53 protein-coding genes (2 of these 53 cut by a window edge) are annotated in these 56295 nt (G+C 72.7%); 31 read left to right on the top strand and 22 right to left on the bottom strand.

From position 1 onward, the window contains the following. The 3 genes from BCL76_RS22410 to BCL76_RS22420 form a co-directional block, all read left to right on the top strand. Window positions 1–723: the 3' portion of an ABC transporter permease gene (locus BCL76_RS22410; protein WP_109781232.1), read on the top strand. 18 nt of this gene lie to the left of the window's left edge; 723 of the gene's 741 nt are visible here — the last part of the coding sequence; the start codon falls outside the window, past its left edge; it ends in the stop codon at window positions 721–723. Window positions 724–803: 80 nt separating this feature from the next. Further along, window positions 804–1895 carry a sensor histidine kinase gene (locus BCL76_RS22415; RefSeq protein WP_109781383.1) on the top strand — a complete coding sequence of 364 codons (1092 nt, stop codon included), beginning with the start codon at window positions 804–806 and terminating at the stop codon, window positions 1893–1895. A 10-nt stretch (window positions 1896–1905) separates the two neighbouring features. Next, on the top strand, window positions 1906–2523 hold the full coding sequence (locus tag BCL76_RS22420; RefSeq protein WP_109781233.1) for a response regulator transcription factor: 618 nt from the start codon (window positions 1906–1908) through the stop codon (window positions 2521–2523). A gap of 400 nt (window positions 2524–2923) precedes the next feature. Here the strand turns inward: BCL76_RS22420 and BCL76_RS22425 are convergent, their stop codons facing one another. Both BCL76_RS22425 and BCL76_RS22430 read right to left on the bottom strand, forming a co-directional pair. Further along, window positions 2924–3718, bottom strand: coding sequence for a transglutaminase-like domain-containing protein (locus BCL76_RS22425; RefSeq protein ID WP_109781234.1), 795 nt, complete (start codon window positions 3716–3718; stop codon window positions 2924–2926). Beyond that, window positions 3715–4701, bottom strand: a complete 987-nt coding sequence (locus BCL76_RS22430) for a GNAT family N-acetyltransferase (RefSeq protein ID WP_109781235.1) — start codon at window positions 4699–4701, stop codon at window positions 3715–3717. The genes BCL76_RS22425 and BCL76_RS22430 overlap by 4 nt, the downstream gene beginning before the upstream one ends. A 117-nt stretch (window positions 4702–4818) precedes the next feature. On the opposite strand from BCL76_RS22430, the gene fdxA reads away from it, so the two are divergent. Further along, window positions 4819–5148 (top strand): ferredoxin, encoded by a 330-nt coding sequence (fdxA, locus tag BCL76_RS22435; RefSeq protein ID WP_030011906.1) that lies wholly within the window; start codon window positions 4819–4821, stop codon window positions 5146–5148. Between the two features lie 109 nt (window positions 5149–5257). Continuing rightward, window positions 5258–6352: a succinyldiaminopimelate transaminase gene (gene dapC / locus BCL76_RS22440; RefSeq protein ID WP_109781236.1), complete on the top strand. Its 1095-nt coding sequence runs from the start codon at window positions 5258–5260 to the stop codon at window positions 6350–6352. 70 nt (window positions 6353–6422) lie between these two features. Here the strand turns inward: dapC and BCL76_RS22445 are convergent, their stop codons facing one another. Further along, window positions 6423–6788, bottom strand: coding sequence for an ATP-binding protein (locus BCL76_RS22445; protein WP_109781237.1), 366 nt, complete (start codon window positions 6786–6788; stop codon window positions 6423–6425). A gap of 297 nt (window positions 6789–7085) precedes the next feature. Continuing rightward, window positions 7086–8087, bottom strand: a complete 1002-nt coding sequence (locus tag BCL76_RS22450; RefSeq protein ID WP_258309845.1) for a hypothetical protein — start codon at window positions 8085–8087, stop codon at window positions 7086–7088. A gap of 86 nt (window positions 8088–8173) precedes the next feature. Here BCL76_RS22450 and dapE point away from each other — a divergent pair, with 86 nt between their 5' ends. Continuing rightward, window positions 8174–9253 (top strand): succinyl-diaminopimelate desuccinylase, encoded by a 1080-nt coding sequence (gene dapE, locus BCL76_RS22455; RefSeq protein ID WP_109781238.1) that lies wholly within the window; start codon window positions 8174–8176, stop codon window positions 9251–9253. A 64-nt stretch (window positions 9254–9317) separates the two neighbouring features. Further along, window positions 9318–10085: a TIGR00730 family Rossman fold protein gene (locus tag BCL76_RS22460; RefSeq protein ID WP_109781239.1), complete on the top strand. Its 768-nt coding sequence runs from the start codon at window positions 9318–9320 to the stop codon at window positions 10083–10085. A 195-nt stretch (window positions 10086–10280) separates the two neighbouring features. On the opposite strand, the gene folP is transcribed toward BCL76_RS22460, so the two are convergent. Further along, on the bottom strand, window positions 10281–11141 hold the full coding sequence (gene folP, locus BCL76_RS22465) for a dihydropteroate synthase (protein WP_033218526.1): 861 nt from the start codon (window positions 11139–11141) through the stop codon (window positions 10281–10283). A 76-nt stretch (window positions 11142–11217) separates the two neighbouring features. Here folP and BCL76_RS22470 point away from each other — a divergent pair, with 76 nt between their 5' ends. Continuing rightward, the gene (locus BCL76_RS22470) at window positions 11218–11571 is read left to right on the top strand and encodes a DivIVA domain-containing protein (protein ID WP_109781240.1); all 354 of its coding nucleotides are present in this window, start codon (window positions 11218–11220) and stop codon (window positions 11569–11571) included. Continuing rightward, on the top strand, window positions 11568–12146 hold the full coding sequence (locus BCL76_RS22475; RefSeq protein ID WP_109781241.1) for a DNA-3-methyladenine glycosylase I: 579 nt from the start codon (window positions 11568–11570) through the stop codon (window positions 12144–12146). The genes BCL76_RS22470 and BCL76_RS22475 overlap by 4 nt, the downstream gene beginning before the upstream one ends. Before the next feature lie 30 nt (window positions 12147–12176). Here the strand turns inward: BCL76_RS22475 and BCL76_RS22480 are convergent, their stop codons facing one another. Next, window positions 12177–12980: an enoyl-CoA hydratase/isomerase family protein gene (locus BCL76_RS22480; RefSeq protein WP_109781242.1), complete on the bottom strand. Its 804-nt coding sequence runs from the start codon at window positions 12978–12980 to the stop codon at window positions 12177–12179. Window positions 12981–13313: 333 nt separating this feature from the next. Here BCL76_RS22480 and BCL76_RS22485 point away from each other — a divergent pair, with 333 nt between their 5' ends. Next, window positions 13314–13481, top strand: a complete 168-nt coding sequence (locus BCL76_RS22485) for a DUF3117 domain-containing protein (RefSeq protein ID WP_003966491.1) — start codon at window positions 13314–13316, stop codon at window positions 13479–13481. 375 nt (window positions 13482–13856) lie between these two features. On the opposite strand, the gene BCL76_RS22490 is transcribed toward BCL76_RS22485, so the two are convergent. After that, window positions 13857–14519 (bottom strand): O-methyltransferase, encoded by a 663-nt coding sequence (locus BCL76_RS22490; protein WP_030385883.1) that lies wholly within the window; start codon window positions 14517–14519, stop codon window positions 13857–13859. Window positions 14520–14697: 178 nt separating this feature from the next. On the opposite strand from BCL76_RS22490, the gene sigE reads away from it, so the two are divergent. The 5 genes from sigE to BCL76_RS22515 all read left to right on the top strand — a co-directional run bounded on the left by sigE (window position 14698) and on the right by BCL76_RS22515 (window position 19004). Further along, a complete protein-coding gene (sigE, locus tag BCL76_RS22495; protein ID WP_181382663.1) occupies window positions 14698–15477 on the top strand; it encodes an RNA polymerase sigma factor SigE in 780 nt (259 codons plus the stop codon). Next, the gene (locus BCL76_RS22500) at window positions 15474–16157 is read left to right on the top strand and encodes an anti-sigma factor family protein (RefSeq protein WP_109781244.1); all 684 of its coding nucleotides are present in this window, start codon (window positions 15474–15476) and stop codon (window positions 16155–16157) included. The genes sigE and BCL76_RS22500 overlap by 4 nt, the downstream gene beginning before the upstream one ends. A gap of 54 nt (window positions 16158–16211) precedes the next feature. Further along, window positions 16212–17567 (top strand): trypsin-like peptidase domain-containing protein, encoded by a 1356-nt coding sequence (locus BCL76_RS22505; protein ID WP_109781245.1) that lies wholly within the window; start codon window positions 16212–16214, stop codon window positions 17565–17567. Between the two features lie 119 nt (window positions 17568–17686). Next, entirely contained in the window at window positions 17687–18133 is a 447-nt protein-coding gene (locus BCL76_RS22510) for a sec-independent translocase (protein WP_109781246.1), read from the top strand. Between the two features lie 139 nt (window positions 18134–18272). Further along, complete coding sequence (locus BCL76_RS22515) at window positions 18273–19004, top strand: hypothetical protein (RefSeq protein ID WP_109781247.1); 732 nt, start codon at window positions 18273–18275, stop codon at window positions 19002–19004. Window positions 19005–19095: 91 nt separating this feature from the next. On the opposite strand, the gene BCL76_RS22520 is transcribed toward BCL76_RS22515, so the two are convergent. The 3 genes from BCL76_RS22520 to BCL76_RS22530 all read right to left on the bottom strand — a co-directional run bounded on the left by BCL76_RS22520 (window position 19096) and on the right by BCL76_RS22530 (window position 22253). After that, the gene (locus tag BCL76_RS22520; protein WP_109781248.1) at window positions 19096–20256 is read right to left on the bottom strand and encodes an Mrp/NBP35 family ATP-binding protein; all 1161 of its coding nucleotides are present in this window, start codon (window positions 20254–20256) and stop codon (window positions 19096–19098) included. A gap of 43 nt (window positions 20257–20299) precedes the next feature. Continuing rightward, on the bottom strand, window positions 20300–20875 hold the full coding sequence (locus tag BCL76_RS22525; RefSeq protein WP_109781385.1) for a DUF1003 domain-containing protein: 576 nt from the start codon (window positions 20873–20875) through the stop codon (window positions 20300–20302). A gap of 106 nt (window positions 20876–20981) precedes the next feature. After that, window positions 20982–22253 (bottom strand): magnesium transporter MgtE N-terminal domain-containing protein, encoded by a 1272-nt coding sequence (locus tag BCL76_RS22530; protein WP_030764689.1) that lies wholly within the window; start codon window positions 22251–22253, stop codon window positions 20982–20984. 163 nt (window positions 22254–22416) lie between these two features. Between BCL76_RS22530 and BCL76_RS22535 the strand changes: the two genes are divergently transcribed. Next, a complete protein-coding gene (locus tag BCL76_RS22535; protein WP_258309846.1) occupies window positions 22417–23232 on the top strand; it encodes a hypothetical protein in 816 nt (271 codons plus the stop codon). Window positions 23233–23254: 22 nt separating this feature from the next. Here the strand turns inward: BCL76_RS22535 and BCL76_RS22540 are convergent, their stop codons facing one another. Both BCL76_RS22540 and BCL76_RS22545 read right to left on the bottom strand, forming a co-directional pair. After that, window positions 23255–23776, bottom strand: coding sequence for a hypothetical protein (locus BCL76_RS22540; RefSeq protein ID WP_109781249.1), 522 nt, complete (start codon window positions 23774–23776; stop codon window positions 23255–23257). Window positions 23777–23862: 86 nt separating this feature from the next. Then, window positions 23863–24978 carry a magnesium and cobalt transport protein CorA gene (locus tag BCL76_RS22545; RefSeq protein WP_109781250.1) on the bottom strand — a complete coding sequence of 372 codons (1116 nt, stop codon included), beginning with the start codon at window positions 24976–24978 and terminating at the stop codon, window positions 23863–23865. Window positions 24979–25367: 389 nt separating this feature from the next. Here BCL76_RS22545 and BCL76_RS22550 point away from each other — a divergent pair, with 389 nt between their 5' ends. The 4 genes from BCL76_RS22550 (at window position 25368) to BCL76_RS22565 (ending at window position 28264) form a co-directional block, all read left to right on the top strand. After that, window positions 25368–25952, top strand: a complete 585-nt coding sequence (locus BCL76_RS22550; protein ID WP_030764679.1) for a suppressor of fused domain protein — start codon at window positions 25368–25370, stop codon at window positions 25950–25952. A gap of 60 nt (window positions 25953–26012) precedes the next feature. Further along, on the top strand, window positions 26013–26657 hold the full coding sequence (locus tag BCL76_RS22555) for a DUF6758 family protein (RefSeq protein ID WP_109781251.1): 645 nt from the start codon (window positions 26013–26015) through the stop codon (window positions 26655–26657). Window positions 26658–26719: 62 nt separating this feature from the next. Beyond that, window positions 26720–27583: a PHP domain-containing protein gene (locus BCL76_RS22560; protein ID WP_109781252.1), complete on the top strand. Its 864-nt coding sequence runs from the start codon at window positions 26720–26722 to the stop codon at window positions 27581–27583. 75 nt (window positions 27584–27658) lie between these two features. Further along, window positions 27659–28264 carry a MarC family protein gene (locus BCL76_RS22565; protein WP_109781253.1) on the top strand — a complete coding sequence of 202 codons (606 nt, stop codon included), beginning with the start codon at window positions 27659–27661 and terminating at the stop codon, window positions 28262–28264. 76 nt (window positions 28265–28340) lie between these two features. Here BCL76_RS22565 and BCL76_RS39070 read toward each other — a convergent pair whose 3' ends face one another. The 3 genes from BCL76_RS39070 to BCL76_RS22575 all read right to left on the bottom strand — a co-directional run bounded on the left by BCL76_RS39070 (window position 28341) and on the right by BCL76_RS22575 (window position 31477). Then, on the bottom strand, window positions 28341–28493 hold the full coding sequence (locus BCL76_RS39070; protein ID WP_167745535.1) for a hypothetical protein: 153 nt from the start codon (window positions 28491–28493) through the stop codon (window positions 28341–28343). 96 nt (window positions 28494–28589) lie between these two features. Then, a complete protein-coding gene (locus BCL76_RS22570) occupies window positions 28590–29447 on the bottom strand; it encodes an alpha/beta fold hydrolase (RefSeq protein ID WP_109781254.1) in 858 nt (285 codons plus the stop codon). A 107-nt stretch (window positions 29448–29554) separates the two neighbouring features. After that, window positions 29555–31477: a DEAD/DEAH box helicase gene (locus BCL76_RS22575; protein WP_258309847.1), complete on the bottom strand. Its 1923-nt coding sequence runs from the start codon at window positions 31475–31477 to the stop codon at window positions 29555–29557. 471 nt (window positions 31478–31948) lie between these two features. On the opposite strand from BCL76_RS22575, the gene BCL76_RS22580 reads away from it, so the two are divergent. Next, on the top strand, window positions 31949–32707 hold the full coding sequence (locus tag BCL76_RS22580) for a ferritin-like fold-containing protein (RefSeq protein WP_109781256.1): 759 nt from the start codon (window positions 31949–31951) through the stop codon (window positions 32705–32707). A gap of 107 nt (window positions 32708–32814) precedes the next feature. Here BCL76_RS22580 and BCL76_RS22585 read toward each other — a convergent pair whose 3' ends face one another. From BCL76_RS22585 to BCL76_RS22600, 4 genes are all read right to left on the bottom strand, one after another. Then, window positions 32815–33117, bottom strand: coding sequence for a hypothetical protein (locus BCL76_RS22585; RefSeq protein WP_181382664.1), 303 nt, complete (start codon window positions 33115–33117; stop codon window positions 32815–32817). 109 nt (window positions 33118–33226) lie between these two features. Beyond that, complete coding sequence (locus BCL76_RS22590) at window positions 33227–33454, bottom strand: DUF3107 domain-containing protein (RefSeq protein ID WP_030711771.1); 228 nt, start codon at window positions 33452–33454, stop codon at window positions 33227–33229. A gap of 163 nt (window positions 33455–33617) precedes the next feature. Further along, window positions 33618–34256: a TetR/AcrR family transcriptional regulator gene (locus BCL76_RS22595; protein ID WP_030011335.1), complete on the bottom strand. Its 639-nt coding sequence runs from the start codon at window positions 34254–34256 to the stop codon at window positions 33618–33620. A 174-nt stretch (window positions 34257–34430) separates the two neighbouring features. Then, window positions 34431–34646 (bottom strand): hypothetical protein, encoded by a 216-nt coding sequence (locus tag BCL76_RS22600; protein WP_109781257.1) that lies wholly within the window; start codon window positions 34644–34646, stop codon window positions 34431–34433. Window positions 34647–34778: 132 nt separating this feature from the next. Here BCL76_RS22600 and BCL76_RS22605 point away from each other — a divergent pair, with 132 nt between their 5' ends. The 7 genes from BCL76_RS22605 (at window position 34779) to moeZ (ending at window position 43347) form a co-directional block, all read left to right on the top strand. Further along, the gene (locus BCL76_RS22605; protein WP_109781258.1) at window positions 34779–35774 is read left to right on the top strand and encodes an alpha/beta fold hydrolase; all 996 of its coding nucleotides are present in this window, start codon (window positions 34779–34781) and stop codon (window positions 35772–35774) included. Window positions 35775–35779: 5 nt separating this feature from the next. After that, window positions 35780–37144, top strand: a complete 1365-nt coding sequence (locus BCL76_RS22610) for a DUF3152 domain-containing protein (protein WP_109781259.1) — start codon at window positions 35780–35782, stop codon at window positions 37142–37144. Between the two features lie 217 nt (window positions 37145–37361). Beyond that, a complete protein-coding gene (pelF, locus tag BCL76_RS22615) occupies window positions 37362–38981 on the top strand; it encodes a GT4 family glycosyltransferase PelF (protein ID WP_109781388.1) in 1620 nt (539 codons plus the stop codon). Window positions 38982–39394: 413 nt separating this feature from the next. Further along, window positions 39395–40189: a hypothetical protein gene (locus BCL76_RS39075; RefSeq protein ID WP_181382665.1), complete on the top strand. Its 795-nt coding sequence runs from the start codon at window positions 39395–39397 to the stop codon at window positions 40187–40189. Window positions 40190–40329: 140 nt separating this feature from the next. Then, a complete protein-coding gene (locus tag BCL76_RS22625) occupies window positions 40330–41340 on the top strand; it encodes an NAD-dependent epimerase/dehydratase (RefSeq protein ID WP_109781260.1) in 1011 nt (336 codons plus the stop codon). After that, complete coding sequence (locus BCL76_RS22630; protein WP_109781261.1) at window positions 41328–42083, top strand: spherulation-specific family 4 protein; 756 nt, start codon at window positions 41328–41330, stop codon at window positions 42081–42083. The genes BCL76_RS22625 and BCL76_RS22630 overlap by 13 nt, the downstream gene beginning before the upstream one ends. A gap of 85 nt (window positions 42084–42168) precedes the next feature. Continuing rightward, window positions 42169–43347, top strand: a complete 1179-nt coding sequence (gene moeZ / locus BCL76_RS22635) for an adenylyltransferase/sulfurtransferase MoeZ (RefSeq protein ID WP_030011110.1) — start codon at window positions 42169–42171, stop codon at window positions 43345–43347. A gap of 143 nt (window positions 43348–43490) precedes the next feature. Here moeZ and BCL76_RS22640 read toward each other — a convergent pair whose 3' ends face one another. The 3 genes from BCL76_RS22640 to BCL76_RS22650 form a co-directional block, all read right to left on the bottom strand. Then, on the bottom strand, window positions 43491–45086 hold the full coding sequence (locus tag BCL76_RS22640) for an alpha/beta hydrolase (protein ID WP_109781262.1): 1596 nt from the start codon (window positions 45084–45086) through the stop codon (window positions 43491–43493). A 73-nt stretch (window positions 45087–45159) separates the two neighbouring features. Next, window positions 45160–46422 (bottom strand): SUKH-4 family immunity protein, encoded by a 1263-nt coding sequence (locus BCL76_RS22645; RefSeq protein WP_109781263.1) that lies wholly within the window; start codon window positions 46420–46422, stop codon window positions 45160–45162. Between the two features lie 44 nt (window positions 46423–46466). Further along, complete coding sequence (locus BCL76_RS22650) at window positions 46467–49349, bottom strand: lysylphosphatidylglycerol synthase transmembrane domain-containing protein (protein WP_109781264.1); 2883 nt, start codon at window positions 49347–49349, stop codon at window positions 46467–46469. 167 nt (window positions 49350–49516) lie between these two features. Between BCL76_RS22650 and BCL76_RS22655 the strand changes: the two genes are divergently transcribed. From BCL76_RS22655 to BCL76_RS22665, 3 genes are all read left to right on the top strand, one after another. Continuing rightward, window positions 49517–49876: an MGMT family protein gene (locus BCL76_RS22655; RefSeq protein ID WP_109781265.1), complete on the top strand. Its 360-nt coding sequence runs from the start codon at window positions 49517–49519 to the stop codon at window positions 49874–49876. 207 nt (window positions 49877–50083) lie between these two features. After that, complete coding sequence (locus BCL76_RS22660; protein ID WP_258309860.1) at window positions 50084–53590, top strand: ATP-dependent helicase; 3507 nt, start codon at window positions 50084–50086, stop codon at window positions 53588–53590. 110 nt (window positions 53591–53700) lie between these two features. Then, a protein-coding gene (locus BCL76_RS22665) for an ATP-dependent DNA helicase (RefSeq protein WP_258309848.1) crosses the window boundary here: on the top strand, window positions 53701–56295 show its 5' portion. It continues 984 nt past the right edge of the window; only the first 2595 of its 3579 coding nucleotides appear in the window; the start codon lies at window positions 53701–53703; the stop codon falls past the right edge of the window.

Consider the following 56295-nt stretch of genomic DNA (forward strand, 5'->3'; position numbering starts at 1 on the left):
CTGGAGATCGTCCGCGCCCTGCGGAACAAGAAGTACCTCTTCTTCACGGTCCTGTATCCGGCCGCGCTGTTCCTGATGCTCGGCGGAACCCTCGACGGCACCACCAAGGTCATGGGCACCGAACTGACCATGCCCGCCTTCTACATGGTCGCCATGGCCTCCTTCGGCGCCCTGACCGCCGTCCTGGTGGGCAACAGCGAACGCATCGCCAAGGAACGCGAGAAGGGCTGGGTCCGCCAGCTCCGCCTGACCGCCCTCCCGGGCCGCGGCTACGTCCTCGCCAAGACCGCGGGCGCCGGGGTGCTCTCCCTCCCCGCCATCCTGGTCGTCTTCGCGGTGGCGGCCGCCGTGAAGGGCGTACGGTTCGACGCCTGGCAGTGGCTGGCCCTCGTCGGTGCGATCTGGGCCGGCAGCCTGGTCTTCGCGGCCCTCGGCGTCGCCCTCGGCTACCTGGCCACCGGGGACAACGTCCGCCCCATCACGATGCTCGTCTACTTCGCGCTGTCGATCCTCGGCGGCCTGTGGATGCCCACCGCGAACTTCCCGCAGTGGCTCCAGAACATCTGCGAGTGGCTCCCCACGCACGCCTACGCGGGTCTGGGCCAGGCCATCGAGCTCGGCGGCGCGCCCCGCGCCGGGGACGTCGCCGTCCTGGCGGTGTACTTCGTACTCTTCACCGGTGCGGCCGCCTGGCTGTACCGCAAGGACTCACTGAAGGCGTGAAAGCCGTGGCGCTGACGAAGGAAGGCGAGGACCGGGACTTCCTGGAGATCGCCAAACAGCCGGAGAACCGCCACGAGAAGATGGTGAAGATGCTCTGGATCAGCATCTGGCTGTTCTACCTGAGCGCCCCCGTCACCGATCTGATCAGCGGCGGACACAGCCCCGAGGCCCGACTGCTCGGCGGCCTGGGCCTGGCGGCCTTCGTCGGCTGGTACCTGCTTCTGGTCTTCCGCACCGCGCGCCAGTTGCCGCCCCGCAGGGTGCTGTTCTCCCTGGTGGTGCTCTCCGCCGAGGCCATGGTCCTCTCGCTGAGCCTGGGCCGCGAATGGCTCGTCCTCTTCGTCTACGTGGCCATCTCCTCCGGAGCCGCGCTCCCCGCCCGGTACGCCCGCTGGACCGTCATCGGCACCACGGCCCTGCTGGCGATCACGGCGAACGCGGTCCCGGACGGCACCGCCTACCTCGCGGGGCTGCTGATCCCGGCCCTGATGGGCGGCTTCGCGATGGTCGGCGTCGGGGCGATGATCCGCACCACGACAGAGCTGCGCGAGGCCCGGGCCACGGTGGCCCAACTCGCGGCCAACGAGGAACGGCTGCGGATGGCCCGGGACCTGCACGACCTGCTGGGGCACTCACTGTCGCTGATCACGCTCAAGAGCGAGCTGGCGGGCCGGATGCTGCCCGCGCAGCCGGAGGCGGCCGCCCAGCAGGTCGCCGACATCGAGCAGGTCAGCCGACAGGCGCTGGTCGACGTACGGGAAGCGGTGAGCGGCTACCGGCGCCCCACCCTCCCCGGCGAACTCGCGGGCGCGCGTACCGCGCTCGCGGCGGCCGGCGTACTGGCGGACCTCCCGGAACCGCCGGCCGACGACCTCCCCGAAGCCGCGGAATCCGCCCTGGCCTGGTCGCTGCGCGAAGCGGTGACGAACGTGGTGCGGCACAGCGGGGCGAAGCGGTGCCGGGTCACGCTGGAGACGCGCCAGACCCTGGACGGCCCGGTGCTGGAACTGACCGTCACGGACGACGGCGCGGCCGAGGGCCCGAGCGTCCCCGGCAACGGCCTGACCGGCCTGACGGAACGTCTGGAGGCCCTCGGCGGAAGCCTGTCGGCTGGCCGCACCGGTCCGAGGGGCTTCGTCCTCACCGCCCGCGTCCCCATGGCCCCCGCATAGGATCGAGACCATGACCTCACGCCCCATCCGCATCCTGCTGGCGGAGGACCAGTCGATGGTCCGCGAGGCCCTCGCCGCGCTGCTCGGCCTGGAACCCGACATCGAGGTACGGGTCCAGGTGGCCCGCGGCGACGAGGTCCTGGCGGCGGCGCGGGCGCACGACGTGAACGTGGCCCTGCTGGACATCGAGATGCCGGGCATGACGGGCATCGAGGCGGCGGCCGCCCTGCACGCGGAGCTCCCCGCCCTGCGGATCGTCATCCTGACCACCTTCGGCCGCCCCGGCTACCTCCGCGGCGCGATGGAGGCGGGCGCCTCCGCCTTCCTGGTCAAGGACGCCCCGGCCGCGCAGCTGGCGGCCGCCGTACGCAAGGTCCTCCAGGGGGAGCGCGTCATCGACCCCACCCTGGCCGCGGCGGCCCTCGCGGAGGGCGCGAACCCGCTGACGGACCGCGAACGGGAGGTCCTGCGGGCGGCGGAGAACGGCGCGACCAACGCGGAACTCGCGGCGCGGCTGCACCTGTCCCAGGGCACGGTCCGCAACTACCTCTCGACGGCGATCCAGAAACTGGCGGCACGCAACCGAGCCGAAGCCGTCCGCACGGCCCGCGAAAAGGGCTGGCTCTAGCCCGATCCAGCCTCGGCCCGGCACATCCAGCCTCGGCCCGGCCACTTCCAGCCTCGGTCCGGCACATCCAGCCTCGCCGGCGTTTGAGGCGCGGGGTCTGGGGCGGCGCCCCAGGGAACCCGGCTCCGCCGGGCACCGGGCTCCGCCCGGACCCGCGCCTCAAACGCCGGCGAGGCTGAGAGTGGCCCGGCGGAGCCTCGAACCCCGGCGAGGCTGAGAGTGGCCCGGCGGAGCCTCGAACGCCGGCGAGGCTGAGAGTGGCCCGGCGGAGCCTCGAACGCCGGCGAGGCTGAGAGTGGCCCGGCGGAGCCTCGAACGCCGGCGAGGCTGAAAGTGGCCCGGCCTAGCCGGAAGTGGCTCGGCGGAGCCGGAGCGGGCCCGGCGGAGCCGGAAGGGAGGGTCAGTTCAGGAGGGCTCGGGCCGAGAGGGCTTCCGCGCGGATACGGGCCGCCGCGTCGACGTCCACCGCGGACACCACCCCGGCGTACGCGTCGAGCTCCGCCGCCCCCTCCTGGAAGGAGCCCCGCTCCACCAGCAGCCGCGCCCGCTCGTACCGCAGCGCCGCCGGATGCGACGGCAGCAGCAGCGACAGCTCCACCGCCCGCAGGGCCACCCCCGACTGCTCCGGGCGGGCCGAGGCCCAGGCTCGGATGTTGGCCAGGATCCGCTGCACGATGTCCAGCGTCCGGGCAGGCTCACGCGGCCCCGACGCCAGTTCCGCCGGCCCGGTCCCCAAGGACGCGCCGCCCGCGAAGGGGTCGACCACGATGCCCTCCTCCGGGTCCCCGAAGCCCACCACGAAGTGCCCCGGCAGCCCCAGCCCGTACACCGGCGCCCCCGCCCGCCGGGCGACCTCCAGCCACACCACCGACAACAGGATCGGCAGCCCGCGCCGCCGCCTCAGCACCTCGTGCAGCAGCGAGGACGACAGCCGGTCGTAGTCCGCCGGGGTGCCGTGGAACCCGAGGCGCCCGCCCAGCAGTTCCGTCACCGCGTTCGCCCACGCCCGCCCGCCGCGCAGCCCGTACGGCAGCATCCCGGCCAGCCGGTCCAGCTCGATCTGCGCCCGGTCCATGGCGTGTTCGTCCAGCTCCGGATCACCCTCGGTGGCCAGCAGCAGGCACAGCAGCGCCAGATCGGGCCGCTCCGCCCGGGCCTCGGCCGCGAACTGCTCCCGCCAGGCCGCGGCGCTCACGAGGCCGCCCGGTAGTGGTGGTAGGTGTGGTGCCGCGCGAAGCCCAGCCCGTCGTACAGGGCCTGCGCCCCCGGATTGTCCGTCTCGACCTGCAGCCACGCCGCCGACGCGCCCTCCTCCAGCGCCCGTCGGGCCAGCGCGGCCATCACCGCCGTCGCCAGGCCCTCGCGCCGGTGCGCGGGGTCCACCGTCACCGCCGCGAAGCCGGCCCACCGCCCGTCCACCACGCAGCGCCCGATCGCCCGGCCCCCGGGCAGCGCCGCGAACCACACCGACGGGCCCTCCACCAGCATCCGCCGGGCCAGGTCCGGGTCGCTCACCTTCCCGTAGCGCCCGAGCCACTCCTCGTCAGGGACCCGGGTCAGGCGCACCGCATCGGCCGCGGGCGCGTCCACGTCGCCCACCGGGGCCAGCGCCCCGATCCGTACCTCGGCCGACACCTCCGACGTCCAGCCGCGCCGCTCCAGCTCCGCGCCGAGCATCTCCTGGGTGCCGGCGGCCCCCGTGGCGACCTGTACGTAGGCCGGCAGCGACCGATCCGCGTACCAGGAGGTCACTCGCGCGAGTGCATCGTCCAGGGGTATCCCGGGGTCGCCGAGCGGCAGTACGGAATTGGCCCGCCGGGTGAATCCGGCGGCCGCCCGCAATGTCCAGTCGCCCAGCCGCTCGCTCTCCAGCGGCTGCCAGGCCCGCGCGGCGACCCGTGAGAGCTCCTCGAAGGAGGCAGCGGGACCCCGGCGCCGGGCCGGCGCCGCAGGCACGATCTTGCCCGCGACCAGCGAGGATTCCGAGATGCGGACGGATTGTCCGTCCTTCTTTGTGATCAGCAGCACACCTCGGTCCCAGGATGTGAGAACCCCGACCGTGTCCGTGAACTCGGGTGATCCGCTCACTACGGCCTCCACCCGTCGTACAGAGACTCGTTTACCCACGTCAGCCGGGGTGATACGGACCTCCAGCAGTCCACCGGCAGTGATTTCCACAGCTCTGTCCGCCCCTCCTGTTCGGATCGTGCCCGGGAACGGAGATACTAGGTGCGGGCATCGACGACGCCGCGCTCCCGCGCGATATGGAAAGCCCTACCGAGGAGGAACGAGAGCGTGACCTACGTCATCGCGGAGCCTTGTGTCGACGTCAAGGACAAGGCATGCATCGAAGAGTGCCCCGTCGACTGCATCTACGAGGGCCAGCGGTCCTTGTACATCCACCCGGACGAATGTGTCGACTGCGGCGCGTGTGAGCCGGTCTGCCCGGTCGAGGCCATCTTCTACGAGGACGACACCCCGGAGGAGTGGAAGGACTACTACAAGGCGAACGTCGAGTTCTTCGACGAGCTCGGTTCGCCCGGTGGTGCCTCCAAGCTGGGCCTGATCGAGCGCGACCACCCCTTCGTCGCGGCGCTGCCCGCCGGTATCAACGGCGAGCACTGACCTTTCCAGGCAGACGCGCCACCCGGTCCCGTACGGCCTCGTCGCCGCACGGGACCGAGGCGTTTACGGACCCGCTACCAGCCAGTACTCAGAGAGAGCAGAGACCATCGTGGCCGCAGTATCCGACCGTCTTCCCGCCTTCCCCTGGGACAAGCTGGAGCCGTACAAGAAGACGGCGGCGGCCCACGCGGACGGCATCGTCGACCTGTCCGTCGGCACGCCCGTGGACCCGGTCCCGCAGCTGATCCGACGCGCGCTGATCGAGGCCGCCGACTCCCCGGGGTACCCGACCGTGTGGGGCACCGTCGCCCTGCGCGACGCGATCACCGGCTGGGTGCGCGGCCGGCTCGGCGCGAGCACCGCCGAACACCGCAACGTCCTGCCGGTCGTCGGCTCCAAGGAGTTGGTGGCCTGGCTGCCGACCCAGCTGGGCCTGGGCGCCGGGGACAAGGTCGCCTACCCGCGGCTCGCCTACCCCACCTACGAGGTCGGCGCGCGGCTGTGCGGCGCCGAGGCCGTCGTGTACGACGACCCGACCGAGCTCGACCCGGCCGGTGTGAAGCTGCTGTGGCTCAACTCCCCGTCCAACCCCACCGGCAAGGTCCTCGCCAAGGAGGAGCTCGTCCGGATCGTGGCCTGGGCGCGCGAACACGGGATCCTGCTCTTCAGCGACGAGTGCTACCTGGAGCTGGGCTGGGAGGCCGAGCCGGTCTCCGTCCTCCACGACGACGTCTGCGGCGGCTCGTACGAGGGCATCGTCGCCGTCCACTCGCTGTCCAAGCGCTCCAACCTGGCGGGCTACCGGGCGGCCTTCGTCGCCGGTGACGCGGACGTGCTCGGCGAACTGCTGGAGATCCGCAAGCACGGCGGCATGATGACCCCCGCCCCGGTGCAGGCGGCCACGGTCGCGGCCCTCGGCGACGACGCCCACGTCGAGGAGCAGCGCGAGCGCTACGCGGCCCGCCGTGCGGCACTGCGCACCGCCCTGGAGGCGCACGGCTTCCGGGTCGAGCACAGCGAGGCGAGCCTGTACCTGTGGGTGACGCGTGACGAGCCCTGCTGGGACACCGTCGCCCATCTCGCGGGCCTGGGCATCCTGGTCGCGCCGGGCGACTTCTACGGCGAGGCGGGCGCGCGGTTCGTGCGCGTCGCCTTCACCGCCACCGACGAGCGTGTCGAGGCGGCGGTCAAGCGCCTCGGCTGACGGGTACGGCGGACATGCCCGAGGGGGCCGGGAGTTCGTGCTCCCGGCCCCCTCGGTGGTTCCTACGGTGTCAGCCGCCGAGCGGCAGGCCACCGGTCAGGCCACCCGGCAGGCCCCCGGTCAGACCGCCCGGCAGGGCGCCGGACGTCGGCAGCGAGGACGTCGGCAGCTCCTGCGTGGCGGGGAGCCCGCCGAGCAGGCCCTGCGCGGTACCGGCCACGTCGGCGGCGGGCGCCGGCAGGGTCTTGGTGGCGCTGCCGACGGCGTCCGTGGCCGCGTCCGCCGTCGCGGCGTCGGGGGCGGTGAGCCCGCCCAGCTGCGGCACGGACTCCAGACCGGCGGCGCTGGCCGCACCGGCCGCACCGACCACGGGCGCTGCCCCGGCTGCGAGGAGCAGCGCGGCACGGGCGATCCGACGGGTCAGGGGGAGAGACATGTTGCTCCTAAGCGGTAGCGGCTGAGTACGCCATGACTAACCGCTCCCGGGGCGGGTGGAGTTGCGGTGCCGGTGGGTAAAGGATCGGTAACGGATCGTTTAATCGGCTTCCGCGACAAGCGCATCGGAGGGGCGCCGACCAGGGCTTCCGTACCGATCCGGGATCCGTGGCCCGCTACACGGATCCCCCCGCAGGAGTGATCACTCGTACGTCAGCCCGGGCGCCCCCGGCGCGTGCCCCGGCCCGCCGCGAGGTCGGCGGGGGAGAGGGGAGCGGGGAGCGGGGAGCGGGCGAGATCAGCGGGCCATGAAGATCCGGACCTCGCCCGGCCCCGCGTAGTGGGTGTCCTTGGCGGCTTCCTTCGTCCCCGCGCCGCCCCTGTCCTGCCACCGCCCCCGGTCCTTGCCCGCGACCCAGCCGTGCCGGCCGTAGGACACCCGGGAGATGCCCATCGCCTTCGCGTTGGCCACCGCCCAATGAGCCATCGCCCGGCTGCGGCGCGTCGCCTCCTCGCCACCGTTCTTCTTCTCCACCAGCGTGACCTCGGGCTCCGGGGCGACCTGCCCGCCGCCGGTGCTCCCGCTGGTGTTCCCGCCGGTGTTCGCGACGGCCTGGCCGGCCCGCGCGGACATGGTGTGCATCCCGTCCTTGCCGAAGATCCGGATCAGGTCGGCCTGCACCCGCTGCGGGTCGCCCGGCCCGGCGGGGGCCGGACCGCCGCAGTTGAGCGTGCCGCCGCCGGCGAACGCCGCCGTCAGCACCGTCGCGTCGGGCTCGTGCTTCGCGTACGCCTGCGGGAACCCGCTGCGCTGCACCTTCTGCGCGGCCACCGTCAGCGGCAGCCGTGAGTACCCCGGTACATCGACGAGGTGGTCGTAGAAGATCCCGGCCGAGTACACCGGGTCCGTGATCTGCTCAGGCGTGCCCCAGCCCATCGACGGCCGCTGTTGGAAGAGGCCGAGGGAGTCGCGGTCGCCGTGGTCGAGATTGCGCAGCGCGGACTCCTGCATGGCGGTCGCCAGCGCGATGGTCACCGCCCGGTCCGGCAACCCCTTGGCGATGCCGACCGCGGCTATCGTCGCCGCGTTCGCCGCCTGCTCCGGGGACATCTCGTACGTCGCGGAGGTCTCGTCCGCCCCGATCGGATCCGCGCCGGCCACGCAGAACGGCGCACCGCCGCCGCCGTTCGAATCGCGCTGCACGGCGAAATACCCGATCACCGCGAGGAGAACGAGCAGGCCGACGACCGCCCGGAGCAGCCGGCGGCGACGAGGACGGGGATCACGGGTCTCGGACACGCGGCCCACCGTACTTGAGGCATATGACGCGTCCACCGGCCGGACGTAGGAGGCTTCGCCGCACCCCGGGCATTAGGGTCAGCTCCATGTCCGAATCCGAGCTGGACCTCACCCTGGACGCCGCCGAGCTGACCGCCCGGCTCGTCGACATTCCGTCCGTGAGCGGCGACGAGAAGGTACTCGCCGACCTCGTGGAACACGCGTTGCGCGGTCTCGCGCACCTCACCGTGGACCGCTTCGGCAACAACGTCGTCGCCCGTACCCACCTCGGCCGCGCCGAGCGCGTCGTACTCGCCGGCCACCTCGACACCGTGCCGATCGCCGACAACGTCCCCTCCCGCCTCGACGAGAACGACGTGCTGTGGGGCTGCGGCACCACCGACATGAAGTCCGGCGTCGCCGTGCAGCTGCGCATCGCCGCGACCGTGCCCGAGCCGAACCGGGACCTCACCTTCGTCTTCTACGACCAGGAGGAGGTCGCCGCCGACCTCAACGGCCTCGGCAAGGTGGCGGCCGCCCACCCCGACTGGCTGACGGGCGACTTCGCGGTCCTGCTGGAACCCTCGAACGCCGAGGTCGAGGGCGGCTGCCAGGGCACCCTGCGCGTCCTGCTCCGCACCACCGGCGAACGCGCCCACTCCGCGCGCAGCTGGATGGGCTCCAACGCCATCCACTCGGCGGGCCCGATCCTCGCCCGCCTCGCGGCCTACGAGCCCCGCAGGCCGGTCATCGACGGCCTGGAGTACCACGAGGGCCTCAACGCGGTCCGCGTCGAGGGCGGCGTCGCCAACAACGTCATCCCCGACGCGTGCACGGTGACCGTCAACTTCCGCTACGCCCCGGACCGCACCGAGGCCGAGGCACTGGCCCACGTACGGGAGGTGTTCGCGGACTGCGACATCGCCGAGATCGTGGTCGACGACTCCTCGCCCGGCGCCCTCCCCGGCCTCTCCCACCCGGCCGCCCGGGCCTTCATGGAGGCGGTCGGCGGTCGCGCCATGCCCAAGTTCGGCTGGACGGACGTCTCGCGCTTCAGCGCCCTCGGGGTCCCCGCGGTCAACTACGGCCCGGGCGACGCCCTGCTGGCGCACAAGGTCGACGAACGCGTCGAGACGAAGGCGATCCTCCACTGCGAGGAACGACTCCGCGCCTGGCTGACCTCCTGAATTCCGCTTCTCGTCACCTTTGTGCGCCTACCCTGATCCAACGATCAGCAGGAGGGAGCACAGCATGGGCAACCACGGCAGTCCCGAGGGTTCCGCTCGTCGTCGGCCCGAGGAGCAGCAGCTCGGGCCGGTGCTGAGGAGGCGGAGCCAGGTGCAGGCGGGCAGTACGACGGACCAGCGGCTGCTGGATTCGGCGGGGCCCTCCGAGTGGGTGCACACCGATCCCTGGCGGGTCCTGCGCATCCAGTCGGAGTTCATCGAGGGCTTCGGCACGCTGGCCGAGCTGCCGCCCGCGATCAGCGTGTTCGGATCGGCCCGTACGCCGGAGGGCTCGCCCGAGTACGACGCGGGCGTGCGGATCGGCGGCGCGCTGGTCGACGCCGGCTTCGCGGTGATCACCGGCGGCGGTCCGGGGGCGATGGAGGCGGCCAACAAGGGCGCCCGCGAGGCGAACGGCGTCTCGGTCGGCCTCGGCATCGAGCTCCCCTTCGAGCAGGGGCTCAACCAGCACGTCGATCTCGGCCTGAACTTCCGGTACTTCTTCGTCCGCAAGACGATGTTCGTGAAGTACAGCCAGGGCTTCGTCGTCCTGCCGGGCGGCCTGGGCACCCTGGACGAGCTGTTCGAGGCGCTGACCCTGGTCCAGACCCAGAAGATCACCCGCTTCCCGATCGTGCTCTTCGGAACGGAGTACTGGAGCGGCCTGATCGACTGGCTGCGGAACACGGTGATCGCCCAGGGCAAGGCTTCGGAGAAGGACCTCTACCTCTTCCACGTCACGGACGACGTGGACGAGGCGATCGCACTGGTGACGAAGGAAGTCGGTAAGTAGGACGGGCTGCGCGAGACCCCGGCGGACGACCGCCGGGGGCCCGCGTGACCTCCGTCAGGCCAGGCCGCGGCGGGCGACGGCCGGGGGCCCTGGACGGAGCGGACCATGGCTCCTTCTTGACGCCGCTCTCGCGCGGTTCGGCGCCGGGGCGCCTCACCGGCTTCGGGCGGCTGCGCCGGCCTCCGGCCGTCGGGGTCAGGCCAGGCCGCGGCGGGCGACGGCCGGGGGGCGGTGGCCCTGGATGGACCGCACCATGTCCAGGATCTGCCGGGTCTCCGCCACCTCGTGGACGCGGTAGACCTGCGCGCCCAGCCACGCCGAGACGGCCGTCGTGGCCAAGGTGCCCAACAGGCGTTCCTTGACGGGCTTGTCGAGGGTCTCGCCGACGAAGTCCTTGTTGGACAGGGAGACCAGCACCGGCCAGCCCGTCGCCGTCATCTCACCCAGCCGGCGCGTGGCCTCCAGCGAGTGCCGGGTGTTCTTCCCGAAGTCGTGTCCGGGGTCGATCATGATCGCGTCCCGGCGGACGCCGAGCGCGGCGGCGCGTTCGGCGAGGCCGAGCGTGACGCGCAGGACGTCCTCCATGATGTCGTCGTACGCGATCCGGTGCGGCCGGGTGCGCGGTTCCACACCGCCCGCGTGGGTGCAGACCAGGCCCGCGCCGTAGCGCGCGGCGACCTCCGCCAGCTTGGGGTCCACCCCGCCCCAGGCGTCGTTGAGGACGTCGGCCCCGGCCTCGCACACCGCCTCGCCGACCTCGTGCCGCCAGGTGTCCACACTGATGACCACGTCCGGGTGGCGGCGCCGGACCTCGGCCACGAAATCGACCGTGCGGCGAGCCTCCTCGGCCGCGTCCACGTGCTCGCCCGGCCCCGCCTTCACGCCGCCGATGTCGATGATCGCGGCGCCCTCGGCGATCGCGTGCTCGACCCGGTCCAGCGCCGGCTCGTCGCGGAACGTCGCGCCCTGGTCGTAGAAGGAGTCCGGCGTCCGGTTCACGATGGCCATGATCACCGGCTCGTGGGTGTCGAACTCGCGCCTGCCCAGTCGCAGCATTCTGCTCTTTCCTCCTTCGGCGGCCCTTGCGCCTCGCCAGCGACCTTAACCTGGTGGCCGGAGTCTCTCAGGGGAGTTGATCGTGTTCTTCTTCTTGATGATCGCGCTGGTCGTGGTCGTGGCAGCGGTCACCCTGGCGGTGATCGGCGGCGGCTCGGAGGCCGTCCTGCCGGAAGCGGAGCCGGACCGGGTCGCGGACGGGCTGCCGGAGACCCGGCCCGTCGTACGGGCCGACATCGACGCGCTGCGCCTGCCGGTCGCCCCGCGCGGGTACCGGATGGCCGAGGTGGACGACGTGCTGGAGCGGCTCGCGGCCGAACTGGCCGAGCGGGACGCGCGCATCGCCCAACTGACGGCCGCGGCGGCGCCCGCCGCAGCTCCGTCGGACGCGCCCGGGCACGTCGACCTGAGCAAGGGCGGTGAGCGGTGAGCGGCTCGGTGGCGGGCGCGGACGGGCTGCTGCGCTGCCCGTGGGGGCTGTCCACACCGGACTACGTCGTCTACCACGACACCGAGTGGGGCCGTCCGGTGCACGGGGACGACGCCCTCTACGAACGGCTGTGCCTGGAGGCGTTCCAGTCGGGGCTGTCCTGGATCACGATCCTGCGGCGCCGCGAGGGGTTCCGTAAGGCCTTCGCCGAGTTCTCGATCGCGGCGGTCGCGGAGTTCGACGACCGGGACGCCGAGCGGTTGCTGACCGACGAGGGGATCATCCGCAACCGGGCCAAGATCGAGGCGACCCTGGCCAACGCGAAGGTCCTCGCCGGGTGGGAGCCGGGCGAGTTGGACACCCTGATCTGGTCCCACGTCCCGGAGGAGCCGGGGCCGGCCCCGCTGACGGTCACCGAGGTCCCGGCGGTCACGCCGGAGTCCACGGCCCTCGCCAAGGCCCTGAAGAAGGCCGGCATCCGCTTCGTCGGCCCCACGACGGCCTACGCCCTGATGCAGGCCTGCGGGCTGGTCAACGACCACCTCGTCGACTGCGTCTCCCGCGACCCGGCCTGAGACGGGCCGGGCCGGGCCGCGGGACCTGGCTCAGCGACCCAGGTACTTCGGCGGCTGCTTCGCGAGGAACGCCTGGACGGCGATGGAGTGGTCCTCGGAGGCCCCCGCGCGCGTCTGGAGGGTGTCCTCGTGGGTCAGGGCCTCGGAGAGCGTGTGCGAGGCCCCGTAGGCCAGGGACTCCTTCAGGGCGGCGTACGCGACCGTCGGGCCGGCGGCCAGCGTGCGGGCCACGGCCTCCGCCTCGGCGTGCAGGGAGTCCGCGGGCACGAGCCGGTTGACGATGCCGAGCTCGTACGCCTCCTGCGCCTTGATCGAGCGCGGGAACAGCAGCAGGTCCGAGGCGCGGGAGGCGCCGATCAGACGGGGGAGGGTCCACGAGACCCCGGAGTCGGCGGTCAGCGCCACCCCGGCGAACGAGGTGTTGAAGGACGCGGTGTCGGCGACGACCCGGAAGTCCGCCGCCAGCGCGAACCCGAAGCCCGCTCCGGCCGCGACGCCGTTCACCCCGGCCACCACGGGCTTGGGCATCTCGGTGAGCGCCCGCACGATGGGGTTGTAGTGGTCGGCCACCGTCGTCATGGTCAGCGAGGAGCCGGTCTCGCGGTCCGAGGCCAGGTTCCCGATGTGCTCCTTGAGGTCCTGGCCCACGCAGAAGGCCCGGTTCCCGGCCGCGGTGAGCAGCACGGCCCGTACGGCGGTGTCGGCGGCCGCCGCCTGGACCGCGTCGCGCAGGGCGACCTTGGCCTCGGTGTTCATCGCGTTCATCGCGTCCGGGCGGTTGATCGTGATGGTGGCGAGTCCGTCGGTCACTTCGTAGAGCACGCTGTCGGCCATGGCAGGGGGTCCCCCTTCGTCGCGGGCTTGGCTACCGGTCGGTACTGTCCGGTACAAAGGTCAGCATGGCGGACCGGACGGGGCAGGCACATGTGATGTGCGTCAAAGAAAGCTGAGGCCGCTTCCCTGCTGCGGCGGCGAAGTATCGCAGGCGGATCCCCGAAATGAGTGGTTTTGGCCGAGCGCGTTGCCCAAGCGTTCCCGGGTGATGTTGGTCATCGGGTCCTGACATGCGGGATAATGGCTGGGAAGCAATGTGTTCGATGCCGGGTATTAGGCGCCTGAATGGGGCCGTCGGCTGACGATGAGCTGGTTTCAGGAAGGGGAACGAGCATGGCGGCCATGAAGCCGCGGACGGGCGACGGCCCGCTCGAGGTCACCAAGGAGGGGCGGGGCATCGTCATGCGCGTACCGCTCGAGGGCGGCGGTCGGCTTGTCGTCGAGCTGACCCCTGATGAGGCGGACGCCCTGGGTGACGCCCTGAAGAAGGTCGTCGGCTGACCCCGCGGGGACACTGACAGCACTTCCACCTTCTGCGTTTCTGCATTCTCTGCACTGCCCCGACCGCGATCCGCGGCCGGGGCAGTGTTGTGTCCCGGGTGCGGCGCCGGCGGGTCGTCCCGCGGCCCTGAGCCCGGTCTCCGTCGTCGCTCGGGTCACGCTCCCGCACGTCCTGGGCGCCCCCCAGGGGTGTTCGCGCTCCTGAGTCGACCCCGCGGCGCCTCCATGGCCCGTCCGGGCCCGTGTCGTCCGGTGTCGTGCGTCGGCGCGTCGGCGGGGCGCCCCCGTGTCGGACGTACTCGGGTGCCCCCCCCGCGAACGCGGCGAGGTGCGGTGCCGGGCGGCGCGGGTCGGGCAAGGTCCGGGAGGGACGGCCTAGCGGCGGACGGCGCAGAGCAGGCCGTCGCCCACCGGGAGCAGCGCCGCCTCCAGCGCGGGGCTCTCGCGGACGCTGCGCAGCAGTTCGCGGACGCGCAGCACCTCCACCGGTTGGGCCGCGGAGTCGACCGTACGGCCGTCGGAGAAGACCCCCTCGAAGCACACCAGTCCCCCCGGACGCAGCAGCCGCAACGATTCGGCGAGGTAGTCGAGGGACTCGGAGGGGTCCCCGTCGCAGAAGACGAGGTCGTATCCGCCGTCGGCGAGTCGCGGGAGTACGTCGAGGGCGCGGCCGGGGATGAAGCGGGCGCGGTTGCCCGCGAAGCCGGCGGCGCGGAAGGCCTGGCGGGCGAAGGCCTGCCGGTCCGCTTCGGGATCCACCGTGGTCAGGACCCCGTCGGGGCGCATCCCGTGCAGCAGGTGGATGCCGGAAACACCGGTTCCGGTGCCGATCTCGGCGACCGCCTTGGCGTCCGCGGTGGCGGCCAGCAGGCGCAGCGCGGCCCCGGTACCGGGGGAGACGGACCTCAGGCCCGCTTCCCTGGACCGGTCGCGGGCCCATCGCAGAGCGTCGTCCTCGGCGACAAACGCGTCGGCGAACGCCCAGCTCGTCTGCCGGTTGCCGGTAATGACCCTCTCCTGTCCCCATAGTTGGCGCAACGGTGACTGTATCCGTTGACGTCGGGAACCCGCAGATGGGACCGGGCGTTGTGAAGGGTGGAGGCGGGATAAGAGGGGACGGTGCCGGGCAGATCGGCGGCCAGGACCGTTCCCGGGCTTAAGTCTCGCGTAAAGATACTGCAAAAACGCTTATCCGGAGCTGACAGAGGGGGTGGCTATGGTAGGGACTCCACTGGACACCACCAGAGCCGACAGGGGAGGTGCGGCTGCGCCTGTGGATCGTGGGGGCGTACTGAGACGCCTCTTCCGGTCGGCGGGTGAGCCGAAATCCGTGACCTACATTGCTGACCGCTTCCACACCGCCGATGCCGCAACCACCGCGACCTTCGCCGCCGATGCGGGCACCCAGGCGTGGACCCCTCCTTCATGGGAGGAGATCGTCAGCACGCACAGCGCGCGGGTCTACCGCCTTGCCTACCGTCTGACGGGTAACCAGCACGACGCCGAGGATCTGACGCAGGAGGTCTTCGTCCGCGTCTTCCGCTCGCTGTCCACGTACACGCCGGGCACCTTCGAGGGCTGGCTGCACCGCATCACCACGAACCTGTTCCTGGACATGGTCCGTCGTAAGCAGCGGATCCGCTTCGACGCGCTCGGCGACGACGCCGCCGACCGGCTGCCGAGCCGTGAGCCGTCCCCGCAGCAGGTCCTGCACGACACCCACTTCGACGCGGATGTGCAGCAGGCGCTGGACACCCTCGCCCCCGAGTTCCGCGCGGCCGTGGTGCTGTGCGACATCGAGGGCCTGTCGTACGAGGAGATCGCCGCGACCCTCGGCGTGAAGCTGGGCACCGTGCGCAGTCGTATCCACCGCGGCCGTTCGCACCTGCGCAAGGCGCTCAAGCACCGGTCCCCGCAGGCCCGTGCCGAGCAGCGCGCGCTGGCCGGAGTGGCGATGGGCGCCCCCGGCGCCGGGGGAGAGGGCGGAGCCGAGTGAGCGAGGTCAGTCCGTCACCTGCCGAACAGCACCTGGGCGATCGGCTCGCCGCCCTGGTGGACGGGGAACTGAAACACGACGCGCGCGATCGGGTCCTGGCCCACCTGGCCACCTGTGCCCGGTGCAAGGCCGAGGCCGATGCGCAGCGCCGTCTGAAGACCATGTTCGTGGAGAGCGCGCCACCGCCGCTGTCCGCGGGGCTGCTGGCGCGGTTGCAGGGGCTGCCGGGTGGTGGCCTCGACGATCCGTCGGGTCCGGCCGGTCCCGGTGGTCCCGGCCGTCCCGCCGACCCCACGGGAGCCACGGGGACCGATCCCTTCGACGCGTTCACGTACGGGCTGCCGGTCGCCGCCCGGCCGCGGCCTCAGGACGGCTTCCGTATCCACGAGGTGGGCCGTCCACGACGGCGGTTCGCCTTCGTCGCCGCCGGGGCCGTCTCCCTGGCCGCGCTCGCGCTCGGTGGTGCCCTGCCGCTGGAGGTGGACCCGAACCTGCGGGGAGATTCCCCGGCCCCGGCCTCCAGGCCCGGTCCCGCGCTGCCCGTGGCCGATCAGGGGGCCCGTGACCGCCCGCCCACCCCGGAGGCCGTCCCGACCCTCCTGACGGCCGTGGCGACCCCGCTGCCGCCGCTCCAGCCCTCCCCGCCGCAACCGGCGCGTCCGGTCTCCCTGCTGCGCTGACGCGGGACCTGATTGAATCTTCGGCACATGCGCATAGGCACGCGGGGAGCGCCGATGGCCGACAGGCACCAGACCGATCCGGCTCCACAGTGGTGGAGCCGGCCCGAGGGCACGGCCGAGGGCGGCCGCCGCGAAGGGGTTCCCGCGCCACGGCCCGAAACCGGGGGCGGGGACCACGTACAGGACGCGGCCCCGACCTCGGCCCCGTCGGACCCTTCCCCCGACGCCCCTTCCGACGGCGCCGCGGTCCCCGCGGTGCGGTACGACCCCTGGGGCGCCGAGCCGTTGCAGGTCGTGGACCGCGGCCGGACGCCGCGCGGGATCCGACTGTGGCAGGTGGTGGCCCTCAGCCTCGGTACGGCCCTGCTCGCCGGCGGCATCGGCGGCTACGTCGGCGTCCTCGCCGAGCGGCGGAGCAACACCCGGCTGGAGCTGCCCCAGGCCGCCGCCGTCGACCGGGGCCGGGCCCCGGAGAGCGTGGCCGGGATCGCGGCCACCGCACTGCCGGGCGTGGTGACCCTGCACGTGCGGGGCACGAAGGGCAGCGGTACGGGGACCGGCTTCGTGCTCGACCAGCAGGGGCACATCCTGACCAACAGCCATGTGGTCGCCGACTCCCAGGAGATAACGGTCACCTTCAGCACCGGCGAGAGCGTCACCGCCGCGCTGGTCGGCCGCGACTCCGGCTACGACCTGGCCGTGGTCAAGGTCGACGGGGTGCGCGGGCTCCAGCCGCTGAGCCTGGGGAACTCCGAGAACGTGAAGGTCGGCGACCCGGTGGTGGCCATCGGCGCGCCCTTCGACCTGTCGAACACCGTCACCGCCGGGATCATCAGCGCCACCGGCCGGCCCGTCACCGCGGGCGGCGACAAGGGCGACGGCAGCGACATCAGCTACGTCGACGCGCTGCAGACCGACGCCCCCATCAACCCGGGGAACTCCGGCGGCCCGCTCCTCGACGCGAAGGCCCACGTGGTCGGCATCAACAGTGCGATCCGCGGGGCCGACAAGGACGACTCCACCCGGCAGGGCGGCTCCATCGGGCTCGGCTTCGCCATCCCCGTCAACCAGGGCAAGCGCGTCGCCGAGGAGCTCATCCGCACCGGCCGTGCCACGCACCCGGTCATCGGGGTCACCCTGGACATGGACTACGCGGGCGACGGGGCCCGGGTCGGGGACAAGGGCGAGGACGGCAAGCCGTCCGTGGTCGCCGGCGGACCGGGCGCGCGCGCCGGGATCCGGGCCGGGGACGTGATCACCAAGGTGGACGGCCAACGGGTCCGGGGCGGCGACGAGCTGATCATCAAGATCCGGGCCCACCGCCCGGGCGACGCGCTGACCCTCACCGTGCTCCGCCAGGGCCGCGAAAGCACACTGGAAGTGGTCCTCGGATCGGCGAACGGCTCATGAGCGGGGGATGACGGTCGGGAGAAACCGGCCCTGCGGGCGGCACACAGGTATGGGCCCGTGGGCAACGCCGGGTACCGTGTGTCGGGGCCCGAAGTGATAGAGAGCCGAGGAGCGGCAAGGTGTTCAACGACATAGGCGCACTCGAACTTGTCACGATCGTGGTGCTCGGCATCCTCGTCTTCGGACCGGACAAGCTGCCCAAGGTCATTCAGGACGTCACGGGCTTCATCCGTAAGGTCCGGGCGTTCTCCGACAGCGCCAAGCACGACATCCGCTCCGAACTCGGCCCGGAGTTCAAGGATTTCGAGTTCGAGGACCTGAACCCGAAGACCTTCATCCGCAAGCAGCTGACGGAGAACGAGGACCTCAAGGAGATCCGCACCAGCTTCGATCTCCGCAAGGAACTCAACGACGTCTCCGACGCCGTGAAGAGCTCGGAGGCCGGCGCCGCCCCGACCTCCGCGGCCGCAGCCGCCACGCCCGCCGTGACCGGCCCGGACCTGCTGAAGAAGCCCGCCGCTCCCGCCCCGGAGGAGCGCTCGCGCTTCGACGCCGACGCCACCTGAGGCGCGGCCTGCCCGGCGATCCCCGGTCGGATGGCTATCCTCCATCTGTCCGGATCGCAGGACGCCCGAGGGAGGGGGTCCCCCCAGCACAGCGAGGGGGAGGGCCGTTCCGGACCCCACGGAACGAGAGGCCGCCCAGATGGAGACGACGAGCAGCAGCCGGGTAGGGGCACAGACCGCGGAGGCCCCCGCGGCCGCCGCAGCACCCGACCAGGAGCCGGATACCGGCCCCGACAGCCATACGCAGCCACAGGAGGCTGCCGCGCCCGTGCCGGCGGCCCGCCGGACGGCCGAGGGGTTCCTGGCCGCCGACTTCCCCTGGTACGGGCTGGACGGGGCCTTCACCGGCCCCCGCTGGCTCATGCAGGTCGCGGTCGCCGCCGACGGCACCGTGGAGCACGGCTCCACCGGCCACGGCGACGAGCCCTCCGCCCGGGGCGAGATCGCCACCGGCGAGAAGGAACGGTTCGCGGTGGTCATCACCGTGGCGAGCAACCCGCTGCGCCGCAGCGGCGACGGCACCGGCGTCCTGGAGGCCACCTCTGTCGCCTCCGCGGCCTGGCTGGCCGGCTCCGGGCTGCTGGCGTACAGCTGGCCCGGCCAGATGGACCACTCGCTGCGCGACGACTGGCTGGACCAGCAGACCGAGGCCGCGTGGGAGCTGGCGGACGACCTGGCCGGTGAGGACTGGTCCACCCTGTCGCTGCCGGTGGACGGCGAGCCGACGCCGTTCCACTACCGCGAGTCGGAGTTCGGGTGGGTGCTGGCCGGCTCCACCGGGAGCGGGGTCCACCTGGGCGCGTTCGGCCGCGGGATGAGCGCGTACGGGCTCGGGTTCTCCGCGATCGCGGACCTCGGCTCGTACCAGTAGCAGGGGCCGCAGGACGGTCCACGGATGACGGGGACCGGAACGGGGAAGGGCGCCGCTCGGCGAGCGGCGCCCTTCCCCGTGGTACGGACGATCAGAACTTGTTGCGCGGGGTGATGCCCAGGGACATGCCCGACAGGCCACGCGCACGGCCGCCCAGCTTGCCCGCGATCGCGCGTAGGGCCGCACCGGCCGGGGAGTCCGGGTCGGACAGCACGACGGGCTTGCCCTCGTCGCCGCCCTCGCGCAGCCGCACGTCGATCGGGATCGAGCCCAGCACCGGCACCGTCGCGCCGACCGTCTTGGTCAGGCCGTCGGCGACCTTCTGGCCACCGCCCGAGCCGAAGACGTCCACCATCTCGTCGCAGTGCGGGCACGGCAGGCCCGACATGTTCTCGACCACGCCGACGATCTTCTGGTGGGTCTGCACGGCGATGGAGCCGGCCCGCTCCGCGACCTCGGCCGCGGCCTGCTGCGGGGTGGTGACGACGAGGATCTCCGCATTCGGCACCAGCTGGGCGACGGAGATCGCGATGTCACCCGTACCCGGCGGCAGGTCCAACAGCAGCACGTCCAGGTCGCCCCAGAACACGTCCGCCAGGAACTGCTGGAGGGCGCGGTGCAGCATGGGACCGCGCCACACCACCGGGGCGTTGCCCGGGGTGAACATGCCGATGGAGATGACCTTCACACCGTGCGCCGACGGCGGCATGATCATGTTCTCGACCTGGGTGGGACGGCCGTCCACACCCAGCATGCGCGGCACGCTGTGGCCGTAGATGTCCGCGTCGACCACGCCGACCTTCAGGCCGTCGGCCGCCATCGCCGCGGCCAGGTTCACCGTGACGGAGGACTTGCCGACACCGCCCTTGCCGGACGCGACCGCGTACACCCGGGTCAGCGAGCCCGGCTTGGCGAAGGGCACCTCGCGCTCCGCGGTGCCGCCGCGCAGCGTGGCCGCCAGGTCCTTGCGCTGCTCGTCGCTCATCACGTCGAGGGTGACGGCGACGGAGGTGACGCCCGCGACCTTCTCGACGGCCTCGGTGACGTTCTTGGTGATGGTCTCGCGCATCGGACAGCCCGACACCGTGAGGTAGACCGTGACGGCGACCTCGCCGCCCTCGCCGATCTCCACCGATTTGACCATGCCGAGCTCGGTGATCGGCCGGTGGATCTCGGGGTCGTTCACCGTCGCCAGTGCGTCCAGGATCGCGTCCTGCTCAGGCACGGCGGCGGAGCTTGTGTCGGTAGCCATGTACCCGATGGTACGGCTCGGTAGCAGGCCGCAGGTAAGCCTCTCAGCGGTCGCCTTCGTCACGTTCGGCGGGGAATAGACGGCGCTCGTCCATCTCCTTGATCAGGTCCTGGAACTCGGACCTGATCCAGTCGCGGGTGGCGACCTCGCCCAGACCCATCCGCAGGGCGGCGATCTCCCGGGTCAGGTACTCCGTGTCCGCGATGGACCGCTCGTTCTGCTTGCGGTCCTGCTCGTGGGTGACCCGGTCGCGGTCGTCCTGCCGGTTCTGCGCGAGCAGGATCAGCGGAGCCGCGTAGGAGGCCTGGAGCGACAGCATCAGCGTCAGGAAGATGAACGGGTACGGGTCGAACCGCAGCTCGTCCGGCGCGAAGATGTTCCACAGCACCCAGACGATGATGACCAGGGTCATCCAGACGATGAACCGGCCGGTGCCCAGGAACCGCGCCACCCGCTCCGACAGCCGGCCGAAGGCCTCCGGGTCGTACTCGGGCAGCAGCGACCGCCGCGGCGCGCGCGGCTGGTCCAGGCGCACCCGCGAGCGCGTCAGCGCGCTCGACCCGGTGCTCGACGACTTCGCCGAGCGCTCGCCGGAACGTTCCGCCGCGTCCGCCGCCAGCCCGTGCTCGCGGGCCTGCGTCCTCGCCTGCTCGCGCCGCTCCCGGATCTGCTCACGGCGCCGCTCGCGCGCCTGCTCGCCCCGCCCTCGGTCGAAGCGTCCTCGCTCAGCGGCCACCCACGGCCTCCTCGGAATGGAAGTCCGTCTCCCGCCAGTCGTCCGGCAGCAGGTGGTCCAGCACGTCGTCCACGGTCACCGCGCCCAGCAGCGAGCCGCTCTCGTCGACCACCGGCACCGCCACCATGTTGTAGGCGGCGAGGTGCGTGGTGACCGCGGGCAGCGAGGCGTTCGGCCGCAGCGGCGGCAGGTCCGTGTCCACGATCGAGCTGACCAGGGTGAACGGGGGGTCGCGCAGCAGCCGCTGGAAGTGCACCGTCCCCAGGTACTTGCCGGTCGGCGTCTCGTCCGGCGGCCGGCACACGTACACCTGCGCCGCCAGCGCCGGCGACAGGTCCGCCTGCCGTACGCGGGCCAGCGCGTCGGCGACCGTCGCGTCGGGCCGCAGCACGATCGGCTCGGTGGTCATCAGACCGCCGGCGGTGTTCTCCTCGTAGGACAGCAGGCGGCGCACATCGGCCGCGTCGTCCGGCTGCATCAGCGTCAGCAGCCGCTCCTTGTCGTCCTCCGGCAGCTCGGAGAGCAGGTCGGCCGCGTCGTCCGGGTCCATCGCCTCCAGGACGTCGGCGGCGCGCTCCTCCTTCAGCTTGCCGAGGATCTCCACCTGCTCGTCCTCCGGCAGCTCCTCCAGCACGTCCGCGAGCCGGTCGTCGTCCAGGGCGTTGGCCACCTCGGCGCGCCGCTTGGGCGTCAGGTGGTGCAGGACGTTCGCCACGTCCGCCGGGCGCATCTGCTCGAAGGTGGCGACCAGGTTCTCGGCCCCCTGTCCATGCTCCTCCAGCGAGAAGCCCGTCACCGCCGACCACTCCACCGTCAGGGCCTCGCCGCGCCGGCGCAGCGCCCCCGACTTGCCCTTGCGCACGAAGATCCGGTCGATCTCCCAGTCCCGGCGGGCCGGCAGCTGCTGGATGGCCACGTCCAGGACGGTGACCTCCTCGCCGCTCGCGACCAGCGTCACCCGCCGGTCCAGCAGCTCGCCCAGGACCAGGCGTTCGGTCGGGCGCTGCTCGAACCGCCGCATGTTGATCACACCGGTGGTGATGACCTGCCCGGACTCCACCCCGGTGACCCGGGTCATCGGCAGGAAGATCCGGCGCCGGCTGACGACCTCGACCACCAGACCCAGCAGGCGCGGCGGGCGGCCGCCGACCCGGAGCATCGCGACGAGGTCGCGGACCCGACCGACCTGGTCGCCGTTGGGATCGAAGACGGGCACACCCGACAGATGCGAGACGAAGATCCGCGGGGCGCCTGCAGCCATCCGAGCGCCTCCTAGTGCGTCGATCAAGAGTCGTGCCGCCCCTCAGGCTAGCCCGTGCCGGCGGAAAGCGTCCTGGTGGGGCCGTCCGCCCGGGGGCCCGTGAACACCGGGGCGCGGTCGCGGGTCGCGATGTACGGGCGGGTACGCTGCCTGCTGCTCGCAGATGTCCGACGAGAGGCACCCGCCCGTGACCGCCTACTTCCCTGCCGCGCGGCTGCGCCGGGCCGCGTTCATCGGTGTGCTGTGCGCGGGCCTCGCCGTCACCGGTACGGGCTGCGGCGAGGACCCCGACGAGGGCACCAACGGCGTCGGCAAGCTCTCCGCCGACAAGATCGAGGAGAAGGCGAAGGCGGCCGCGACCGAGGCCGACGCGGTGCACCTGTCCGGCACGCTGGTGAGCGGCGGCAAGTCCTTCACCCTCGACATGCGGCTCAAGTCGGACGGCGGCTCCGGCGAGGTCAAGTCCAACGACGACACCTTCCAGCTGCTGCGCGTGGGAGAGCAGCTGTACCTGAAGGCGAGCGCGGCGTTCTGGGGCCAGTCCGACTCGGCCGGCAAGCTCGGCGACAAGTTCGTGAAGGTGCCCGAGGGCGACCCCTCCTACAAGCAGTTCCGCGGCTTCACCGACATGGACGTGCTGCTGGACGGGCTGCTCGGACTGGAGGGCAAGCTCGCCAAGGGCTCCTACACCAAGGTCGGGCACACCCGCGCGGTCCAGGTCACTGCGGACGCGGGCAAGGGCGGCAAGCTCTCCGTCTCCCTGGAGGGCACCCCGTACCCGCTGCTGATGGAGCGGGCGGGCGGCGCCGGCCGGGTGGAACTCGCCGAGTGGGGCAAGACGTTCCCGCTGGAGGCGCCCGCGCAGGACCAGACGGTCGACTACGGCTCCCAGCTGCCGACGACCAAGGACCAGAGCGGCGGACCCGCCCCCTCCTCCTCCAAGGGCACCGGCCAGGGCGCGAACCCGACCAAGCCGTGACGCTCCGCGGGTGGGCCGGGAGTCAGGATCCGGAGGACACGCCCCGGCGGCGCTTCAGCAACAGCTTCGGCAGCCCCGCCGGAACGGCCCGGCGGGTCGTCGCCGGGGACGGCAGCGGGACGGCGACCAGCGAGCCGTCCGGGAGCTGCGACCGGACCGATTCCGGCTCCAAGCGCAGCAGCCGGCACTCCCGCGCCCACCGCTCGGTCATCTCCTCGGAGTCGGACGCGTTCAGCCGCTTGCCCTTGAGCTCGGCGACCGCCGCCACCCACTCCTCGCCGCGCGGCGGCACTTCCCGTACTGTCGCCGTCCAGGCCACCAGCCGGCCGCCCTTGTCCTTGCTCCGCACGGTCACCTCGGCCCGCGCGCCGTCCGCCAGCCCCGGGAACGGCTGCTCGCCGGGCCCGTCGCCCAGCACATGGGCCGCGCCGTCCACCCAGGCGTGCCACAGGGCGCGGTCGGCCCCGTCGCCGCGCACCCAGATCAGGCCGGACTTCTTGGTGGCCTCCTCGACGAGGGCCAGGTCGAGCGTGCTGAGAGTCATGCCGACAGGGTAGGGGGTCGCCGCACGCCCGCGAGCGGGCGTCCGGGACACGGGTCCGGGAGGGGGTCCGGGACGCCGGTCCGGGCTCAGAGCCAGCCGTGCCGGCGCAGTGCGCGGTGGATGGTGAAGCAGGAGGCGACGATCGCGACCATCACCATCGGATATCCGTAGCGCCAGTGGAGCTCCGGCATGTGGTCGAAGTTCATCCCGTACACGCCGCAGATCATCGTCGGCACGGCGATGATCGCCGCCCAGGAGGTGATCTTGCGCATGTCCTCGTTCTGGGCGACCGTCGCCTGCGCGAGATTGGCCTGGAGGATCGAGTTCAGCAGCTCGTCGAAACCCACCACCTGCTCGTGCACCCGCGCCAGGTGGTCGGCGACATCGCGGAAGTACTTCTGGATGTCCGGGTCCACCAGCCGCATCGGCCGCTCGCTCAGCAGCTCCATCGGACGCAGCAGCGGCGAGACCGCCCGCTTGAACTCCAGCACCTCGCGCTTGAGCTGGTAGATGCGGCCCGCGTCGCCGCCGCGGGCACTGCCCTTGGTCGGGGCGGCGAAGACCTCGCTCTCCACCTCGTCGATGTCGTCCTGCACCGCCGCCGCGACCGCGATGTAGCCGTCGACGACGTGGTCGGCGATGGAGTGCAGGACCGCCGAGGGGCCCTTGGCGAGGAGCTCCGGGTCGTCCTGCAGGCGGTGGCGCAGCCCCTTGAGGGAGCCCTGTCCGCCGTGCCGGACGGTGATGACGAAGTCTGGTCCGGTGAAACACATCACCTCGCCGGTCTCCACCACCTCGCTGGTGGCGGTCAGTTCGGCGTGGTCGACGTAGTGGATCGTCTTGAAGACGGTGAAGAGGGTGTCGTCGTAGCGCTCCAGCTTCGGCCGCTGGTGCGCGTGCACCGCGTCCTCCACGGCCAGCGGGTGCAGGCCGAAGGTCGCGGCGATCCCCGCGAACTCGGCCTCCGTCGGCTCGTGCAGGCCGATCCAGACGAATCCGCCGTCCTCACGGACCCGGCGGATCGCCTCACGGGGCGTCAGGCACGTCGGGCCCAGCACCCGCCGCCCGCCGCGGTACACGGCGCAGTCGACCACCGCGCTGCTCGCCGACGGGTCGCGGGTGGTGTCGTAGCCGGGCTGTACGGGGGTGGCCCTGCGCAGGGACGGGCGTACGGCCGCACGCAGGTAGGGCAGCATCGACATGGCAGGCTCCTTCTCGCGCACGGCTGCGGACCGTACGGGTGGGAGACCCTCCACCGCGGGCGGGCAGGCCCAGGCAGGGGGAGGGAACAGGACGGGAGGACAACGTTCTGCCGTCGCTCTTCTACTGACCGGCGGATCAGGGGATCGAGCAGATCAAAGGGGGCGGGAAACGCCCGTCACAGAAGTGGAAGAGCGATTGGTACTGCACGATCGACTTCGGTCCACCGCAGCCCCACCTCCTCCGGCCGGTCCCCCGTGAGGGACGTCCTGTTGCCGGGGCGCTGAAACACCGCTTCTGCGTGCGGCCCCGAACAGCTGTCAACACTATCAGCCGACGGATGGTCAAGACCCGCCCTTTACCCGCCTGATACGAGTTCTATGCTCGGTTCATGGCAGAAATTCTGGCCCTCGTGGAGGCCCGACTGCGCACGGCGTTCGGTGAACCCGACGCACGCGCCGCCGTCACCTTCCTGGGCACCGACCGCATCGAGGTACTCCGTTTCGCCGAGGGCGACCTCGTGCGGTACGCGACCCTCGGGATGTCCGCGCACCCGATGACCGATCCGACCGCCGTGGTCGCCGACCCCGTACGGGGCCCGCGCGCCGAGCTCGTGCTGACCGTACGGGCCGGGCTGGCGGCCACCGACAAACTCCTGCGGCCGCTCGCGGTGCTGGCCGCGTCACCCCAGGTCGAGGGGCTGATCGTGGCCCCCGGGGCCTCGCTGGACGTGGGTGAACCGCTGTGGGACGGGGCCTCCTTCAGCTCCGTCCTCGTGGCGGAACCGGGGGGTCTGGTCGAGGATCTGGAGCTCGACGAGCCCATGGATCCGGTCCACTTCCTGCCCCTGCTGCCGATGACGGCGAACGAGGCCGCCTGGAAACGCGTGCACGGAGCGGCCGCGCTCCAGGAACGCTGGCTCGCGCGCGGAACGGACCTGCGGGACCCTTTGCGCAGCGCCGTCGCGTTGGACTGAGGGTCCGGACGGGTGAGCGTGCCTTGACGGGGGGCCGGGCGGGGAGGAGCGTGGCTTCTTATGAGGGGTGAACCAAGTTGCCCGAAGTGCGGTGGCCGGGTCAGGGCGCCCGGACTCTTCTCCGACTCCTGGCAGTGCGCGGTGCACGGCGCTGTCCACCCCCTGCAACCCGTCATCCCGCCGAGCGTCGAAGGCATGAGCGTGGTGGTGCACCGGGCGCGGGTACCGGTGTGGATGCCCTGGCCGCTTCCGGTGGGGTGGCTGTTCACGGGGGTCGCGTCCGCGGGTGACGACCGCAGCGGTGGCCGGGCGACGGCGGTGGCCTGTTCGGGCCCCGGCCCGCTGGGCGGCATCGGCGAGCTGCTGCTGATCGCGGAGGAGCTGGGCGTGGGCCTGGGCGCGCGATACGCGGGCATCGACGGTGTCGACCCCGGCTCGTCCATCGACGTATCGGCGCCGCCCCACGCCAAGGTGGTCGCCGCCGGCCGCCCGACACCGCTGTGGCACGTCAAGGGCGGCCCCGACGACCGGGCCGTCTTCGCCGGCGAGGCGCGCGGCCTGTGGCTCTGGGCGATCGTCTGGCCGGAGCAGTCCGGCCTGCTGATGTACGACGAGCTCGTCCTCACCGACCTGCGCGACGCGGGCGCCGAGGTCGAGCTCGTTCCGTGCGGGGCCCTGAGTCCGCGCATCCTGGGCCCTGCCTGAGGGGGTCCGCGGCCCGGTTATCCTGGAGTGTCCCCCGTACGTGCGAACCATGGAGCCAGGCTGTGCGCATCGACCTGCACGCCCACTCCACGGCCTCCGACGGTACGGACACCCCCGCCGAGCTGGTGCGCAATGCCGCCGGCGCCGGGCTGGACGTGGTCGCGCTGACCGACCACGACACCGTGCGCGGATACGGCGAGGCCCTCGCGGCCCTGCCCGCCGGACTGACGCTGGTGACCGGGGCGGAACTCTCCTGCCGGCTCGACGGGGTCGGCGTGCACATGCTCGCGTACCTCTTCGACCCCGAGGAGCCCGAGTTGGCCCGGGAGCGCGAACTCGTCCGCGACGACCGCACCCCGCGCGCTCAGGCCATGATCGGCAAGCTTCAGGGCCTCGGCGTCGACGTCACCTGGGAGCAGGTGGCGAGGATCGCCGGTGACGGCTCGGTCGGGCGGCCACACATCGCCACCGCGCTCGTCGAGCTGGGCGTCGTAGCCACCGTCTCGGACGCCTTCACGCCGGACTGGCTCGCCGACGGCGGCCGCGCGTACGCCGAGAAGCACGAGCTCGACCCGTTCGAGGCCGTGCGCCTGGTGAAGGCGGCCGGCGGGGTCACCGTCCTCGCGCACCCCGCCGCCGTCAAGCGCGGCCGGTGCGTCTCGGAGTCCGCGATGGCCGACCTGGCGTCCGCGGGCCTGGACGGCATCGAGGTGGACCACATGGACCACGACGCCGACACCCGTGCGCGGATGCGCGGCCTGGCGGCGGACCTCGGTCTGCTGACCACCGGGTCCAGCGACTACCACGGCAGCCGTAAGACCTGCCGCCTCGGGGAGTACACGACCGACCCCGAGATCTACGGCGAGATCACGCGCCGCGCGACGGGAGCCTTCCCGGTGCCGGGCGCCGGCGGACGCGAGCGCTGACCGGCCGGATCCGGCCCGCTCCACCCGTCCCACATTTCCTCTTCGCGACACCCCTCTCTTCTGCAAGGCATCACTGTGTTTGATTTCGCCGTCTTCGGATCCCTTTTTCTCACCCTTTTTGTGATTATGGACCCCCCGGGGATCACGCCGATCTTCCTCGCGCTGACCTCCGGCCGTCCCGTCAAGGTGCAGCGCCGTATGGCCTGGCAGGCCGTCTGCGTGGCCTTCGGTGTCATCGCGGTCTTCGGTATCTGCGGCCAGCAGATCCTGGACTACCTGCACGTCTCCGTCCCGGCGCTGATGATCGCCGGTGGTCTGCTGCTCCTGCTCATCGCGCTGGACCTGCTCACCGGCAAGAACGACGAGCCGAAGCAGACCAAGGACGTCAACGTGGCGCTGGTCCCGCTCGGTATGCCGCTGCTGGCCGGCCCCGGCGCGATCGTGTCCGTGATCCTGGCCGTCCAGAAGGCCGACGGCGCCGCCGGGCAGGTCTCGGTCTGGGCCGCGATCGTGGCCATGCACGTCGTGCTGTGGATCACGATGCGCTACTCGCTGGTGATCATCCGGGTCATCAAGGACGGCGGCGTCGTCCTGGTCACCCGGCTCGCGGGCATGATGCTCTCGGCCATCGCCGTCCAGCAGATCATCAACGGCGTGCTCCAGGTGGTCCGGGGCTCCTGACGTCCGGCGGTCCGCCGCTCATGCGAACGCCCCCGCACCGGTCCGGTGCGGGGGCGTCGACGTCTCGTGCGGTGCGTCAGCAGGACGCACTCTCGGCCGGTCGGATCAGGATGCGCTGGCCGACGGCTGCGGCCTGCTGCACGATCCGGTTGACGGAGGCCGCGTCGACGACGGTGCTGTCCACGGCGGACCCGTCGACGTCGTCCAGGCGCAGAATCTCGAAGCGCATGGGGCTTCTCCCTTCGTCAGTGTTTCGCTTGCACTGGTTCAACGAAGTGTAGGCCGCAATCATTCCCTACGCTAACGAAATTTTTTCACTGGCTAACTATGAGCCGGCGCAGGAGTCCCAGAACGCGGCCAGCTCGCGCGCCGTCGTGGCCGGATCCTCGGCGTTCGGGGAGTGGTCCGTACCCGGCACGATCACCCGCCGCGCCCCCAGGCGCCGGGCCGTCTCGTCCAGCAGCGGCACCGGCCAGGCCTGGTCCACAGCCCCGGACAGGACCAGCTTCGGCAGATCGACGCGGCTCAGCTCCGCCACCCGGTCCGGCTCGCAGATCAGCGTCCGACCGGTGACGATCAGCTGCTCGGGGACGGTCGCCAGCCACCGCTCCCGCAGGAAGTGCGCGAGCTCCGGAGAGTCGGCGGCGGCGTCCGCGGGATCATGGGCCCGCATCGCCGCCCAGATCCCGGGCATGTCGTCGCCCATCGCCTCCAGCGCGGCGACCAGCAGCTTCGTCCGGGCCTGCTGCTCCTCGGAGATCGCGGCCGGCCCGCTGCTCATCAGGGTGAGCGAGGCGAAGGGCGAGGCGTCGCGCAGCACGGCGGCGCGGGAGATCAGCCCGCCGAGCGAGTGACCTACCAGATGCACGCGGTCCCCGCCCAGCGCGTGGACCTGCGCGAGGACGTCCCGCGCCAGCTCCTCCAAGGCGTACGGGGCCTCCTCGCGCGGGCCCGGGGTCTCGTGCTGGCCGCGGCCGTCCACCGCGACGACCCGGTACCCGGCGGCCGCCAGCGGCTCCAGGAGACCGATGAAGTCCTCCTTGCTGCCCGTGAAACCGGGGACCAGCAGGGCGGTGCCGTGTACGGGCTCACCCGCCTCGTGCACGGCGAAAGCGCCGCGCTCGGTGGTGAGGAGGTACGCGCGGGCGGCGGAGGGCAGGGAAAGGCGCGGCGGCTTGCTCATGGCCCGAGGTTACCGGCCCGTAGGGGCGTCGGCGCGGCCCGGGCAGACCGATGGCCCCGGCCCCCTCGGAACGGGATCGGGGCCATCGGCGGGGTGCTGCGTGAGGCTTACGCCTCCGGCGCGGCGGCGACCTTGCGGGTGCGCGTGCGCTTCGGCTTGACCGGGGCCTCCTCGGCCACGGCGGCGGCCTCGGTGGCGACCGGAGCGGCCTCGGCGACCTTGCGGGTCCGGGTCCGCTTCGGCTTGACCGGAGCCTCCTCGGCGGGAGCCTCGGCGACCGGGGCCACGACGGCCGCCGGGGCGGCCGCGGCCTTGCGGGTGCGCCGTGCCTTGACGGGCTCGGCCGGCGGAGCCATCTGGAAGTCCGGCTCCGGAGTCGTCACCACGACCTTGCGCGGGCGCCGTACCCGCACGGGCGCGGGCTCGACGAGCGGGGCCATCTGGAAGTCCGGCTCCGGGGCGCTCTCCACGACCTTGCGGGTGCGGGTGCGCTTCGGCTTGGTCGGGGCCTCCTCGGCGACCGGGGTCACCGCGGCCACGGGGGCCTCGACCACCGCGGCCGGTGCGGCCTGAGCGGTCTCGGCCTGGACCGGCACCGCGGCCACGCGGGTGCGGCGGCGGCGCGGCCGGCGCGGCTCGTCGGCGGCCGGAGCCGTCGGCGCGTCCGCCACCGGGGTCACCGCGGCGACCGCGGCCGGAGCCTCGGCACCCTCGGCGAGCTCCGCCCCACCACGGGTGCGGCGGCGTTGGCGCGGCGTACGGGTACGGGCCGGACGCTCCTCGGTCACCACGGCCGCGGCCGCCGGACCGGAGCGACCGCCACGGCCACCACGGCCGCCGGTCTCGCCCAGGTCCTCCAGGTTCTCGGCCTTCAGGCCGGCCCGCGTGCGCTCGGCGCGCGGCAGGATGCCCTTGGTGCCGACCGGGATGTTCATCTGCTCGAACAGGTGCGGCGACGTGGAGTACGTCTCGACCGGGTCGTGGAAGTCCAGCTCCAGCGCCTTGTTGATCAGCTGCCAGCGCGGGATGTCGTCCCAGTCGACCAGGGTGACGGCGATGCCCTTGTTGCCCGCGCGGCCGGTGCGGCCCACACGGTGCAGGAAGGTCTTCTCGTCCTCCGGCGTCTGGTAATTGATGACGTGGGTCACACCCTCGACATCGATACCGCGCGCGGCGACGTCGGTGCACACCAGCACGTCGACCTTGCCGTTGCGGAACGCGCGCAGCGCCTGCTCGCGCGCACCCTGGCCCAGGTCGCCGTGGACGGCGCCGGACGCGAAGCCGCGCTTCTCCAGCTGCTCGGCGATGTCGGCCGCCGTGCGCTTGGTACGGCAGAAGATCATGGCCAGGCCACGGCCCTCGGCCTGCAGGATGCGGGAGACGAGCTCCGGCTTGTCCATGTTGTGCGCACGGAAGACGTGCTGCGTGATGTTGGCGACGGTCGCACCCTCACCGTCCTCGGAGACGGCGCGGATGTGGGTCGGCTGCGTCATGTAGCGACGGGCCAGACCGATGACCGCACCCGGCATGGTCGCCGAGAACAGCATCGTCTGACGCTTCGCGGGCAGGTACGCCATGATCTTCTCGACGTCGGGCAGGAAGCCCAGGTCGAGCATCTCGTCGGCCTCGTCCAGGACGAGGGCCTTGACGCGCGAGAGGTCGAGCTTCTTCTGCCCGGCCAGGTCGAGCAGGCGGCCCGGGGTGCCGACGATCACGTCGACGCCCTTCTTGAGCGCCTCGACCTGGGGCTCGTACGCGCGACCGCCGTATATGGCGAGGACGCGGACGTTGCGGACCTTGCCCGCGGTCAGGAGGTCGTTGGTGACCTGGGTGCACAGCTCGCGGGTCGGAACCACCACGAGGGCCTGCGGGGCGTCGGTCAGCTGCGCGGGGGTGGCGCGGCCGGCCTCGACGTCGGCAGGGACGACGACCCGCTCCAGCAGGGGAAGGCCGAAACCGAGCGTCTTGCCGGTACCGGTCTTGGCCTGGCCGATGACGTCCGTGCCGGAAAGGGCGACGGGAAGGGTCATCTCCTGGATCGGGAAGGGGGACACGATGCCGACGGCCTCAAGGGCCTCGGCCGTCTCGGGAAAGATCCCGAGGTCTCGGAACGTAGTCAGGGTGCTGCCTCTTCTGTGAGACGCGGCGCGAGGCGGCGAGGGGGGTCGTACCGTGCCGTGCTTGCAGTACTGCTACGTACGAAGCTGCGCGGGACCACTAGCCTTCGCTCAAGCGCATCTGCCGCTGAGGGGGCCCCTCGTGGGAGGCGGTACGCATGAACGTACGCACCGCACCGAGGGCGGTCGGTTGGAGCCGATCGGGCCACCGACCGGGCATCCTCATTCGGATGGCCCGCCGAGTATTCGGCAGGCGCATTACCACTGTACCCCGGAATCGCGCAGGTGTGTCGGGTGAATTCACCGGGTAGGTGCGTTTAGCTGGACAGGCAAGGAACCGGCGTGGTGACTTGGAGGGCCATTCGGCGGGCTATTGTGCGGAGCATGTCGACCGTAGAAAACGCCTCGCCCGCCGACGACAGCGCCCCTGCCGAAGCCGTCGGTATCGCCTCCCAGGACTGGGCCGCGGCCTCTGCCTCGCCGCAGTACCGGGCCGCCGTCGTGGACCTGCTCGGCGCGCTCGCCTACGGAGAGCTCGCGGCCTTCGAGCGCCTCGCGGAGGACGCGAAGCTCGCGCCCACCCTGGACGACAAGGCCGAGCTCGCCGCGATGGCCTCCGCCGAGTTCCACCACTTCGAGCGGCTGCGGGACCGCCTCGCCGCGATCGACGTCGAGCCCACCTCCGCCATGGAGCCCTTCGCGAAGGGCGTCGACGACTTCCACCGCCAGACGGCGCCCTCGGACTGGCTGGAGGGCCTGGTCAAGGCCTACGTCGGCGACTCCATCGCCAGCGACTTCTACCGCGAGGTCGCCTCCCACCTGGACACCGACACCCGCGCCCTCGTGCTCGGCGTGCTCGACGACACCGGTCACGGCAACTTCGCCGTCGAGAAGGTCCGCGCGGCGATCGAGGCGGACCCGCGCTGCGGCGGCCGGCTCGCGCTCTGGGCCCGCCGGCTGATGGGCGAGGCCCTCTCGCAGGCCCAGCGCGTGGTCGCCGAGCGCGACGCGCTCTCGACCATGCTGGTCGGCGGCGTCGACGGGATGGCGGCCGGCTTCGACCTGGCGGCCGTCGGCGAGATGTTCACCCGCATCACCAAGGCGCACACCAAGCGCATGGCGGCCCTCGGCCTCGCCGCCTGAGCCCACGGGCGCCCGAGAGGCTCCGCATCGCTCCACACGTCGGCCCCGGCGCGCACACGGCGCGCCGGGGCCGACGTACGTGGTCCAGGGGTCAGTGGTCCGGGTGATCAGCCCCGCGACGGGAGTGAAAACGGAGTCCTGGGGGACCGCCTGCGGGGCCCTGCGGCCGGACGGAGCAACAGGGACAGCACCACGGCCGACACCAGCACCGCACCGACCAGCGTCGCGGTCAGGGTGTTGTGCCCGGGGCCGAGCGCGAAGTGGGTCAGATAGGCCCCGAACAGCGCCCCCAGCACCCCGCTGACCAGCACCATTTTGAGGGAAGGCAACCGGCGCGTGAGCACCCGGGCGGCTGTCGCGGACAAGGCGAGGCCCAGGAATGCGGAGCCGAGCACTTCCAGCAGCAGCATGAGGTCTCTCCCATACGTCAGGGCAAACCGGGTCACTGCGGTCCTACCCGAAGCGGAAGAAACAGAAACGGCCCGGTGGGATCAACCACCGGGCCGTTTCCAACAGTTCTCAGAGCGCGCCGAAACCGACCTTGCGCGTGCTCGGCTCGCCCAGGTCGACGTACGACAGGCGGTCCGACGGCACGAGGACCTTGCGGCCCTTGTTGTCGGTGAGGCTCAGCAGCGGCGACTGACCGGAGAGCGCGGCGGCGACCACGGCCTCCAGCTCCTCGGCGCTCAGGTCGCTCTCCAGCACGATCTCCCGGGGTGCGTGCTGCACGCCGATCTTGACCTCCACGGCTTTGTCCCTCCGACGATCCGTTCGCGCGATCAGCCGCGCCGTACGCGGTCCACATTAGCCCGGAGAGGGGACGCGGACCGCGCAGAGCGGACACGCTCGCAGCGAACAGCGGCCGATGAGGCCCACCGAAGTCGCGGGCGCCGCCGGTGAACGGGGTCCCTCAGGACTCCGTTCCGTGCAGCGGGAAGCCGGCGATACCGCGCCAGGCGAGCGAGGTCAGCAGGCCGACCGCCGTCTCGCGGGCGACCGGGCTCTCGCTGGAGAGCCAGTAGCGGGCCACGACCTGCGAGACCCCACCCAGGCCCACGGCCAGCAGCATCGACTCGTCCTTGGACAGGCCGGTGTCCTCGGCGATGACGTCCGAGATGGCCTCGGCGCACTGCAGGGAGACCCGGTCGACGCGCTCGCGCACCGCCGGCTCGTTCGTCAGATCGGACTCGAAGACCAGCCGGAAGGCGCCGCCCTCCTCCTCCACGTAAGCGAAGTAGGCGTCCATCGTGGCCGCCACGCGCAGCTTGTTGTCCGTCGTCGACGCCAGGGCCGTGCGCACGGCCAGCAGCAGGGCCTCGCAGTGCTGGTCCAGCAGGGCCAGGTAGAGGTCGAGCTTGCCGGGGAAGTGCTGGTAGAGCACCGGCTTGCTCACGCCGGCCCGCTCGGCGATGTCGTCCATGGCCGCCGCGTGGTACCCCTGCGCGACGAACACCTCCTGGGCCGCGCCCAGCAGCTGGTTGCGCCGGGCCCGGCGCGGCAGTCGCGTGCCCCGCGGACGCGCTGCCTCGGTCTGCTCGATGGCTGTCACGCCGCCTCCCACTTTCTCTAAGAACACAGTGCGCTCTGCGCCGCGCCGCCATCGTACTTTTCGGTAACCGAATCTGGTGGGTTCCATCCGAGTTTTCTCGCGGTACGGACGACCCGGAGGCGCTGGTCAGCGGTTTGATCAGCGGTTCGGTCGATGCCACCGAGCGGCCGCCGGTCAGCGGTAGTCGTCCTCGTCCAGCGGCACCACCCGCGCCTGCTCGAAGGCATCGCCGTCCGTGACCCCGTCCACCGGGCGCGCGGCGATCGGGTCGTCCTGCTCCGGACGAAGATCGGCCAGCTGCTCCGCCACGTCCGCCTCGGGCGCCTCAGGATCGAGGGATTCCGGAAACTGCTGCCGGAAGGTGTCCGGCTCCGCAGGGTCGACAGTCATGCCGCTCCCCTCGCTTCCTTGTGCTCACCTACGAGCCTAGGAGGATCGCGGAGGCACCGCTATGCGGATCCGCTTGAATTTGTGACCGTGAACACAAGAAGTGGAACGTGATCGTCTCGTAACATTGCCCGCATGTCTTCGACCGAGCTGCCGGGCGTACGGTCCACCGCCGAGCTGTCCTCCCAGGTGGGAGGCGTTCGGGTGGCCGAAGGGGAGCAACTGCGCACCACCGCGCTGCCCGGCCTGGAACTGGCCGTCCGGGTCCGTCCGCCCCTGAGTACGGGGCTGCCACCCGCCCTGTTCGTGCACGGACTCGGCGGTTCCTCCCAGAACTGGTCGGATCTGATGGCGCGGCTGGCCGACACCGTCGACGGCGAGGCCCTGGACCTGCCGGGCTTCGGCTGGTCCCCACCACCCGCCGACCGGGACTACTCCGTCACCGCTTTCGCCCGCGCCGTCATCCGGCACCTCGACGCCGCCGGGCGCGGCCCGGTCCACCTGTTCGGGAACTCCCTCGGCGGCGCCGTCTCCACCCGCGTCGCGGCCGTCCGGCCCGACCTGGTGCGCACCCTGACGCTCGTCTCGCCCGCCCTGCCCGAGCTGCGCGTGCAGAAGTCGGCCGTGCCGACCGCGCTGCTCGCCGTGCCCGGGGTGGCCGCGCTCTTCAACCGGCTGACCCAGGGACTCAGCGCCGAACAGCGGACCCGGGGGGTGACGGAGCTCTGTTACGGAGACCCCTCCCGGGTGACACCCGAGGGCTTCCGCAACGCCGTCGAGGAGATGGAGCGGCGGATGGCCCTGCCGTACTTCTGGGAGGCGATGACGCGCTCCTCGCGCGGCATCGTCGACGCCTACACCCTCGGTGGCCAGCACGGACTGTGGCGGCAGGCGCAGCGGGTTCTCGCGCCCTGCCTGCTGGTCTACGGTGGCCGGGACCAACTGGTCTCGTACCGTATGGCGCACAAGGCGGCCGCGGCGTACCGCGGTTCGCGGCTGCTGTGCCTGCCCGAGGCCGGACACGTGGCGATGATGGAGTACCCCGAGGTGGTGGCCGCCGCCTTCCGGGAGCTGCTGAACGACACCGGGACGGGCGAGAGTGACCGATATACCGAAGACGGCAGAGGCTGAGGACCGTGGGACGACATAGTCGCAAGGGCCCTGCCCCAGCTCCGGCTCCGGCCGCCGCCCCGGAACCCGTCCGGCCGCAGCCGGAGCCCGCGCCCCTGCCCTACGAGGAACCGTTCGCCGCGTACCGGCCCGAACCGACCGTCACCCACCAGGGGTACGTGCCCCAGGACCGGTACCACGCCGACGCGCGGACCGGCGGCCACCCCGAGCCGTACGAGTCCGACGACGTCTGGGGGGCCCGCCCCGACTCCGTGTACGGGGACTGGCACGGAGTGCGGCGCCCGCACGAGGCCACCGCGACCGCGCCGGCGCCCATGGCCTTCCGTGACTCCGACACCCCGGCCTTCGGCACCCCCGCGGTGGGCTTCCCGCAGGTCACGCCGGCGCCGCCGGCGGCATTCGACGCGGGCCCCGATCCCGTCACCACCACCGGCGCGCAGCGCCGGGTGCCCGGTCCGCGCAAGCCCGTCGATCCGGTCCTGCCCGCCCCCGCCGAGGCCGAGTCCGACGCCCCCGCCGAGGAGCCGCCCGGCTCCGGCCGCGGCCGGAAGGTCCGTACGTACACGGGCCTGGCCGCCGTGGCCGTCACCACCGTCCTCGCCGTCGTCGTCGCCGGCCAGATGGCCGCGGACACGGACGGCGAGAAGTCCGGCGCGCAGGCCGCCGTCGGCGACAGCCGCGCCGACGCGGGCGCCTCCCGTTCGGACGACCGCGCGACGCCGCAGGGAGCCAGCCCCGCCGGACCCGCCGCGCCGGCCGTGGTGGAGCTGACGTACGAACAGAAGATGGCCGAGCAGTTCCCGCTCGACGCGAAACTCGCCGGACCCGGGACCTTCGACACCGTGCCCGGTGTGGCCAAGGCCCCCGGCAAGGGCAAGCTCGTGCGCTACCGGGTCGACGTCGAGCAGGGCCTGGGCCTCGACCCGCAGCTTTTCGCCGAGGCCGTCCACCGCACCCTCAACGACGACCGCAGCTGGGGCCACGGCGGGACGAAGACCTTCGAGCGGGTACCGGGCGGCGAGGCCGACTTCGTGATCACCCTCGCCAGCCCCGGTACCACCGGGGTCTGGTGCGCCAAGTCCGACCTAGACACCATCGTCGGCAACGTCTCCTGCGACTCGGCCAGGACCGAGCGGGTCATGATCAACGCCTTCCGGTGGGCCCAGGGCTCCGAGACCTACGGCCCGGCCCAGATGTTCACCTACCGTCAGATGCTCATCAACCACGAGGTCGGCCACCGGCTCGGCCACGACCACGTCAACTGCCGCACCCCGGGCGCGCTCGCCCCGGTCATGCAGCAGCAGACCAAGTCCCTCGACATCGACGGCATCCAGTGCAAGCCCAACCCCTGGGTGTTCCCGGAGAACTGACCGCCGGGCCGGGCGCCGGCGGCCCGGGCCCGTTCCGAGGCTGTACTTCTAGCGTGCTCGAACGCGAACCGTACGGGAAAGTTACGACTCTTCACCCCTTCCGGTGGCGCGACGGACAACCGTCCGTCGCGCCTTCGGCATATCCGCTTGAGTTCTCCCGCGGCGGGTCGCCTGACCGAACGGCGACCGCCTGAACGGGAGATCGGGGGTGCCACTCGTGCGGATCGGACTGCTCACGGAAGGTGGTTATCCGTATGCGACGGGAGAGGCGAGGCTGTGGTGCGACCGGCTCGTGCGCGGGCTCCCGCAGCACGAGTTCGAGATCTACGCACTGAGCCGCAGCGCCGAGCAGGAACGCGCCCGGGTGTCCCTGCCCGAGCACGTCACCCGGGTCCGGACGGCCCCCCTCTGGGCCCCCGCCGACGACGGGCGGACCTACTCCCGCCGGGAGCGCCGGCGGTTCGTGGACTGCTTCAAGGAGCTGGTCCAGGGGATCTGCGCCGGCGAGGCGCAACCCTTCGCGGCCGGACTGTACGGGCTCGCCGGACTCGCCCGCGAACAGGGCGGGATGTACGCGGCCCTGCGCTCCGAGTCCGCCGTGCGCGCCCTGGAGGCCGCCTGCCGGGCGCCGGGCGCGGCACGCACCGTACAGACCGCGCAGGTGGCCGACCTGCTGGAGTTCGTGGACGAACTGGAGGTCATGCTCCGGCCGTTGTCCCTCGACTGGTACGGGGAGGACGCCCAGGACGGGGGCAGCCTCGGCGAGGTCGACATCTGCCACGCGACCGCGGGCGGCGTGGCGGCGCTCCCCGGACTCCTGGCCAAACGCTTCTTCGGGGTCCCGCTGCTGGTGACCGAGTACGGCGTCCAGCTCCGGGCCCACTACCTGGCCCGGCTCGACACCCGCGGCGAGCCGGAGACCCGCCCCGCCGTTCGGGCCCTGCTCGCGGCCTTCCAACTGCGGCTGGCCACCGAGATCTACGCCCGCGCCGACTTCCTGACCCCCGGGAACGCGCACGCCCGGCGCTGGCAGGAGCGGTGCGGGGCCACTCGGGACCGGTTGCGGACCGTCTATCCCGGGATGGAGGCGGACCGATTCGCCACCGTCGGCGAGGCCGCGGACTGCGGGGACCCCGACACCGTGGTGTGGGTCGGCCGGATAGAGCCCGCCAAGGACATCGTCGCCCTGCTGCACGCCTTCGCCGAGGTCCGCCGGGCCGCGCCCGGCACCCGGCTGCGGATCTTCGCCACGGCCGTGGCCTCCGACTACCTCGCCGACTGCCGCTCCCTGGCGGCCCAACTCTTCCCCGACGAGGCCGCCGACTCGGTCACGGTCGGGGAGAACCCGGTCACCTTCGAGGAGATCGGCGGACCCGACGCCCCCACCACGGCCGAGGCGTACGGTGCCGGGCGCGTCGTCGTCCTGTCCTCCGTGATCGAGGGCTTCCCGGTCACCCTCGCCGAGGCGATGCTCTGCGGGCGCGCCACCGTCTCCACCGACGTGGGTGCCGTCTGCGAGGTCATCGGGGGCACCGGGCTCGTCGTCCCGCCGCGCAACCCGCGAGCGCTCGCCGAGGCCTGCCTGTCGCTGCTGCAGGATCCCGAGCGGGCGCAGCGGCTCGGCGCCGCCGCCCGGGCGCGGGCCCTGGAGCTCTTCACGGTCGAGCAGAACGTGGCCGCCTTCCAGCAGATCTACCTGCGGCTGCTGGCCAAGGGCTCCGTCCGGCCGGACGGCGAGATCCCCTTCGCCCGACCCCCGGAGGCCCGGGTGCCCGGCCACTGGACCAGCCCGACGTGGGCTCCCGCCCCGGAGTCGTCCTCGGAGGCCGCCGTATGACCACCGTCGACCCCGAGATCGCGCCCCAGCCGAACCCGGCTCCGCGGACCTTGCCCGATTCCGCCCCGCCGGTGGTTTCTTCGGTGGCGCAGGCTCTGCCCGATCCGGCCTCGGCGATGGTTTCTTCGGTGGCGCAGGCTGTGCCCCATTCAGCCTCGCCGGCGTTTGAGGCGCGGGGTCCGGGGCGGAGCCCCGGCAGCGGTGCCGCAGATGTGGTGCCGGCTTCCGGTGCACGGTCCGGCGCGGCGCCGTTACCAGGGGCGCTGCCCCCGGACCCCCGCGCCTCAAACGCCGGCGAGGCTGAAATCGCCCCCGGCGGGGTGGAAGGGGCGCGAGCCGGCTCGGCCGCCAGGCCGGCTCGGCGGCGGGGGGCCGGGGATCCCGTCAAGGCGCTGCTGCACCGGCATCGGGAGTTGTGCGAGCGCGCCGTGGACCCGCTGGAGATCGCCGCCGGGCTGGAGGCCCACGGCATCACCGACCGCACCGCCGCCCGGTTCCGGCACCGGGACGTCTTCTCGCTCGCCGAGGAGCTGTACGCCCGCAGCCCCCACGAGGCGGTCGCCGCCGCCGCGCCCACCCTGGTCCCGGCCGGCCCCGCCGCGTTCCGCCGCTTCGGCTACGCGTTGCTGCCCGCCGCCCTCGCCTGCGCCGCGGCCGCCGCGGGTCAGGCGTGGGCCGGGGCCGCCGCCGTGGCCGCCGTCGTCGCCGCCCTGGTGTGGCCCGGGCGGGCCGCCGGGGGCCGATTCCCCTACGTGGCGCACCTGTTGGCCGCGGCCGTCGTCGGCTGGGCCGTGTACCGGCACGGCACCGCCCTCGCGGTCGGCCTCGCGCTGGCCGTCGTCCCCGGGCACCTGGCCACCGTGGCCTTCGCCGCCGGGGCGCGGGCCCGGCTCGACGGCAGCCGCGCCCTGGAGGACTTCGCGGACCGGGCCCGTCCACTGCTGCTGGCGGCCGTCGCCCTGTTCACCGGGGCCGCCACCGCGGCCGCCGTGCTCGCGGGCACACCGCTCCCCGTGGCCGTTCCCCTCGCGTCGCTGCTGTTCCTGGCCCGGCTCCTGCTGCGGCACGGAGCCCACCGCGCACCCGTCTGCGCGGGGCTCGCCCTCGCCCTGGTCCCCGTCCCCGCGGCGGCCCTCGCCGCCGCGGCCGGACTCCTCGTACACGCCGTACTCGCCCTGGCCCGCGCCTCCGCACATGCGCGGCCCTGACGTCCCCCCGGACGTCCCCAGACCTTCGGAGCCGACGCCGAGGCGCTTTACCCGTACCCCGCCCCACCCATCCGTCCATCCGTCCTTCCACAAGGAGAAACAGACATGACCGGCCAGCCAACCAACCAAGGGGTCACGCGATGAGGGTGCTGCTGATCGGAGCCAACGGATACCTCGGCCGCTACGTCGCCGACCGGCTGCTCGCCGACCCCGCCGTCCAGCTCACCGCGCTCGGCCGCGGGGACGACGCCGACGTCCGCTTCGACCTCGCCACCGGTAGCCCCGGCGCGCTCACCCGCTTCCTCGACGCCGTCCACCCGGGCGTCGTCATCAACTGCGCCGGAGCCACCCGCGGCGGGGCCCGGGAACTCACCCGGCACAACACCGTCGCCGTGGCGACGATCTGCGAGTCGCTGCGCCGCAGCGGCTGCGGGGCCCGGCTGGTGCAGCTCGGTTGCGCCGCCGAGTACGGGCCCAGCCAGCCCGGATCGTCCACGGCCGAGGACGCCGTGCCGAGACCGGGTGGTCCGTACGGCGTGAGCAAGCTGGCCGCCACCGAGCTGGTCCTGGGCTCCGGGCTGGACGCCGTCGTCCTGCGGATCTTCTCGCCCGTCGGCCCCGGCACCCCCGCCGGCTCCCCGCTCGGTCGGCTCGCCGAGGCCATGCGCCGCGCGATGCAGGCGGGCGACGGGGAGCTGAAGCTCAGCGGGCTCGGCGTGCAGCGCGACTTCGTGGACGTGCGGGACGTGGCGCGGGCCGTGCACGCCGCCTCGCTGTCCGCCGCCCAGGGCGTGGTCAACATCGGCACGGGCCGGGCGGTCCGGCTGCGCGACGCGGCCGCGGTCCTCGCCCGGGTCGCCGGGTACGGCGGCGCCCTGCACGAGCTGGACGTCCCGCACGGCGGACCCCAGCAGACGCATGGGCACCCCGGCCGGCCGGCCGGGCTCGCCACCATCGGCTCACCGCGCTCGGAGGCCACCGCCGAACAGATGGCCGCCGCGGCCCCCCAGCCGTACCCCTACCCGGACGGCTGCGGAGCCTGGCAGCAGGCGGACGTCCGTACCGCCCGGGACCGGCTCGGCTGGCGGCCCCGGATCAACCTGGAGGAATCCCTCGCGGACATCTGGATGGAGGCGGCGTGCCGCATCTGACGACGCCGCCGGGGTCCATGACCGCCGCCTCGACCGAGGCCGGCCGCCTCGGTCTCGGCATCCCGGGCTACGCGCACCCGTTGCTCGCCCCCGTCGAGTGGGCCGAGCTGACCCGCCCCGGCACCCCGCTGCACTGGGCCGTGCTCAACGTGGCGGACGGCCCGGGCGGGCGGCCCGATCCGCACTGCACGGAAGCGGCCGCGAAGCTGCGTCGCGCGGGCGGCACGGTCCTCGGTCATCTCGCGATGCGAGACGGAGCACGGTCCTTCGGGGAGTTGATCTCCGACGCCCACCGCTTCCGGGACTGGTACGGCGTCGGCGGCTTCTATCTCGCGGGCGCTCCGGCGGACAAGGCGGAGCTGGCCTCCGTGTGCCGGGTCGTGGACACCCTGCGCAGCCTGGGCGTGGACCTGCGGATCGTGCTCGGGCACGGCACGCACCCCTACGAGGGCTACGCGGAGGTGGCCGACCAGCTGGTCACCTTCTCCGGATCCTGGGCCGACTACCGCTGGTCGCAGGTGGCGGAGTGGACGGCGGACCACCCGCCGGAGCGCTTCTGCCACCTCGTCCACGGGGTGCCGCGCACGCATCTGGAGGAGGCGATGCGCGTCGCCCGCTGGCAGGGCGCGGGCACGATCTGGTTCACCGATCGGCGCGGGGCGCGAGGCAGCGACCCGTGGGCCTCGATGCCCGCGTACTGGGACGAAATCGTCTCACGGATCGGGACAGGTGTCTTGGAATGAAGACGGCCGTGGCAGTGTTACGGAGAGAACAACCATTCAGTTCGCTCCCTGCACCTGCGGGGATGCTCCCACCTCCGGAGTGCCCGTGTCGCTGCCACCGCTGGTCGAGCCAGCAGCTGAGCTCACCGTTGACGAGGTCCGCCGGTATTCGCGGCACCTGATCATCCCGGACGTCGGGATGGACGGCCAGAAGCGCCTGAAGAACGCCAAGGTGCTGGCCGTGGGTGCCGGCGGTCTCGGTTCGCCCGCCCTCATGTACCTCGCCGCGGCCGGTGTCGGCACGCTGGGCATCGTGGAGTTCGACGAGGTCGACGAGTCGAACCTGCAGCGCCAGATCATCCACAGCCAGGCGGACATCGGCCGTTCCAAGGCCGAGTCGGCCCGCGACAGCGTGCTGGGCATCAACCCGTACGTGAACGTGGTCCTTCACGAAGAGCGGCTCGAAGCCGAGAACGTGATGGAGATCTTCAGCCAGTACGACCTCATCGTCGACGGCACGGACAACTTCGCCACGCGCTACCTGGTGAACGACGCCTGCGTGCTGCTGAACAAGCCGTACGTGTGGGGCTCGATCTACCGTTTCGACGGCCAGGCCTCGGTCTTCTGGTCGGAGCACGGTCCGTGCTACCGCTGCCTCTACCCGGAGCCCCCGCCGCCGGGCATGGTCCCGAGCTGCGCCGAGGGCGGCGTGCTGGGCGTGCTCTGCGCGTCCATCGGGTCCATCCAGGTCACCGAGGCCATCAAGGTCCTCACGGGCGTCGGTGAGCCGCTGGTCGGCCGCCTGATGATCTATGACGCCCTGGAGATGCAGTACCGCCAGGTCAAGGTCCGCAAGGACCCCGACTGCGCGGTCTGCGGTCCGAACGCGACCGTCACCGAGCTCATCGACTACGAGGCCTTCTGCGGCGTCGTGTCGGAGGAGGCCCAGGAGGCGGCCGCCGGTTCGACGATCACTCCCAAGCAGCTCAAGGAGTGGATCGACACCGACGAGCCCATCGAGATCATCGACGTCCGCGAGATCAACGAGTACGAGATCGTCTCGATCCCCGGCGCGAAGCTGATCCCCAAGGGCGAGTTCCTGATGGGCACCGCCCTCCAGGACCTGCCCCAGGACAAGCGCATCGTCCTGCACTGCAAGACGGGTGTCCGCAGTGCGGAAGTCCTCGCGGTGCTGAAGTCCGCGGGCTTCGCGGACGCGGTGCACGTCGGCGGCGGCGTGATCGGCTGGGTCCACCAGATCGAGCCCGAGAAGCCGGTCTACTAGGCAGGACTCAGGACTCAGGACTCAGGGCACAGGACACCGGGCCCACCGGCTGTGACCCGAAGGGGCCGTACCTCGATCGCGAGGTACGGCCCCTTCGGCGTTCGCGGCCGCGGACCCGGCCGAGCACCGGGATCCGGCCCGGATCAGGCAGGCGTCGGCTGCTCCGGGACCGCGGGCGGCGCCGTCGGGTCCGGGGCCGCGGTGCAGACGGTGCCGTCGGCCGGCTTCGTGCCGTCCAGCAGATAGGTGTTGACCGCCTTCTGCACGCACGGGTCGCCGCTGTTGTACGCGCCGTGCCCCTCGCCCTTGTAGGTGAGCTCCACGCCCACGCCCGGGCCCAGCCGCTCCACCATGTTGCGGGCGCCCTCGTACGGGGTGGCCGGGTCGCCGGTGTTGCCGATCACCAGGATCGGCTCGGAGCCGGGCGCGGAGACGTCGGGGGTCTCCCAGGTACCGGCGACCGGCCAGCCGGTGCAGGACATCATGGCCCAGCCGAGGAGGTCCCCGAAGACCGGCGAGGCGGCACGGAACTCCGCCAGCTTGGCCTTCGTCTGCTCCAACGTGTAACGCTCCTTGTCGTCCACGCAGTTGATGGCGGTGTTGGCTGCGCCGATGTTGCTGTAACGCCCCTGCTGGTCACGGCCGTTGAGTGCGTCCGACAGGGCCATCAGCAACTGCCCCTGACCGCCCTCCGCCTCGTCGAGACCCTGTTCAAGCAGCGGCCACAACTCCTTGGAGTACAGGGCCTGCGCGATGCCGTTGGTCGCCTGGGTCTCGGTGAGCATCCGGTCCCCGATGCCCGGGATGGGCTTGGCGGCCAACTCCTTCTGCAGCTTGATGATGTTGGCCTCGATCTCCTTGGGCGTGCTGCCCTGGAGCCGGCACTCGTCACCGCGGTCCACGCAGTCCTGGGCGAAGTTGCCGAGCGCGAGCTGGAAGCCCTTGGCCTGGCCCAGGGCGCTCTGTTCGGCGGTCTTGGTCGGGTCCACGACGGCGTCGAAGACGGCCCGGCCGACGTTCTTCGGGAAGAGGTGGGCGTAGACCCCGCCCAGTTCGGTGCCGTAGGAGATGCCGAAGTAGTTCAGCTTCTCGTCGCCGAGGGCCTGCCGGATGCGGTCCAGGTCGCGGGCGGCGTTCTCGGTGCCGACGTGGGGGAGCAGTGCGGCGGAGTTCTTCTCGCAGGCCTGCTGGTACTTGCGGATGTTCTCCACGAAGGCCTTCTCCTCCTCCGGGGTCTCGGGGGAGGAGTCCTCGCCGAAGTACTGGTCCAGCTGCTTGTCGTTCTGGCACAGGACCGGATCGCTGCCACCCACCCCGCGCGGATCGAAGCTCACCAGGTCGTACCGGGCGCGCAGGGCCTCGTACTCCTTCGCGGCGCCCGGCAGCGTACTGATCCCCGAGCCGCCGGGGCCGCCGAAGTTGAAGACGAGCGAGCCCAACCGGTTCTTCTGGTCCCGTGCCTTGGCCCGGATCAGGGCGATCGGGATCGTCTCGCCCTCGGGCTTCGCGTAGTCGAGCGGGACGTCGAGGGTGGCGCACTGCCAGTCCTTGGGCGGGGCCTGACCGCTGCCCTGGGCGGCGGTCGGGGCCTCGCAGTCACCCCATTTCAGGGGCTTGACCTCCGGGGTGCCGTCGGCCGTCGTCTTCTTCCCGTCGCCGTCGCCGGAACAGGCGGCCGTGGCGAGCAGCCCGGCGGCTAGCGTGGCGGCGGCGGTGACCCGCCAGGCGTGTGTCGGCATGTCCCCATCCTGTGGGCCCGGCGCCGACCCCGCCCGCGCGCTGACCCGAACGGGGGGCGGGCCGGCCCGCACGTCAGTAGCCGTACACGCTCAGCTCCGTGATCGCGGCGAAGAGGTGCTCCCAGGTCTCGGCGGCGGGGGAGTCGTCGGCCGACGCCTCGGGATCCAGGGCCTCCATCGCCCTACGGAAGTCCCCGATGCCGTCCTCGGCCGGGTACGGGGACCAGCAGGCGCCCATGTACCGGCGTATGCCGTCGAGGAGCCCGACGAAGGCCGCCACGTCGCGGGCCAGCGGAACGACGGACTCCTGGTACATGTGCACCGCCCCGGTGACGCGGTGGACGCCCACCAGGCCCGGGTCCGTGTGCCCGAAGTCGAAGGTCCCGAGGTGCAGAAGATCCTCGTCGCCCGCCTCGGGGTCCTGCGCGGTCAGCGGCAGCAGCAGTTCCGGGGCGGCCGCGAACGAGCTGTTGCCCGCGGCCCAGTGGCGCGGCAGCCCGACCTCGCCCAGGAACGCCCGGGTGGCGGGGTGCTCCAGCGCGTCCGGGAGCTTGTCGGCGGGGACCCGGGTGATCGCGGCGTCGCCGAAGGTCCGGGCGAGCCCGGCCGCGGTGAGCGGGCCGGAGCCGCGGGTGCCCGGGCAAAACCACGGGGCGTCCTCGGCGGACTCCCAGGACTCGGTGTCGGCGGCGCCCCGGGGCCAGTGCGCGAGCGCGGCGGTGTTCTCCTCCACCACCACGACCCCGCGGTCCTCCACGTACAGGTAGCGGCCGCCGCCGAGCGGGACCGGCTCCTCCCAGGTGCCGGGGCAGTGCAGTGCCCAGCCCTCCTCGTCGGCGTCGAACAGCCACGGGCCGTCCGGCTCCTCCACGTCCCGCTCCACCGCCTCGCCGTCGGCCGGAGCGGGCAGTCGGCGTCCGGTGTCCAGGTCGAACCAGGCGTCCTGGCACCACAGGGCCCACACCTTCACGGCCGCCGCGCCCCCGTCGAGGTCGTACACCTCGGCGGTGCGGTCGCCGCAGAGGTTCGGCTCCGCCACGTACGCGCCGACGGGCCGCCACCAGGCCCACACCGTCCGCCAGGGCAGTCCCGGTTCGGCCTCGGCGACGCGGGCGGCGTAGTCGTGGTGCCCGAGCACGGTCGCGGCGAACTGCAGCCAGGAGGCGAACTCGGCCCGCCCCACCTCGGCCCGCCCGAAGACGGCCTCGGCCTGGGTGAACACCTCCCGCCCGATGCCGCCTTCAGCGGCGACCCCACTCCGCAGGACCGCCCGGTCGGCGCGCAGCACCGCGGCCGGATCGTCGAACGGGCAACGGCTGTCCAGGTCTTCACTCATGGACGCATGCTGCCACCCGCCTCCGACAGCCCGACGACCCGCCTCTAGATGGCTTCCTTGCGGGTCAGGAAGTTGAACGAGATCCACCCGGGCAGCACCGGCAGCCAGAACGTCATCAGGCGGAACAGCAGCACCGCCGAGAAGGCGACCTCCTTCTCCAGCCCCGCCGCGATCAGACCGAGGGTCAACGTGGTCTCCACCGCGCCCATACCGCCCGGCGTCGGGGCCGCCGAGCCCAGCGCGTTGCCCGCCAGGAACACCACGGCGATGCTCGCGTAGCTGATGGCCTCGCCGCCGCCGAACGCGCGGATCGACGCGTCCAGGCACATCACGAAGCAGCCCGTCAGCAGCAGCATCCCGCCGATGCCGGTCAGCAGCTTCTTCGGCCGCTGGAGCACGTCCAGCATGCGCGGCACCACGCCCGCGAACAGCGCCCGTACCCGGGTCACCACGAACTTCCGCAGGAACGGGACGGCCGTCACCACCAGCACCAGTACGGCCACCGTCAGCAGACCCGCGATGACCGCCCGGGACGGGGTCATCTCCGGGGTCTTCTCGGTCCCGGTCAGATAGCCGAAGGACAGCAGCAGCACGATGTGGCTGGCCAGTCCGAACAGCTGGGAGGCGCCCACGCTCGCGACCGCCAGCCCCGGCCGGACCCCCGCCCGCTGCAGGAACCGCGTGTTCAACGCGACACCACCGACGGCCGCCGGGGCCACCAGCTTCACGAACGACCCGGCCACCTGCGCGACCACGGTCCGCAGGAAGGACACCCGCTCCGGCACGAAGCCCAGCAGGCTCATCGCCGCCGCGAAGTACGTCAGCGCCGAGAAGGCGAGCGCCGCCCCGACCCAGCCCCACTCCGCGTCGGCGATGATCGTCGCGAAGTCCACGTGGGCGAGCTGCGTGAGCAAGAAGTACAGACCGAAGGCGCCCGCGATGAACGAGACCAGGGTCCGCGGCCGGATCCGCTCCAGCCGGGCCGGCTCCACCGGCGCCTGCGGGCGGATCAGCAGCACCTGGTGGCGGATCTGCGTCAGCAGATCCTCCTCGCGCGCCCCGTCCAGCGCGTCCTCCAAGGCCTTCTTCTCGGCCTTGCGGTCGGCGGCGGCCGAGGCGGACACCGGGGTCGAGGAGGCCGCGGACTCCGCCTCGCGCGCCGCCTTCGCCGCTCGCGAGGACTCCAGTACGGCCTCCCGCTGCCGGTCCGCCCGTTCCCGCGCCAGTTTGCGCAGCGTCGCCCGGGTGGAACGGCTCAGCGCGATCGGCTGGAGCAGCGGCAGGCAGTCCGCCACCGCGTCCGGGCCGAGCACCGAGACGGCCGAGGCCACCGCGCGCTCGGCGCCGACCCGCAGGCCGATCGTGGTCAGGAGCTGGGCGATGTCCATGCGCAGGACCAGGTCGCCCGCGGCGATCTCGCCACCGCGCAGGTCGGTGAGGACGACATTGCCGGAACGATCCACCACAAGGGCGTCACCGGTGAGCCGCCGGTGCGCGATCCGCCGCGACTGCAGGGCCCGTACCTGCTCCCACGTGTGGTGGATCAGCTCGTCGGTGATCTCCTCGTCGGCGAGGGCGTCGAGGGGCCGGGCGTCCAGGTGCTCGTACACGAGCATCACCGCGTCCGGGCCGAGCTCGGAGGTGGCGATCAGCTTCGGCGCGTTCGCCCCGGCCGCGATGGCCGCGTACGCGAGGAGCGCCTCCTGCTCCAGCGCCTGGCGCAGCGACTGCAGGCTGCGCCCGGTGGTGATGCCGCGCAGGGTGAGCCGGCGCCAGACCCGGTAGAAGAAGCCGTGGGCCTGCTGCTCGCGGTCGACGATCGTGACGTCCAGCGGCGGGCCGTCCTCCAGGGTCACGTGGTAGCGGCGCCCCCGGTCGTTGGCCTCGGACGGCTCGGGGCCCTCGGGCATCTCGGCGCGCATCGCGCTGACCGGCTGGAAGCCGACGCGGCGCAGTCCGGCGAGCAGGTGCTGCCCGGTGGGGCGCACGTTGGGCGAGCCGACGGCGTACAGGGTGCCGTAGGCGACGCTCCAGCCGATCAGCACGGTGAGGATGATCGAGAAGGGGGTGGTGTAGCCGTTGACCAGCATGGCGAAGGCGTTGAGCAGCAGGACCACCCACAGCGCGACCCGCCAGTGGGGCCTGCGGGTCATGCCGACCGCGGTCATGTACGCGATCACCGGCGCGAGGTAGCCGTGCACCGGGTCGGTGAGGGTGCCACCGGCCGCGGGGCGGGTGAGGGCGTCCTGGATGGTGTCGGGGGCGGCCTGGGAGACCCACAGGTCGGTGGCGAGGGTGACGCCGTGCGCGAGGACGGCGGCGAGCACGCCGTCGGCGATGCGCAGCCCGTCGCGTTTGATCAGCCGCTCGATGGCGAAGGCGACGGGCAGCAGCAGCACCGCGATGCTGGAGACCAGCGCGGCGACCTTGATCAGCAGGGCGGGCGCCTGGCCGGTGCCCTTGCTGATGTCCTCTTCCAGACCCACGGTGGTGCCGTGGGCGAAGGCGGCGATGGCGAGCAGGACGGCGATGCCGAGGACGCCGACGAGCAGGCGTACGAGGTCGGACGGCCGATGGACGCGGGCGGCGAGCAGCGGTTCGTCGACCTCGACCCGGTCGGCGTCCGTGGCGGCGTGACCGTGCGCGCCCTCGGCGGCTGCGGCTGCGGCTGCGGTGGCTTCGGCCTCGGCTTTGGCTTTGGCCCTGGCCTCGGCTCCGGTGGCCTTGGCCCTGGTGGGCTCGGCCTCTGCGGCCTCGGCCTCTCCGGCCGTGGCTTCTCCGGCCTCGGTCTCGCCGGTCCGGCCGTCGGGGCGCGGGGGCTCCGGGCGGGGCTCGGGGACGGGTTCGGGGACGGGTTCGGGGCGGGCGGCGCGGCCGTCGTCAGGGCGTGCGCCGTCATCGGTCGCCGCGCCGTCCGGAGGGCTCACACCCTGCTCCTTCGTCGTCACATCCGTCTCTTCTTGATCACGTATCACCAGTCACCGCCCGGAAGATGGTGGCACGGACCGACGGGCCTGCGGGGCATCAGGGTGCGCGCCGGTGCGGAAGCGAGACCTCCGCCCGGACGCGGCCGGCTTACTGCACCATGTGCTGAATGAGTGAGGAGCTGCCCGCGTACGCGGAGCGCGTAGTGGAGGTGGCCGAGCGTATTCCGCCCGGCCGGGTGATGACATACGGGGACGTCGCCGAATGGCTCGGCGAGGGAGGACCGCGCCAAGTCGGGCGTGTCATGGCCCTCTACGGGGGAGCCGTGCCCTGGTGGCGCGTGGTGCGGGCGGACGGCCTGCCGCTCCCCGGACACGAAGTGCGGGCCCTGGAGCACTACCGGGTCGAAGCCACCCCGCTGCGCCTGACGGCGCGCGGCGAGCCACGCCTGGACATGCGCCGGGCGCGCTGGGACGGGTCCCCCGGGCAGGACGGACAGGACGGCGGACGCGACGAGGCTCACATCTGACAGCTTCGGCCATGCGCGGCCCGGACGGGCGATCGGGCGACGGTCCGAACGCCCGTCCGGGGTACCCGGGGGGACTGCGCGGCGTCGGCCGGTTGCCGTAGCGTGGCCCCTTCGGCTTCCGCCTCCGCCTCTGTACCGGCCTCCGCGCGAGCCGTCACGGCAGCACCGCCACGCCCCGCAGACCCACCAGGACCGGCACCTCACGTGATCACCTCTTCCTCCGACCGCACCGAGCGGCGGCGTACGCGGATCCCCGACGCGTACCGCCTCGTGCGCACCGGGCCGGAACGGGTGGATCCCCCTGTGCTGGACGCAGCGCAGCGGGCGGTGGTTGACCACGCCGGCGGACCACTGCTGGTCCTCGCCGGACCGGGCACCGGGAAGACGACCACGCTGGTCGAAGCCGTCGCCGCCCGGGTGGAAGCGGGTACCGACCCCGCCCGGATCCTCATCCTCACCTTCAGCCGCAAGGCGGCGGTGGAACTGCGCGACCGGGCCGCCCTGCGCCTCGGCGGCGCGCGTGCCCCGCAGGCCACCACCTTCCACTCCTTCTGCTACGGACTCGTCCGCGCCCACCAGGACACCGACCTCTTCGCCGATCCGCTGCGACTGCTGTCCGGCCCCGAGCAGGACGTCATGGTCCGCACCCTCCTGGAGGGACAACGCCGGATCCGCTCCATCCGCTGGCCGGACGACCTGCGGGCCGCACTGACCACGCGCGGGTTCGCCGACGAGGTCCGGGCGGTGCTCGCCCGCGCCCGCGAGCTGGGTCTCGGGCCGCAGGCCCTCTCCTCGTTCGCCGACCGCATCGGCCGCCCGGACTGGAAGGCGGCGGCGGCCTTCCTCTCCGAGTACCTGGACGTCCTCGACATGCAGGGCACGCTGGACTACGCGGAGCTCCTGCACCGTGCGGTGCTCCTCGCGGAACGCACACCGTCCCTCGCCTCCGCCTACGACGCGATCTTCGTCGACGAGTACCAGGACACGGACGCCTCGCAGCTGCGGCTGCTGCGCGCCCTGACCGGCCCGGGCGGCACGCTGGTCGCCTTCGGCGACCCCGACCAGTCGATCTACGCCTTCCGCGGCGCCGACATCAACAACACCCTGGACTTCGGATCGGCCTTTCCCGGCGCGCGGGTCGAGGCCCTCACCGTCGGCCGCCGCTCGGGCGCGGCCCTGTTGGCGGCCACCCGGCTGCTCACCACCCGGATGCCGGTCCCACGGCTGCCGGCCGAGGCGGTCCGCGCCCACCGGAATCTCACGCCGGTGCGGGAGGGCGGGCGGGTGGAGGTGTTCACGTACCCGACGGCGGGCGCCGAGCTGGACAACATCGCCGACATCCTGCGGCGGGCCCACCTGGAGGACGGGGTGCCCTGGCAGGACATGGCCGTCCTGGTCCGCGCGGGCGGCCGTACCCTCCCGGCGATGCGGCGCGCCCTGATCTCGGCGGGAGTCCCGGTCGAGACGGACGGCGCGGACACCCCCCTGCGCCACGAACCGGCGGTCTCCCCCCTCCTGACGGCCCTCCGCGTCTCGGCCACCGCCGCCGAACCGACCGCGGACCCCCTGCCCCCCACCGACTCCGACACCGCGGACCTTCCGGCGGACGCACCCGACCCGGCCGTCTCCGCACTGCCCACGGACGACTCGCCACGGGCCGAGACCCCCACGGGATCCGCCGACGCGTCACCGTCCGCCGCGTCCGCCCCGTCCGGTCCGCGGGACCAGGCCGACGCGATCGAGCAGGCTCCCGGTGACCGCGCCGGAGGCGACCCTGCGGAGCCGGGCCCGGGGGCGACCCCCGAGGAGTCCGCCGACCCCGCCGGAGGCGTAACGGCCGGAGGCGTCACCGTCGAGGCCGCCCTCACCCTGCTCGCCTCCCCCCTCGGCGGGATGGACGCCGCCGACCTGCGGCGGCTCGGCCGCGCCCTGCGGGACGAGGAACGCGCCGCCGGCGTCAAGGTGCCCGCGCCCTCCGACGTCCTGCTCGCCCGCGCCCTCGCCGAGCCGGAACGGCTCACCGCACACGATCCCGCCTACGCCCGCGGCGCCCAGCGCCTCGGCCTGCTCCTGCGCAAGGCCCGTGAGCTGCTCCAGGGCGGCGGCACCGCCGAGGAGGCCCTGTGGGTCCTCTGGGACGGCACGCCCTGGCCGCAGCGGCTGGAGCGCAGCGCCCGCCGCGGCGGCGCGGCCGGCCGTAACGCCGACCGCGACCTCGACGCGGTCTGCGCCCTCTTCGACACCGCCGCCCGCGCCGAGGAACGCACCGGCGGCCGTGGCGCGCTCAACTTCCTCGAACAGCTGGAGGCGGAGGACATCGCCGCCGACATGTTGACGGCCCGCGCCACCCGCTCCGACGCCGTCCGGCTGATGACCGCCCACCGCTCCAAGGGACTGGAGTGGTCCCTCGTCGTCGTCGCCGGCGTCCAGGAGGGCCTGTGGCCCGACCTCCGCCGGCGCGGTTCCCTGCTGGAGGCCGACCGTATCGGCCGCGACGGCCTCGCCGAGCCCCTCACCCCCGGCGCCCTGCTCGCCGAGGAGCGCCGGCTCTTCTACGTCGCCGCCACCCGCGCCCGCGAACGCCTCGTCGTCACCGCCGTCAAGGCCCCCGCCGACGACGGCGACCAGCCCTCCCGCTTCCTCACCGAGCTCGGCGTCACCCCGCGCGACGTCACCGCCCGCCCCCGACGCCCCCTCGCGGTCGCCGCGCTCGTCGCCGAACTGCGCGCCACCACCGTCGACCCCGACGCCTCGCCCGCCCTGCGCGACGCGGCCGCCCGCCGCCTCGCCCGCCTCGCCGCGCTCACCGACGACGAGGACCGCCCGCTGGTCCCCGCCGCGCACCCGCAGCGTTGGTGGGGCCTGTACGAGCCCACCCGCAGCAGCGTCCCGCTCCGCGATCGGGACCGGCCCGTCGCGCTGTCCGGCAGCGCCCTGGAACAGCTCGCCAACACCTGCTCCCTCCAGTGGTTCCTCGGCCGCGAGGTCAAGGCCGACACTCCCTCCACCGCCGCCCAGGGCTTCGGCAACGTCGTGCACGTCCTCGCCGACGAGGTCGCCTCCGGCCGTACCCCCGCAGACTTGGCCGTCCTCATGGAACGCCTCGACTCCGTGTGGGACGCCCTCGCCTTCGACGCCCCCTGGAAGTCCCGCCAGGAGAAGGACAACGCCCGCGCCGCCCTGGAACGCTTCCTGCGCTGGCACACCACCGACCGCGGGGGCCGCGAGGCCGTGGCCACGGAGCACGAGTTCGACGTCACACTCGAAGCCGGTGAGGTCGCCGTCCGCATCCGGGGTTCCATGGACCGGGTCGAGGCGGACCCGCAGGGGCGTGCGTACGTCGTCGACTTCAAGACCGGCAGGTCCGCGCCCACCAAGGACGAGGTCGCCCGCCACCCCCAGCTCGCCGTCTACCAGCTCGCCGTGCGCGAGGGTGCCGTCGACGAGGTCTTCGACGGCCTGCGCCCCGCGGCCGGCGGCGCGGAGCTCGTCCAGCTCCGCCAAGGCGCCGCGATCCGCGAGGGCGGCGACGCCGTGCCCAAGGTGCAGGCGCAGCAGCCGCTCGACGGGGAGTGGGTCGGCGACCTGCTGGCCACCGCCGCGGGCCGGGTCCTGGACGAGCGGTTCGCGCCCGCCGCGGGCCGTCATTGCGACCACTGCTCCTTCCGCAGTTCGTGCAGCGCCCGCCCGGAGGGCCGCCAGACCGTCGAGTGAGCCCGACGGTCGCGGCCGTCCCTCAGGACGGTGGGCCGGGGCCGCGCCCCTCGGAGGGTCGGTCGAGGCTGTCGGTCGGGACTGTCGGTGGGGGCGGCTAGCCTTTTTACGTGCCCGCGCGTCCGCCCGCCCTCTCCGACCCCGAGCAGCTCAAGGAGCTCCTCGGGATCCCTTTCACGCCCGAGCAGATGGCCTGTGTCACCGCCCCGCCCGCCCCACAGGTCGTCGTCGCGGGCGCCGGCTCCGGCAAGACCACCGTCATGGCCGCCCGCGTCGTCTGGCTCGTCGGTACCGGAGCGGTCGCGCCCGAGCAGGTGCTCGGCCTGACCTTCACCAACAAGGCCGCCGGTGAGCTGTCCGAGCGCGTACGCAAGGCCTTGGCGCGGGCCGGCATCACCGACCCGGACCCCTCCCCGGCCGACGCGGACGCGGTCGGCGGCGAGCCCCGCATCTCCACCTACCATGCCTTCGCCGGGCAGCTCCTGAAGGACCACGGCCTGCGCATCGGCCTGGAGCCCAGCTCCCGGCTGCTCGCCGACGCCACCCGCTTCCAGCTCGCCGCGAAGGTGCTGCGCGAGGCCCCCGGCCCGTACCCCTCGCTCACCAAATCGGTCCCCGACCTGGTCGGCGACCTCCTCGCGCTCGACGGGGAGCTCTCCGAGCACCTGGTCGAGCCGGCACACCTGCGCCTGCACGACACCGAACTGCTGGGTGTGCTCGCCGACACCAAGCTCACCAACGAGGACCTCCGCAAGGTCCCGGAGGCCGTGCGCGGTCGCCTCGAACTGCTGGAACTGGTCGTCCGTTACCGCGCCGCCAAACGCACCCGCGACCTCTTCGACTTCAGCGACCAGATAGCCCTCTCCGCGCAGCTCGCCACCACCCGGCCCGAGGTGGGGGCGCTGCTGCGCGAGGAGTTCCGGGTGGTCCTGCTCGACGAGTACCAGGACACCTCCGTGGCCCAGCGGCTGCTGCTGTCCGGCCTCTTCGGCGCGGGCTCCGGCCACGCCGTGACCGCCGTGGGCGACCCCTGCCAGGCGATCTACGGCTGGCGCGGGGCCTCCGTCGCCAACCTCGACGACTTCCCGGAGCACTTCCCGCACGCCGACGAAAGCCCCGCCACCCGGTTCTCCCTCAGCGAGAACCGGCGCAGCGGCGGCCGCCTGCTCGACCTCGCCAACGGCCTCGCCGCCCCGCTGCGCGCCATGCACGAAGGCGTGGAGGCGCTGCGCCCGGCGCCCGGCGCGGAGGCCGCCGGGCAGGTCCGCTGCGCCCTGCTGGAGACCCACGCGCAGGAGCTCGACTGGCTCGGCGACTCCGTCGCCCACCTGGTCCGCACCGGGACGGAGCCCCGGGAGATCGCCGTGCTGTGCCGCTCCGCCGGGGACTTCGCGCAGATCCAGGCCGTGCTGGTGGACCGGGACGTGCCCGTGGAGGTCGTCGGCCTCTCCGGACTGCTGCACCTGCCCGAGGTCGCCGACCTCGTCGCCGTCTGCGAGGTCCTCCAGGACCCGGGCGCCAACGCCTCCCTCGTCCGGCTCCTGATCGGCCCGCGCTGGCGGATCGGCGCGCGCGACCTGGCCCTGCTGGGCCGCCGGGCGCGGCTCCTGGTGGGCCGCGCGCCCGCCGATTCCGACCCGGACGAACGGCTCGCGGCGGCCGTGGAGGGCGTGGACCCGGCGGAGATCGTGTCGCTGGCCGACGCGCTGGAGACCTTCCTCGACGGCGCCGGACAGGCCCCGGACGACCTCCCCTTCTCGGCGGAGGCCCGGGTCCGCTTCGCGCACCTCGCCCAGGAACTGCGCGACCTGCGGCGCTCGCTCGCGGACCCGCTGATGGACGTCCTGCACCGGGTGCTGACCGCCACCGGCCTGGAGGTGGAGCTGTCGGCCTCCCCGCACGCGCTGGCGGCCCGCCGCCGCGAGACGCTGTCGAACTTCATGGACGTCGCGGCCGGTTTCGCCGCCCTGGACGGCGAGGCCACGCTGCTGGCCTTCCTGGCGTTCCTGCGCACGGCGGCCCAGTACGAGAAGGGCCTGGACCACGCGCTGCCGGGCGGCGAGAACACGGTCAAGGTGCTCACCGCCCACAAGTCCAAGGGCCTGGAGTGGGACGTGGTGGTGGTCCCGGACCTGTGCGCGGGCGCCTTCCCGAAGGAGAAGCCGCCGGAGGCCTGGACCTCGTACGCGAAGGTCCTCCCGTACGCGCTGCGCGGCGACGCCCCCACCCTGCCCGGGGACCCGGCCTGGACCTCAGCGGGCCTGAAGGCCTTCAAGGCCGCGCTCAAGGAGCACAAGTCGGTGGAGGAGCTCCGCCTCGGCTACGTGACCTTCACCCGGCCGCGCTCCCTGCTGCTGGCCTCGGGTCACTGGTGGGGGCCGAGCCAGAAGAAGCGTCGGGGCCCGTCGGCGTTCCTGGAAGCCCTGTACGAGCACTGCGCGGCCGGTTTCGGCGAGATCGAGGCCTGGGCGGACGAGCCCGACCCCACCGCCGAGAATCCGGCCCTGTCCGACGAATCCACCCCGGACCACTCCTGGCCCCTGCCGCTCGACCCGTACTCCCTGACCCTGCGCCGCGCGGCGGCCGCCCTGGTGGAGTCCTACCTCGCGGCCCCGCCCCCGGAGGAGGACGAGGCCTACCTCTGGCCCCCGGACTGCGAGGAGCCGTGGCCGGCCGAAGACCCCTGGGAACCACCCCCGACCGAC

Source organism: Streptomyces sp. CG 926 (genome assembly GCF_003148825.1).
Taxonomy (GTDB): Bacteria; Actinomycetota; Actinomycetes; order Streptomycetales; family Streptomycetaceae; genus Streptomyces.

Bases quoted from the DNA above. Each gene is read 5' to 3' on its own strand.
- BCL76_RS22415 (WP_109781383.1), top strand. From the start codon at position 804: ATGGTGAAGATGCTCTGGATCAGCATCTGGCTGTTCTACCTGAGCGCC.
- BCL76_RS22420 (WP_109781233.1), top strand. From the start codon at position 1,906: ATGACCTCACGCCCCATCCGCATCCTGCTGGCGGAGGACCAGTCGATG.
- BCL76_RS22445 (WP_109781237.1), bottom strand. From the start codon at position 6,788: ATGTCTCTCCCCCTGACCCGTCGGATCGCCCGTGCCGCGCTGCTCCTC.
- dapE (WP_109781238.1), top strand. From the start codon at position 8,174: ATGTCCGAATCCGAGCTGGACCTCACCCTGGACGCCGCCGAGCTGACC.
- BCL76_RS22460 (WP_109781239.1), top strand. From the start codon at position 9,318: ATGGGCAACCACGGCAGTCCCGAGGGTTCCGCTCGTCGTCGGCCCGAG.
- folP (WP_033218526.1), bottom strand. From the start codon at position 11,141: ATGCTGCGACTGGGCAGGCGCGAGTTCGACACCCACGAGCCGGTGATC.
- BCL76_RS22480 (WP_109781242.1), bottom strand. From the start codon at position 12,980: ATGGCCGACAGCGTGCTCTACGAAGTGACCGACGGACTCGCCACCATC.
- BCL76_RS22485 (WP_003966491.1), top strand. From the start codon at position 13,314: ATGGCGGCCATGAAGCCGCGGACGGGCGACGGCCCGCTCGAGGTCACC.
- sigE (WP_181382663.1), top strand. From the start codon at position 14,698: ATGGTAGGGACTCCACTGGACACCACCAGAGCCGACAGGGGAGGTGCG.
- BCL76_RS22505 (WP_109781245.1), top strand. From the start codon at position 16,212: ATGGCCGACAGGCACCAGACCGATCCGGCTCCACAGTGGTGGAGCCGG.
- BCL76_RS22515 (WP_109781247.1), top strand. From the start codon at position 18,273: ATGGAGACGACGAGCAGCAGCCGGGTAGGGGCACAGACCGCGGAGGCC.
- BCL76_RS22520 (WP_109781248.1), bottom strand. From the start codon at position 20,256: ATGGCTACCGACACAAGCTCCGCCGCCGTGCCTGAGCAGGACGCGATC.
- BCL76_RS22530 (WP_030764689.1), bottom strand. From the start codon at position 22,253: ATGGCTGCAGGCGCCCCGCGGATCTTCGTCTCGCATCTGTCGGGTGTG.
- BCL76_RS22535 (WP_258309846.1), top strand. From the start codon at position 22,417: ATGTCCGACGAGAGGCACCCGCCCGTGACCGCCTACTTCCCTGCCGCG.
- BCL76_RS22540 (WP_109781249.1), bottom strand. From the start codon at position 23,776: ATGACTCTCAGCACGCTCGACCTGGCCCTCGTCGAGGAGGCCACCAAG.
- BCL76_RS22545 (WP_109781250.1), bottom strand. From the start codon at position 24,978: ATGTCGATGCTGCCCTACCTGCGTGCGGCCGTACGCCCGTCCCTGCGC.
- BCL76_RS22550 (WP_030764679.1), top strand. From the start codon at position 25,368: ATGGCAGAAATTCTGGCCCTCGTGGAGGCCCGACTGCGCACGGCGTTC.
- BCL76_RS22555 (WP_109781251.1), top strand. From the start codon at position 26,013: ATGAGGGGTGAACCAAGTTGCCCGAAGTGCGGTGGCCGGGTCAGGGCG.
- BCL76_RS39070 (WP_167745535.1), bottom strand. From the start codon at position 28,493: ATGCGCTTCGAGATTCTGCGCCTGGACGACGTCGACGGGTCCGCCGTG.
- BCL76_RS22570 (WP_109781254.1), bottom strand. From the start codon at position 29,447: ATGAGCAAGCCGCCGCGCCTTTCCCTGCCCTCCGCCGCCCGCGCGTAC.
- BCL76_RS22575 (WP_258309847.1), bottom strand. From the start codon at position 31,477: ATGACCCTTCCCGTCGCCCTTTCCGGCACGGACGTCATCGGCCAGGCC.
- BCL76_RS22580 (WP_109781256.1), top strand. From the start codon at position 31,949: ATGTCGACCGTAGAAAACGCCTCGCCCGCCGACGACAGCGCCCCTGCC.
- BCL76_RS22585 (WP_181382664.1), bottom strand. From the start codon at position 33,117: ATGCTGCTGCTGGAAGTGCTCGGCTCCGCATTCCTGGGCCTCGCCTTG.
- BCL76_RS22600 (WP_109781257.1), bottom strand. From the start codon at position 34,646: ATGACTGTCGACCCTGCGGAGCCGGACACCTTCCGGCAGCAGTTTCCG.
- BCL76_RS22605 (WP_109781258.1), top strand. From the start codon at position 34,779: ATGTCTTCGACCGAGCTGCCGGGCGTACGGTCCACCGCCGAGCTGTCC.
- BCL76_RS22625 (WP_109781260.1), top strand. From the start codon at position 40,330: ATGAGGGTGCTGCTGATCGGAGCCAACGGATACCTCGGCCGCTACGTC.
- BCL76_RS22640 (WP_109781262.1), bottom strand. From the start codon at position 45,086: ATGCCGACACACGCCTGGCGGGTCACCGCCGCCGCCACGCTAGCCGCC.
- BCL76_RS22645 (WP_109781263.1), bottom strand. From the start codon at position 46,422: ATGAGTGAAGACCTGGACAGCCGTTGCCCGTTCGACGATCCGGCCGCG.
- BCL76_RS22655 (WP_109781265.1), top strand. From the start codon at position 49,517: ATGAGTGAGGAGCTGCCCGCGTACGCGGAGCGCGTAGTGGAGGTGGCC.